Origin of the sequence: Kocuria sp. WN036 (assembly GCF_002287015.1) — a bacterium.
Classification (GTDB): Bacteria; Actinomycetota; Actinomycetes; order Actinomycetales; family Micrococcaceae; genus Kocuria; species Kocuria rosea.
Genome location: NZ_NSKF01000012.1, coordinates 57,041 through 106,488 on the forward strand (window position 1 = coordinate 57,041; position 49,448 = coordinate 106,488).

At 73.6% G+C, this 49,448-nt stretch carries 36 protein-coding genes, 2 tRNA genes and 1 rRNA gene (1 of these 39 cut by a window edge); 22 read left to right on the plus strand and 17 right to left on the minus strand.

Annotation, left to right across the window (positions count from 1 at the left end; translation table 11 throughout):
- A protein-coding gene (locus tag CK505_RS09330) for a prolyl oligopeptidase family protein (protein WP_095650912.1) crosses the window boundary here: on the minus strand, positions 1-1,184 show its 5' portion. The gene continues 934 nt to the left of window position 1, outside the view; only the first 1,184 of its 2,118 coding nucleotides appear in the window; it begins with the start codon at positions 1,182-1,184; its stop codon lies off the left edge, out of view.
- A 64-nt stretch (positions 1,185-1,248) separates the two neighbouring features.
- On the opposite strand from CK505_RS09330, the gene CK505_RS09335 reads away from it, so the two are divergent.
- On the plus strand, positions 1,249-3,213 hold the full coding sequence (locus CK505_RS09335) for an FAD/NAD(P)-binding domain-containing protein (protein WP_176475315.1): 1,965 nt from the start codon (positions 1,249-1,251) through the stop codon (positions 3,211-3,213).
- Positions 3,214-3,253: 40 nt separating this feature from the next.
- Here CK505_RS09335 and CK505_RS09340 read toward each other — a convergent pair whose 3' ends face one another.
- From CK505_RS09340 to CK505_RS09350, 3 genes are all read right to left on the minus strand, one after another.
- Entirely contained in the window at positions 3,254-5,881 is a 2,628-nt protein-coding gene (locus CK505_RS09340; RefSeq protein WP_095650890.1) for an ExeM/NucH family extracellular endonuclease, read from the minus strand.
- 55 nt (positions 5,882-5,936) lie between these two features.
- A complete protein-coding gene (locus tag CK505_RS09345; protein ID WP_095650891.1) occupies positions 5,937-8,063 on the minus strand; it encodes a bifunctional UDP-sugar hydrolase/5'-nucleotidase in 2,127 nt (708 codons plus the stop codon).
- 148 nt (positions 8,064-8,211) lie between these two features.
- A tRNA-Ser gene (locus tag CK505_RS09350) sits at positions 8,212-8,299 on the minus strand.
- Positions 8,300-8,394: 95 nt separating this feature from the next.
- On the opposite strand from CK505_RS09350, the gene CK505_RS09355 reads away from it, so the two are divergent.
- The 4 genes from CK505_RS09355 to CK505_RS09370 all read left to right on the plus strand — a co-directional run bounded on the left by CK505_RS09355 (position 8,395) and on the right by CK505_RS09370 (position 11,897).
- Positions 8,395-9,831: a deoxyribodipyrimidine photo-lyase gene (locus CK505_RS09355; protein ID WP_167590874.1), complete on the plus strand. Its 1,437-nt coding sequence runs from the start codon at positions 8,395-8,397 to the stop codon at positions 9,829-9,831.
- A 108-nt stretch (positions 9,832-9,939) separates the two neighbouring features.
- Positions 9,940-10,923 (plus strand): NAD(P)H-quinone oxidoreductase, encoded by a 984-nt coding sequence (locus CK505_RS09360; protein WP_095650892.1) that lies wholly within the window; start codon positions 9,940-9,942, stop codon positions 10,921-10,923.
- 129 nt (positions 10,924-11,052) lie between these two features.
- Positions 11,053-11,517: a hypothetical protein gene (locus CK505_RS09365; protein ID WP_095650893.1), complete on the plus strand. Its 465-nt coding sequence runs from the start codon at positions 11,053-11,055 to the stop codon at positions 11,515-11,517.
- Positions 11,518-11,576: 59 nt separating this feature from the next.
- Positions 11,577-11,897: a hypothetical protein gene (locus CK505_RS09370; RefSeq protein ID WP_126349863.1), complete on the plus strand. Its 321-nt coding sequence runs from the start codon at positions 11,577-11,579 to the stop codon at positions 11,895-11,897.
- Positions 11,898-11,922: 25 nt separating this feature from the next.
- On the opposite strand, the gene CK505_RS09375 is transcribed toward CK505_RS09370, so the two are convergent.
- From CK505_RS09375 to CK505_RS09395, 5 genes are all read right to left on the minus strand, one after another.
- Positions 11,923-12,561: a glycosyltransferase family 2 protein gene (locus CK505_RS09375; RefSeq protein WP_095650895.1), complete on the minus strand. Its 639-nt coding sequence runs from the start codon at positions 12,559-12,561 to the stop codon at positions 11,923-11,925.
- 219 nt (positions 12,562-12,780) lie between these two features.
- Positions 12,781-13,212, minus strand: a complete 432-nt coding sequence (locus tag CK505_RS09380) for an ATP-binding protein (protein ID WP_095650896.1) — start codon at positions 13,210-13,212, stop codon at positions 12,781-12,783.
- Positions 13,205-13,537 (minus strand): STAS domain-containing protein, encoded by a 333-nt coding sequence (locus CK505_RS09385; protein WP_095650913.1) that lies wholly within the window; start codon positions 13,535-13,537, stop codon positions 13,205-13,207. Before CK505_RS09385 ends, CK505_RS09380 begins: the two co-directional genes overlap by 8 nt.
- The gene (locus tag CK505_RS09390; protein ID WP_095650897.1) at positions 13,521-15,476 is read right to left on the minus strand and encodes a glycosyltransferase family 2 protein; all 1,956 of its coding nucleotides are present in this window, start codon (positions 15,474-15,476) and stop codon (positions 13,521-13,523) included. The genes CK505_RS09385 and CK505_RS09390 overlap by 17 nt, the downstream gene beginning before the upstream one ends.
- On the minus strand, positions 15,473-16,570 hold the full coding sequence (locus CK505_RS09395) for a PP2C family protein-serine/threonine phosphatase (protein ID WP_017831978.1): 1,098 nt from the start codon (positions 16,568-16,570) through the stop codon (positions 15,473-15,475). The genes CK505_RS09390 and CK505_RS09395 overlap by 4 nt, the downstream gene beginning before the upstream one ends.
- 79 nt (positions 16,571-16,649) lie before the next feature.
- Here CK505_RS09395 and CK505_RS09400 point away from each other — a divergent pair, with 79 nt between their 5' ends.
- On the plus strand, positions 16,650-18,467 hold the full coding sequence (locus CK505_RS09400) for a cell wall metabolism sensor histidine kinase WalK (protein WP_255250921.1): 1,818 nt from the start codon (positions 16,650-16,652) through the stop codon (positions 18,465-18,467).
- Positions 18,468-19,225: 758 nt separating this feature from the next.
- On the opposite strand, the gene CK505_RS09405 is transcribed toward CK505_RS09400, so the two are convergent.
- Both CK505_RS09405 and CK505_RS09410 read right to left on the minus strand, forming a co-directional pair.
- On the minus strand, positions 19,226-19,924 hold the full coding sequence (locus CK505_RS09405) for a hypothetical protein (protein ID WP_095650899.1): 699 nt from the start codon (positions 19,922-19,924) through the stop codon (positions 19,226-19,228).
- Between the two features lie 388 nt (positions 19,925-20,312).
- Positions 20,313-20,385: transfer RNA gene (locus CK505_RS09410), tRNA-Thr, on the minus strand.
- A 221-nt stretch (positions 20,386-20,606) separates the two neighbouring features.
- Here CK505_RS09410 and CK505_RS09415 point away from each other — a divergent pair.
- Positions 20,607-21,326 carry an HAD-IA family hydrolase gene (locus tag CK505_RS09415; protein WP_017831974.1) on the plus strand — a complete coding sequence of 240 codons (720 nt, stop codon included), beginning with the start codon at positions 20,607-20,609 and terminating at the stop codon, positions 21,324-21,326.
- 40 nt (positions 21,327-21,366) lie between these two features.
- Here CK505_RS09415 and CK505_RS09420 read toward each other — a convergent pair whose 3' ends face one another.
- The 3 genes from CK505_RS09420 to tmk are packed head-to-tail and all read right to left on the minus strand — an operon-like array spanning position 21,367 to position 24,855.
- Complete coding sequence (locus CK505_RS09420) at positions 21,367-22,956, minus strand: alpha/beta hydrolase (RefSeq protein ID WP_095650900.1); 1,590 nt, start codon at positions 22,954-22,956, stop codon at positions 21,367-21,369.
- A 43-nt stretch (positions 22,957-22,999) separates the two neighbouring features.
- Positions 23,000-24,139: a DNA polymerase III subunit delta' gene (locus CK505_RS09425; RefSeq protein ID WP_095650901.1), complete on the minus strand. Its 1,140-nt coding sequence runs from the start codon at positions 24,137-24,139 to the stop codon at positions 23,000-23,002.
- The gene (gene tmk, locus CK505_RS09430) at positions 24,136-24,855 is read right to left on the minus strand and encodes a dTMP kinase (protein WP_095650902.1); all 720 of its coding nucleotides are present in this window, start codon (positions 24,853-24,855) and stop codon (positions 24,136-24,138) included. Before tmk ends, CK505_RS09425 begins: the two co-directional genes overlap by 4 nt.
- A gap of 81 nt (positions 24,856-24,936) precedes the next feature.
- Here tmk and CK505_RS09435 point away from each other — a divergent pair, with 81 nt between their 5' ends.
- From CK505_RS09435 to CK505_RS09445, 3 genes are all read left to right on the plus strand, one after another.
- Positions 24,937-26,106, plus strand: a complete 1,170-nt coding sequence (locus CK505_RS09435; RefSeq protein WP_095650903.1) for a PLP-dependent aspartate aminotransferase family protein — start codon at positions 24,937-24,939, stop codon at positions 26,104-26,106.
- A 10-nt stretch (positions 26,107-26,116) separates the two neighbouring features.
- Positions 26,117-26,431 (plus strand): DUF2516 family protein, encoded by a 315-nt coding sequence (locus CK505_RS09440; RefSeq protein ID WP_229587767.1) that lies wholly within the window; start codon positions 26,117-26,119, stop codon positions 26,429-26,431.
- A 90-nt stretch (positions 26,432-26,521) separates the two neighbouring features.
- The gene (locus CK505_RS09445) at positions 26,522-27,280 is read left to right on the plus strand and encodes a phosphoglyceromutase (RefSeq protein WP_095650904.1); all 759 of its coding nucleotides are present in this window, start codon (positions 26,522-26,524) and stop codon (positions 27,278-27,280) included.
- Positions 27,281-27,385: 105 nt separating this feature from the next.
- Here the strand turns inward: CK505_RS09445 and phoU are convergent, their stop codons facing one another.
- The gene (gene phoU / locus CK505_RS09450) at positions 27,386-28,084 is read right to left on the minus strand and encodes a phosphate signaling complex protein PhoU (RefSeq protein ID WP_017831967.1); all 699 of its coding nucleotides are present in this window, start codon (positions 28,082-28,084) and stop codon (positions 27,386-27,388) included.
- 220 nt (positions 28,085-28,304) lie between these two features.
- On the opposite strand from phoU, the gene CK505_RS09455 reads away from it, so the two are divergent.
- A complete protein-coding gene (locus CK505_RS09455) occupies positions 28,305-29,573 on the plus strand; it encodes a cell wall metabolism sensor histidine kinase WalK (protein WP_095650905.1) in 1,269 nt (422 codons plus the stop codon).
- Positions 29,570-30,250: a response regulator transcription factor gene (locus tag CK505_RS09460; RefSeq protein ID WP_035926161.1), complete on the plus strand. Its 681-nt coding sequence runs from the start codon at positions 29,570-29,572 to the stop codon at positions 30,248-30,250. The genes CK505_RS09455 and CK505_RS09460 overlap by 4 nt, the downstream gene beginning before the upstream one ends.
- 80 nt (positions 30,251-30,330) lie before the next feature.
- Here the strand turns inward: CK505_RS09460 and CK505_RS09465 are convergent, their stop codons facing one another.
- A complete protein-coding gene (locus tag CK505_RS09465) occupies positions 30,331-30,882 on the minus strand; it encodes a hypothetical protein (RefSeq protein ID WP_017831964.1) in 552 nt (183 codons plus the stop codon).
- A gap of 155 nt (positions 30,883-31,037) precedes the next feature.
- Between CK505_RS09465 and CK505_RS09470 the strand changes: the two genes are divergently transcribed.
- Genes CK505_RS09470 through glgX form a run of 6 tightly spaced genes read left to right on the plus strand, consistent with a single transcriptional unit; the run spans position 31,038 to position 37,538 of the window.
- Positions 31,038-31,520, plus strand: a complete 483-nt coding sequence (locus tag CK505_RS09470; RefSeq protein WP_017831963.1) for a CarD family transcriptional regulator — start codon at positions 31,038-31,040, stop codon at positions 31,518-31,520.
- 7 nt (positions 31,521-31,527) lie between these two features.
- Entirely contained in the window at positions 31,528-32,358 is an 831-nt protein-coding gene (gene ispD, locus CK505_RS09475) for a 2-C-methyl-D-erythritol 4-phosphate cytidylyltransferase (protein ID WP_095650906.1), read from the plus strand.
- 3 nt (positions 32,359-32,361) lie between these two features.
- Complete coding sequence (ispF, locus tag CK505_RS09480; RefSeq protein ID WP_017831961.1) at positions 32,362-32,853, plus strand: 2-C-methyl-D-erythritol 2,4-cyclodiphosphate synthase; 492 nt, start codon at positions 32,362-32,364, stop codon at positions 32,851-32,853.
- 35 nt (positions 32,854-32,888) lie between these two features.
- A complete protein-coding gene (gene cysS, locus CK505_RS09485; RefSeq protein WP_017831960.1) occupies positions 32,889-34,319 on the plus strand; it encodes a cysteine--tRNA ligase in 1,431 nt (476 codons plus the stop codon).
- A gap of 35 nt (positions 34,320-34,354) precedes the next feature.
- Positions 34,355-35,332: a 23S rRNA (guanosine(2251)-2'-O)-methyltransferase RlmB gene (rlmB, locus tag CK505_RS09490; protein WP_095650907.1), complete on the plus strand. Its 978-nt coding sequence runs from the start codon at positions 34,355-34,357 to the stop codon at positions 35,330-35,332.
- A complete protein-coding gene (gene glgX / locus CK505_RS09495) occupies positions 35,319-37,538 on the plus strand; it encodes a glycogen debranching protein GlgX (protein WP_095650908.1) in 2,220 nt (739 codons plus the stop codon). Before rlmB ends, glgX begins: the two co-directional genes overlap by 14 nt.
- A gap of 148 nt (positions 37,539-37,686) precedes the next feature.
- Here glgX and glgP read toward each other — a convergent pair whose 3' ends face one another.
- Entirely contained in the window at positions 37,687-40,284 is a 2,598-nt protein-coding gene (gene glgP / locus CK505_RS09500) for an alpha-glucan family phosphorylase (protein ID WP_095650909.1), read from the minus strand.
- Positions 40,285-40,441: 157 nt separating this feature from the next.
- On the opposite strand from glgP, the gene CK505_RS09505 reads away from it, so the two are divergent.
- The 4 genes from CK505_RS09505 to CK505_RS09520 form a co-directional block, all read left to right on the plus strand.
- A complete protein-coding gene (locus CK505_RS09505) occupies positions 40,442-42,895 on the plus strand; it encodes an alpha-1,4-glucan--maltose-1-phosphate maltosyltransferase (protein ID WP_095650910.1) in 2,454 nt (817 codons plus the stop codon).
- Between the two features lie 109 nt (positions 42,896-43,004).
- Entirely contained in the window at positions 43,005-44,771 is a 1,767-nt protein-coding gene (treS, locus tag CK505_RS09510) for a maltose alpha-D-glucosyltransferase (RefSeq protein ID WP_017831955.1), read from the plus strand.
- Between the two features lie 53 nt (positions 44,772-44,824).
- On the plus strand, positions 44,825-48,763 hold the full coding sequence (gene glgB, locus CK505_RS09515) for a 1,4-alpha-glucan branching protein GlgB (RefSeq protein WP_095650911.1): 3,939 nt from the start codon (positions 44,825-44,827) through the stop codon (positions 48,761-48,763).
- A 575-nt stretch (positions 48,764-49,338) separates the two neighbouring features.
- Positions 49,339-49,448, plus strand: a 16S ribosomal RNA gene (locus CK505_RS09520); the annotation flags it as partial.

Below are 49,448 nucleotides of genomic sequence, written 5' to 3' on the forward strand. Positions count from 1 at the left end.
CAGTAGTCGTTGCCCGCCTCCGGGTCCTCGTCGTCGACGGCGTAGGCGTCCACGCTGTGCAGGGCCGGCGCCCCGGGCAGCTCGGACGAGGTCCAGGGGCCCGGCTCGGCGACGCGGACCACCGAGGAGACGTCCCGCAGCAGGTTGAGGATCAGCCGGTCGGCCGTCCAGGACCAGGACTGCAGCGACGTGCGCGCGTCCGGGACGAACACGGCGGTCACGGAGCGGTCCCCGGCCAGGAACGCCTCGAGCTCGGCCACGAGCAGGGCCCCGGCCGGGTGCACGGTCCCGTCCAGCTCGAGCTCCTCCTGCGGGCGCAGCAGCAGCCACTGACGGTGCAGGTCCACCGTCACCGAGTCGGGGACGTCGACGTGCACGAGCTCCTCCTCCCGCACCAGGTAGGTCCGGGAGGCGAAGAAGTCGACCACGTCCACGGCCACGTCCCGGACGAAGCCCGGGGTGTGGTCCCGCACGAGCACCGCCTGCACGTGGTCCTCGGCCACCTCGAACACCTGCCGGGCCTCGGCGAGGTCCTGCCCGCGGCGCAGGACGCGCACGGTGCGGGGGTAGGAGGAGGTGGTCATCGAGCCGGGGCCGAAGTCGGTGCCCACGTGCAGGGTGTCGGCGTCCACCCACGTCACGGTGGACTTCGCCGTGGGGACGTCGAAGCCGCCGGGCACGAACCGGCGCTCGTCGAGGTCGAACTCGCGCACCCGCTTCGCGTCGCCGCCGTCGGGGGAGAGGCTGAGCAGCGCCCGCCGGTGCCGCCCGCCGGTGTACTGCGGGCGCAGCAGCCGGGCCCCGCCCCAGACCCAGTCGACGCCCTCCACGGCGGCCAGCGCGTCGACGTCGAGCAGGACCTCCCACTCGGTGTCCCCGCCGAGCCAGGACTCCCACGTGGTGCGGCGGAAGACGCCGCGGGGGTGCTCGGCGTCGCGCCAGAAGTTGTAGTAGTGCGGCCCGTGCTTGGCGACCATGGGGATCCGCTCGGTCGAGTCCATGACCGCGAGCACGTCGGCCTCGAGGCGGCGCAGCCGCGGGCTCTCGAGCGCCGCCAGGGTGCGGGCGTTCTGCCCGGCGACCCACTCCAGGGGCGCGGCCCCCGTGATCTCCTCCAGCCACAGGTTCTCGTCGTGCGGCTGCTCGGCGGTCGGGCGGGCGGCGGTCTGCGCGGTCTCGGTCATGTCCGCCATCGTAGGCGCAGCCCCGTGCCCGTGGCCCGGCGGGCGGGTCGATATCCTGAGGGCCATGAGCGCAACGGGCAGGCCAGGTTCCGAACGACGGGTCACGGTGATCGGGGCGGGCCCGCGCGGGCTCTCGGCCGTGGAGCGGCTCGCGGCCCGCGCCGCGGCCTCGGGCGCCCGGGTGCGCATCGACGTCGTCGACCCCTTCCCGCCCGGTCCGGGGCACGTGTGGCGGACGAACCAGTCCCCGCTGTACCTCATGAACACGCCCTCGGTGTTCCCCACGGTGATCGCCGACGACGGCGTGCTGCCCGTGGACCCGCTCGAGCCGCTGCGGAACATGAGCTTCGAGCACTGGCGGCTCGCCGCCGTGGCGGGGACCATCGCCGTGGACCCCGACGACGCCGCGCACCTGACCCGGATGACGCCCCAGTCCTATCCGTCCCGGCGGATGTACGGGGTCTACCTCTCCTGGATCTTCCGCACGCTGCAGGACGCCCTCCCCGCCACCGTGCAGCTCGCCGTGCACCGGGCCGAGGCCGTGGGCGTGCACGTGCGGGAGCACGCCCGGCACCGCTACGACGTGGAGATCAGCGGCGGGCAGAACCTCCCGGCGGACGCCGTGGTGCTCGCCCTGGGCCACCTCGACGCCGACCTGCGCCCCGACCAGCGGGAGCTCGTGGACGGCGCCGCCGAGCTCGGGCTGACCTACTGGCCGCCCGCCGTGCCCGCCGACGTGCACTGGGACGACCTGCCCGCCGGGCGCACCGTGCTGGTGCGCGGCATGGGCCTGAACTTCTGCGACGTCCTGGCCCAGGTCACCGAGGGCCGCGGCGGGATCTACACCCAGGACGGGGAGCGCTACGTCTACCACCCCTCGGGGCGGGAGCCCGTGATCGTGGCCGGCTCCCGCCGCGGCGCCCCGTACCGCTCCAAGGCGGTGCTCGAGGGCTACTACGCCGGCTCCCTCGTCACCCGGTTCTTCACCCTCGACGCCGTGCGGGCGCTCGCGGCGCGGGCGGAGGGACCGCTGTCCTTCGAGACGGACCTCTATCCGCTGATCCGCAAGGACGCCCAGTGGAACTACTACTCCGTCCTGGCGCGGACCGCCCCGGACGCCTTCGAGACCGACCCGCAGGAGTTCCTGGCGCGCTTCGACGCCGTGCTCGGCACCGGCGACGACCACCCCGAGGGGCCCTGGACCTCCCAGGCCGAGCGGCTCATCGCGTCCGCGGTGGTCCCGGGACGGCAGCTCAACGCCCTCCGGCTGGCCCGCCCCTTCGAGGGGCTCAGCTTCGGCTCCCACGACGAGTACGCGGCGGCCCTGGTCCACCACCTGGACCGGGACGTGCACGGCGCGCTGGCCGGCGAGGACGACCCGCTGCAGATGGCCGTCGCCTCGCTCAACGCCGCGCGCACCGTGCTCAAGGCCGTGCTGGCGGACCTCGGGATCAGCGACGCCTCCTGGACCGACGAGCTGCGGCGCACGTTCGAGCCCTTCGTGGAGGGGCTCGCCTCCGGGCCGCCGGTGCTGCGGAACCAGCAGCTGGCGGCGCTGGCCCGTGCCGGCGTGGTGCGCTTCCTGGGCCCGGACCCGCAGTTCCTCGTGGACGAGGAGGAGGGCCGGTTCGTGGCGAGCTCCCCCTGGGTCAAGGACGAGCCCTTCCGCGCCGAACACCTCGTGGAGGCCATGTCCCCGCCCAACGACGTCCGGCGCAACATCTCCCCGCTGCTGTCCGCGATGCACCGGGAGGGCCTGGTGCGGGTCCGGGCCATGGAGACCCGGGACGGCGTCGCGACCGTGCCCGGCACCGGGCTGGACGTCACCCGGCCCCCGTACCGGGCCGTGCGCGTCGACGGCGGCGTGGAGCCCGGCGTCCTCGTGCTCGGCCTGCAGCTCTCGGCCGTCCAGTGGGGCGTGGCGATCGCCGCGGAGGCCGGGGCGTCCGCGGAGCTGGGTGCCCGGACCCTGGCGGACGCCGACCGCATCGCCGCGGCGGTGCTGGGCCCGGCCCCGGCACGCGACTGACCCCGGGGGCACCGGGGCCGGCCGGCGCGCCGCGGCCGGGTCAGCCGAGGCGGCGGTGCAGGACCTCGCGGGCCCGGTCGTCGGCGTGCTCCCGGAGGCCCTTGCCGGGGTGCTCGCCGGAGTTGCCCCTGCCCGGTTTCTGCGGGCCGGCGGGCCCGGCGCCGGCGGGGGCCAGGCCGATGATCTCCGGGTTGTGGTCGGAGGCCCGGTACGGGTCGGCCGCGTAGAGGTCGACCACGTTGTGGTTGTGCCGGCTGTACTCCAGGCCCACCGACTCGTGGGCGTTGATCTCCCAGATGTCCGAGCCCGTGACGATCCCGGCCGCGGCCGGAGAGGCCAGGACGTGGTCGAGGGAGCCGACCATCCCGCCGAAGGCGTAGGAGTGCTCGCCCGTTGGCGCCAGGTTCGTGTAGCCGGCCTCGTGCAGGACCCGCATCGGGTCCTCCTGGTCGTAGGAGTTGAAGTCACCGGCCAGGAAGACCCGGTCGGTGCCCTGGGTGGTCTTGAGCTCCTCGGCGAAGGCCACCAGGGCCCGGGCCTGGGCGGTGCGGTCGGCGTTCCAGGCCCCGGCGCCGTCCCCGGCGTCCGCATTGGGGCCGGTGGAGGGGGCGGAGCCCTTGGACTTGAAGTGGTTGACGACCACCGTGAAGTCGCCGCCCGCGTCCCCGCCGGCGGGGCGGAACGTCTGGGCCAGCGGCTCGCGGGCGTTGTCGAAGTTCTCCTCGTCGTCCAGGATCACGGACTCGCCCACGGTCTCGAGTGCGGCCGGCTGGTAGATGAACGCGGTGCGGATGACGTCCTCGTCCTCGACGGCGGGTCGCTCGGCCGGTGACGGCACGTACGCCCAGAGCTCGGTACCGGCGGCGGTGTTGAGGGCCTCGACCAGGTCGGACAGGGCCTGGTCCCGGTCCTTGCCGAACTTCGCGGAGTTCTCGATCTCCTCCAGGGAGACGACCTCGGCGTCCAGGGCGTTGATCGCGGCGACGATCTTGGCCTGCTGGCGCTGAAGGTCCTCCTGTTCGGCCGCCCCGCGGGCGTCGCAGCCTCCGCGCACCGAGACCGGGTCCCCGGCGCGGTCCGTGTAGTAGGTGCAGCCGGTCAGCTCGTCGCCGGTGGTGGTGAAGTAGTTCAGCACGTTGAACGTGGCCAGCTGCACGTCCCCGCCGACGTCCTCGGGGGCGGCGGTGCGGGTGTTCTCGGCGACCACGGGGGCGTCCTGGGCGTTGTCCCCGGTCACCCGGGTCGTGGGCTGGAGGCGCCACTCCTCGAACGAGTAGCCGAGCACCACCGGCGCCACGAAGTCCACGGGCGCGCCGATCCGCATCGGGGTCGTGGGAGAGAGGTAGGGGAGGGGGACCGAGGCGTTGGCGAAGTTGCCGTAGTTGGTCGTGGCGCCGTCGTCGAGCAGGACGGACCGGGCCTCGTTGTCCGCGGCCTGGGCGGCGGCCTCCGGCGAGCCGGGCGCGCCCACGGCGGTGGGCTGCACGAGCGGGGTGGTGCCGGCCGCCAGGCCGATCTCGCCGTAGCCGTTCAGGGCGTAGTTGTCGGTGATCACGAACTCACCGGCCGGGTCCAGGAGCATGCCCTCGAGGTCCTCGCGCTCCGCCTCGTCCGTGGGCCAGCCGACGGCGGCGGGCTCGACCGCCTCGGCGGCCTCGTCGAGGACCGTGACCCCCTCCGGGTGCACGCTGATCTGGGTCTGTCCGTGGTACTCGGCGACCGTCCCGGTGACCTCGACGAACTGGCCGAGCTCCACGTTCGCCACGGCCGAGGGTGAGTACACGAAGACGCCGTCGGAGGCGTCGTGGGCGGCGGTGTCCAGGTCGCCACCGGTGCCAGGGGTCTGGAGGTACCAGCCGTTGAGCCCGCCGGTGGCGTAGACGGCGGTGACCACGCCGCGGGTGGTCACGGCCTGTCCGGCCCTGGGGGAGACGTCGCCGGTGCCCTGGATGTCCCGGATCGCCAGCTCCACCGGCGGGGCGGCGGGCTCCGGGCTCGGCTCGGGGACCGGTTCGGGGGCGGGCTCGCCCCCGCTGCCACCGGAGTTCTGCGGGGTCACCGCGGTCGTGGCGGTGAAATCGGCGGAGTTGTCGTCGGTGTCCACGCCGTCGGCGCGGGTCATGGACTTCGGGTCCGCATTCGCCGACGGGCCCGTGGCGGGCGCGGTCTCGTAGGTGTTGGAGGTGCCGTAGCCGAGCAGGTCCACGAGCCCGTCGGTACCGGTCACCGAGCCAGTGGGGGCGGCCAGGGGCTGCTCGCCGTCGGAGAGCACGATCGTCCCGGAGACGCCCGCCGGGTTGAACGAGGTGGCGAGGTCGGGGGCGGGCAACGCGGCACCGCTGCCCGCGTTGGACCCGCCCTGGACCAGGAAGTAGCCGCCCGGGGCGATGGTCCCGGACAGCGCCACCGTGCTGGTGACGGTTCCGGTGCCGGACGCGGAGCGGTACTGCAGGGTCCAGCCGGTGAGGTCCACCGGCTGGACCGTGGGGTTGTAGAGCTCGACGAACTTGTGGGTGTAGACGGCGTTGGCCGAGCCGCCGTTGGTGTAGGCCTCGTTGATGACCACGTTCGCCCCATCCGGGGCGGCGTGCACGGGCACGGTCAGCGGCGCGGCGAGCAGGGCCGCGGCCAGAGCCCCGCTCAGGGGCAGGGAGAACAGCTTGTTCACGGTGGGGAGTTCCTTCAGTGGGGGCAGGGGGAGAAGGGGAGAGAACGATCGGGGCTCAGCCGAAGAGACGGCTGAGGACCTGGTGGGCCCGCTCGGAGCCGTGCTTCCAGTCGCCGCGGCCGGGCTCGCCCTGGCCGGGGTGCTCGCCGGAGTGGCCCGTGCCGGGTTTCTGCGGCTGGGTCGGCCTGTCGGTGGGCTCCGGCTCGGTGGCGCAGTCGGTGGGCAGGTCCAGGACAGCCTCCGGCACGCGGACCTGCGTGCCGGACGGCTCGGCGACCAGCCACACGGCGGCGTCGTCGGCCAGGCCGGTCGTGTCGAGGCTGACCGAGGTCGTGCCGTCGGTGACCGGTGCCGTGCCGAGTTCAGTGCCGTCCGGGTCGCCCGCGCGCACGCTCAGCGAGGTGTTCTCCGGTGCGCCCAGGGAGGTCATGTCCAGGGAAGAGACGTCGAAGGTCACGGTGCAGCCGTCCGCGGCGGCCCCGGTCAGCGCCACGGACCGGCGGTCGAACTCGGGGGACAGCGGGCTGTTGGCGGCGAGGTACTCCATCCAGGCGTCGCGGTCGATCCGGCCGGTGTCGGTGACGTCGGTGCCCTCGGTCAGGCCGGTGAAGTTGTCGCCGCCCTCCACCAGGAAGGACACCGAGCCGATCACGTACTCGGCGGCCGGGTCGACGGGCTGCCCGTCGACCGTGATCGAGGTGATCCGCTCACCGGCCGGGCGGGCGGCGTCGAAGGTGTAGGACACGTTCTCGGACAGCCCCAGCTGCAGGTACGGCCGGGACGATCCCTCGGGCTGCCACTGCTGCTCGAGGACCCGCTCGAACTGCTCGCCGGTGAGGGTCACGGTGGTGAGGTTGTTGGCGAAGGGCAGCACCTGGTTGGCCTCGGACTCCGTCACCACGCCGTCGCGCTCGCCGTCGATGGCCTGGCCGGGGTCGTCCGCCCAGAGGAGGTCGGCGCGCAGGCCGCCGGGGTTGATGAGGCCGATCTGCACGCCGTCCGACTCGTCCAGGCTGTCGCGGATGGACTCGGCGACCAGGTTGCCGAGGCTCGACTCGGCGCCGCGGTCGTCGCGGGCCTGCACGCCGTCCCGCAGACCGTAGGCGGTGGTGATGTCCCCGGTGATCTCGCCGACCGGGGTGCTGCCCCGCTCCAGGGCCACCGCCTCGGCGTCCGCGACGATCCCGGCGACCTCCGCGACGCGCGGATACCGGGCGACCAGCTCCTCCTCGGTCGCGGTGACGACCTCGTCGACGGCCAGCACGCCGGTGGTGAGGTCGACGTCGTCGGCGGCCTCGTCGTAGCTCAGGGAGATCCGCCCGAGGCTGCCGCCGTACGAGCCGGCCTGCAGGACCGCGCGGTCGAGGTCGCCGTCGCCGTCCACGTCGACGCCCTCGTCGTAGACCTGGTGGGTGTGCCCGTTGAGCACCACGTCCACGGTCGCGCTGGTGCCGGTCACCAGCCGGTCGCCGAGGGCGTCGGCCGCGTCGGCGGCGCCCTCGTGGTAGACGGCCACCACGACGTCGGCCCCGTCCGCCTCGAGCCGCTCGGCCTCGGCGTTGACGGCCTCGACGGGGTCGCCGAAGGTGATGCCCTCGATCGCGCCGGGCGAGACGAGCGTGGCGGTCTGCTGGGTGACGGCGCCGACCACGCCCACGCGCACGCCCTCGACGTCGAACGTCGCGGACGCCTCGGTGACGAGCTCGCCGTCCGGGCCGGTGACGTTGGCCGCCAGGTAGGGGAAGCCGGCGCGCTCGGTGATGCGGCCGGTCAGGTCGTCCGCGCCCCGGTCGAACTCGTGGTTGCCCACGGCGGAGGCGTCGAGCTCGAGCGCGTCGAGCACGTCGAGCGTGGGGTCGTCCTGCTGCACGGCCGAGACGTATTCGGAGGCGCCCACGTTGTCCCCGCCGGACAGCAGCAGCGTGCCGTCCTCGTTCTCCGCGCGCAGCTGCTCGACCGCGCCCGCGAAGAGGAGGGGGTCGGAGGAGAGCCGGCCGTGGTAGTCGTTGAAGTAGAGCAGCTCGACGGCCGTCTCCCCGGCCGCGGTCGCCCCCGCGCCCGGTGCCGGCGGGGGCGCCGTCCCCTGGGCGGACGCCGCGGGGAGGACCAGACCGGTCGAGGTGACCACGGCGCCGGCGGCGAGCGCGGCGAGCAGGGCAGGACGGTGCTTCTGGGGCGCCATGGGGGTCCTCCGGGGGATGCGGCGGTGCGTTGTCCCCATTTCAGCACGCGGAGGTGAACGGCGAGCCACGACACCGCGACATTTCTCCGGCCCCGGGACGGGACGGGGCCCCCACCGGCCGGTTCGCGGTGGGGGCCTCGTGCGGAGGCGGAAGGTAAGGGATTTGAACCCTTGGTACGGGGTCACCGCACACCGGTTTTCAAGACCGGCTCCTTAGGCCGCTCGGACAACCTTCCCCGCGCCCGCCCGGTCCCCGGCGGGGGCGGCGGAGCGCGCAGCCCATTCTTCCACGGCGCCCGGAACGCCGCCAAAGCCCCGGTAGGGTGAGCGCGTGGACGCACCCGAGAGCCCCGACCGCGGGACGACGACGATCGTGTGGTTCCGGGACGATCTGCGCGTCACGGACCACCCCGCCCTCGACGCCGCGTGCCGGCGCGGCGCGGTGGTCGCCCTCTGCGTCCTGGACGAGGAGTCCGAGGGGGTCCGGCCCCTCGGCGCGGCCGCGAAGTGGTGGCTGGACGGGTCGCTGCGGTCCCTGCGGGAGTCGCTCCGGGAGCTGGGCATCCCCCTGGTGCTGCGCCGCGGCCCCGCCGGGACCGTGCTCCCCGAGGTCCTCGAGCGCACGGGGGCGGGCGGCATCACGTGGAACCGCCGCTACGGCGGGCCCGAGCTCGCCGTGGACGCCGGAGTGAAGCAGTGGTGCGCCGAGCACGGGGTGGAGGCGCACTCGTTCCAGGCCGCGCTGCTGCACGAGCCGTGGACCCTGCGCACCGGCGCCGGCGGCCCGTACAAGGTGTTCACCCCCTTCTGGAAGGCGCTCCGGGCGCTGGAGATCCGGCAGCCGCTCCCCGTGCCCGGGCCGGGCCGGGGGGCCGCCGCGGAGGTGGCGGCGGCCGCCGGCACCGAGGACCAGGTCGACTGGGACCTGGTGCCGTCCCCGGAGCGCGCGGCCGGGCTGGCCGCGGTGTGGACGCCCGGGGAGGCGGCCGCGTGGGAGCGGCTGGACGACTTCCTGGACCGCGTCGAGGACTACGCCGAGGGCCACGACCGGCCCGACCGGGACGGCACCAGCCGGCTCTCCCCGCACCTGCGGTGGGGCGAGATCAGCCCGTTCGCGGTCTGGGACGCGGCCGTCCGGCACCGGTCCGAGCAGGGGAGCAGCCCGGGGCTGGAGAAGTTCCTGGCCGAGCTGGGCTGGCGGGAGTTCAACTGGCACCTGCTCCACCAGGTGCCGGACCTGCACGTGCGCCACGTCCGCCCGGCCTTCGACGCGTTCCCGTGGCGGGACGCGGCGGAGGCGGCCGGCGACGTCCGGGCCTGGCAGGAGGGGCGCACCGGCTTCCCGCTCGTGGACGCGGGCATGCGGCAGCTGCGGGCCACGGGGTGGATGCACAACCGGGTCCGGATGGTCGCCGGGTCCCTGCTCACCAAGAACCTGCTGGTCGACTGGCGGGTGGGGGAGCAGTGGTTCTGGGAGACGCTCGTGGACGCCGAACCGGCGAGCGGGCCCGGGAACTGGCAGTGGGTCGCGGGCTCCGGCGCGGACGCGAGCCCGTTCTTCCGGATCTTCAACCCGCTGACCCAGGGCCGGAAGTTCGACCCCGAGGCCCGCTACATCCGCCGCTGGATCCCCGAGCTGGCCGGCGACGAGGGCGTGGACCCGCACGAGCCCGGTCTGCTCGGACCGTCGGTCGGCTACCCCGAGCCGGTCGTGGACCTGCCGGCCAGCCGCGGCCGCGCCCTCGACGCCTACGCCTCGATCCGCTGAGGGCGGCGCCGGCGTCCGCCTGTTCGCCACGGGCCGACGCCGGGTGACCGGGTGCCCGCCCCGCGACACAATGGGAGCGACCGTCGCCCCCGACCGGAAGGCCCCACCATGCGCGCAGTGCTCGAGACCACCCCCGGCGGACCGGAGGTCCTCGCCGTCGCCGAGGTCCCCGCCCCAGAGCTCACGCCCGACGGGGTGCGGATCCGGGTCCGGGCCGCCGGGATCAACCGGGCGGACGTCATGCAGCGGCTGGGCAGGTACCCGGTCCCGCCCGGGGCGTCGACCGTCTTCGGCCTCGAGGTCTCGGGCACGGTGCAGGAGCTCGGCCCCGAGGTGCCGGCCGTCTCCGGGTTCGCCCCCGGCGCCGAGGTCGTCGCCCTCCTGGACTCCGGGGGCTACGCCGAGGAGGTCGTCGTCCCGGCCGGCCAGGTCCTGCCCGCGCCCGCCGGGGTGGACCTCGTCGCCGCCGCCGGCCTGCCGGAGGTGTGCGCCACGGTGTTCTCCAACGTCTTCATGGCCGCCGCCGCCCGCGAGGGCGAGACGGTCCTGGTGCACGGCGGCACCGGCGGGATCGGCACCAACGCCCTCCAGATGTGCCGGGCCCTCGGCCTGCGCGTGCTCACCACGGTCGGCAGCCCGGAGAAGGCCGAGGCTGCACGGCGGCTCGGCGCCGAGGCGATCGACTACCGGCAGGAGGACTTCGTGGCGCGCGTGCGGGAGCTCACGGACGGGCACGGCGCCGACATCGTGCTCGACGTCGTGGGCGGCTCCTACCTGGGGCGCAACCTGGACGCGCTGGCCACCAACGGCCGGATCGCGGTCATCGCCACCCAGGGCGGACGCACGGGGGAGCTGGACCTCGGCAAGCTCATGGCCAAGCGGGCCGCCGTGATCGGCACCACGCTGCGCCCGCGGTCCGTGGCGGAGAAGACCCGCATCATGGCCGCCGTGCGGGAGCACGTGTGGCCCCACGTCGAGTCCGGCGCCGTCCGCCCGGTCGTGGACCGCACCTTCCCCCTGGACGAGGTCGCGCGGGCCCACGAGTACTTCGACTCCGGCACGCACATCGGCAAGGTCCTGCTCGTCCCCTGAGCGCACCCCTCGGCACGGCCGCGGACGGCCCGGTCCCGGCCCGTCGCCGGGCCCGGCCCGCCCTCCGCGCGCACGGAGGGCGGGCCGGGCCGCCGTAGGATGGACTGTCTCCACTCGAAAGGACCGCCCGTGGCATTCCTGCGCGACTACCGCGCCGCTCGCCGTGACGAGGCCGAGCTCGGTCTGGGCGTGTGGCGCCGCGCCCACGACCGGTTCCGCCGGGGTCTGGACCGCTTCCACCAGATCCTCGAGAGCCTCCCGGACAAGACGCTCGCGCAGTCCGTGGTGCCCACCGCCAACGCGCTCGCCGATCTGCTGCCGGAGGTGCGGGCCGTGTGCGCGGCGGCGCAGCGCACGGCGCCGAGCAGCAGCCACGACATCCCGGCCTCCGCGGGCGGCCACCTCAACGACGTCCACCGTGAGCTCTCCCGGGCCGGCAACGCGATGGCCCAGGCGGCGGAGGCCCTCACCATGGCCCGGTTCGTGCGGGCCGACGAGGAGTCGTCCGTCCACCGGCTGGACGCGGTCGTCCGCCGGGCCGAGGCGGTGCGGGAGCACGTGGAGCGCGCCGAGGAGCTGCTGCGCCGCGGCTGAGCCCGTTCCCGGCGGCGACGGGGTGGACCCGACAGCCTGCTGATGGTTTGATGGGCGGCATGAACCCCTCCGGATACGACTACCGCGCGGCCGACGGCGAGTTCGACGCCCGCTGGTCCCGCTCGCCCCTCGGCCGACCCGGCCGCGGAGGCCCCGGCCGCTTCGGCCCGGGCTACGACCTGCCCGGCCGCCGGGGCGGGGGGTACGGCCGCCGTTCCGGCTTCCGGATGCTCCCCTTCCCCGGGTACTCCACCCGGACGCGCCGGGGCACGAACGTCACGGTGGGCGGTTGCTGCCTGCCCCTGCCGATCGGCTGCCTGACCACCACGGTCCTCGCGGGCGCGGCGGCCGTCCTCGTGGGCCGCACCGCCCGCGACTGAGCGTCCCGGCGGGCCGGGCGGCGGATCACGCGGCCGCCGGCTCCGCCCGCAGGACCTCGATCGGGACGGGCACGACGCGCTCGACCGGGGCGGGGACGGCGTGCTCCGCCGGGACGGGCGCGAGGTGCTCGACCGGGACGGGCCCGTCCTCCTCGGCCTCCAGCGGCGGGCTGAGGCGCCAGCCGACGGCCTCCAGGTCGAGGGCGAGACGCGTCTGGCCGGTCACGGCGCCCTCGTCGCAGTAGCGGCCGAACGACCGGTGGACGTCCTCGAGCGCCTGCCAGCGGATCAGCGCGGCCGGGCCCCCGACGGCGGTGGACCGGGCGGAGACGGCGCCCACGTTGCGGTCCCGGAGGGCGGCCAGGGCGCGGGCCAGGAAGCCCGGTGGCAGTCGGACGCCGGGGTCGAGGACCAGCACCAGGTCGTCCGGCTCCATCCGGACGGTGTCCAGGGCCTGGTTGAGCGCCCCGGCACGGTGGTGCCGGTTGTCGACGGTGAGCAGGACCTCGGCGCCGGCGTGCAGGGCGACCTCGACGGTGGCGTCGGTGGAGTCGTCCGACATGACGAGGATGCGCTCCGGCGGACGGGTCTGGCGGTGGAGGGAGACGACCGCGTGCTCGACGCGGGCCGCGTCGTCGTGGGCGGGAATGATCGCGGCGATCATGACGACTTCTCTCGGCGTGCCCGGCGTGCGTCCCGCCGCTGACGTCCCCCTGCGGCGGGGCGCCCGACCGGCCCCTGAACGAGTGTTCTCGGTGACAACGTGAGCCCCCTGACGTGTTGTCCTGGACCAAAGTCTAGGCACCGCGGCGGACACTTTACAGACGCAAATCAGGGGACGTCCGCCCCGGCCGGACGCGGGTCCGGCGCGTCCCCGGGGGCGCTACACCTCGTCCCGGCCGCACACCCGGCACAGCTTCCAGACGTTCGTGTCCCCGTGGCGCTCGAACACCACCCGGCTGACCAGGGCCTGGATCAGGGCGAGCCCGCGGCCGGACTCGCGGTGCTCCTGCGCCATGGCCCCCGTGAGGTCGACCTGCGCCGGTGCGGCGCCAATCTCGTAGATCCTCGCCTCCAGCCGGTGGGGGTCCGCGACCAGGTCCACGGAGAGCTCGATCGGGTCCTCCGCCGCGGGTACCGCGTGCACCACCACGTTGCCGGCCGCCTCCACGACCGCGAGCGTGAAGGCCATCCGGTCGGTCTCGGGCACGAACGCGGCCTCCCCCCACAGCGCGTCCAGGTCCTCGTGCAGGGCGTCCACCGTCAGGGCGGTGGCCGGGCCCCGGCGCGAGCGGCGGGCCGTGGGCTCAGTCATCGGCGAAGGCCGCGTCGGCGGTGTCGTAGGGGGTCAGGACGCGGTGCATGCTGGTGAGCTCGAGGACCATGCGGACCTGGGGGCGGACGTTCGCGATCCGCAGGTCGCCGCCGGCCTGACGGGCCAGCTTGAGGCACCCGATGAGGGCGCCCAGACCGGACGAGTCCATGAACTCGGTGCCGCCGAGGTCGACCACCACGTGGTTGTTGCCCTCGTCGACGACCTTCGCCACGACCTCCCGGAGCTTGGGCGCTCCCACCATGTTGAGCCGTCCGGTGCCCGTGATATGGGCGAACCTCGGCTTCTGCTCAATCGTGAACTGCATCGGCACTCCTCTCCTCGGGCTCGAAGCCCGTGTATCTCGCGGCGGTGACGAGCACGCTCAGCACCACCAGGTCGAAGGCGACCCAGGCCACGTTGACCAGGGTTCCCACCGGTTCGTTCAGCCCCACCGCCAGCCGGGCGGTCCCCACCAGGAGGGCCGCGGCCAGCAGCCCCATCACCACCAGCTGCGGGCGGATGAGGTGCCAGGCCGGACCGGCGTCCTGCCGCACCTTGGGCGTGACGGCGAAGCCGAGGGGGCGGCCGAACCAGACGTTGCGGGCGGCCGTGGTGCACGCCCTGATCCAGATGGGGAACAGCGCCAGGCTGTACTGCTGGCCGCGCCAGGTGGGGATGCCCCGGCCCACCACGAGGAACAGCAGCTGGTTCACCACCATGAAGGGGATGAAGCGGACGAAGAAGTCCCAGCTGAGGCTCGTGACGGGGAGGATGCCCAGCACCAGGTACACGATGGGCGCGGCGAAGTAGACGACGGCCGCGAAGCCGGACAGGTAGCTCCACATCGTGGCGAAGTACATGAGCCGCTGGCCCCACCCCAGCCGGCGCTGCAGCAGCGGGTTCTCCCGGAGCAGCACCTGCACCGTGCCCTGCGCCCAGCGCAGGCGCTGGGTGAGCATGGTCTTCAGGTCCTCGGGGGCCAGGCCGTGGGCGAGGACCTCGTGGTGGTAGACGCTGCGCCAGCCCAGGCCGTGCAGGCGCATCGCGGTGGCCATGTCCTCGGTGACCGAGATCGTCGCCAGCGGCATCACCGGCTGGGCCTCGCCGGGCCGGTCCACGGAGACCGCCTCGAGCACCTCCCGCACCGGTTCCACGGCGGCCAGCGGGGACAGGTCGCGGCGGGACATCCGGTCCACGGCGGAGGCGAGCTCGTCCGGCCACACCATGCCGTCCTCGGGGGGAAGGTCCAGGGCGGCGATCGAGGCCAGGTCCGCCTCGATCTGGGAGAAGTCCTGCGTGACGGTGCGCCGGGCCGCCGCGTCCACCTCGCGCTGCAGGCGGTAGGTCAGCTCGGTCAGGGGGGCGCCGGCCTTCAGCTCGGCGCGGGCCCGCTCGGTGGCGGCCTCGACGTCGTCGAGCATGCCGGCAACGACGGGGTTCGCGGCCTCCGGGGACCGTCGCGCCCTCCGCAGGGCGGCCCGGGTGCGGGCGAGGGACTCCTTCACGTCCTGCTCGACCTCCTGGACGTAGCCGGAGAGGCCGAGCTGCATGAGCGCCTCGCGGCGCAGGATCGCGTTGGAGCCGCAGAAGAAGGCGGCGTTCCAGCCGTCCTTGCCCTGCTGGATGGGGCCGTAGAACAGGGGGGCCTGGCTGCCGAGCGGATCGTGGTCCGGCACGTTGACGAACCACTGCGGCGTCTGCACGAGCGCCACCCTGCGGTCGTTGAACCAGCCCAAGGTCCGGTCCAGGATCTCCGGGGCCGGGACCTGGTCGGCGTCGAGGATCAGCAGGAACTCGCCCTGGGTGAGCATCAGGGCGTTGTTGAGGTTGCCGGCCTTGGCGTGGCGCGGCCGGTCGGTCCAGTCCTCGCTGCGCGTCAGGTAGCCCAGCCCGTGCTCGGCGGCGAGCGCCTCGAGCTCGGGGCGGGCCCCGTCGTCGAGGATCCACGTGCTGTGCGGGTGCCGGATGGCCTGCGCCGCCAGGGCGGTGCCCATCACGAGGTCGAGGGGCTCGTCGTAGGTCGTGATGAACACGTCCACGGTGGCGCCCGCGGGCGGGGCGCCGGCCTCCCCGCGCCGCCGGAGCCGCCAGACGGTGAGCCCGAACAGCGAGACGTCGATCAGGCTGTACGTCTCGGCGAGCACCAGGGGAACGGCGATCCACCACGCCGACCAGTTCAGCGACTCGAGCCAGCGCCAGGCGATGTAGTTGACGCCCAGCAGGAGGGTCAGGACGACCAGGAGCCGGACGAGGAAGCGGTTCACGGGGCGGACCGGCGGCGGACGACCACGGCGGTGACGTCGTCGGTGCGGGTCTCCTCGCCGGCGAGGTCGAGGACCGCGGTGCAGGCGGACGCGGCGTCCTCGTGGCGGGAGACCACGTCCGCGACCGCCTGCACGGCGTCGTCGACGTCCTCGTACGCGTCGAGGAGGCCGTCGCTGACGACGACGAGGGCGTCGCCGGGCGCGAGCACGATCCGGCCGGGCACCCACTGCGTCCCGGGCACCGCCCCCACCGGGGGGCCGCCCGGGCGCAGCCGGTCGATCCCGTCCGCGCGCACGTGCAGTCCCAGCCCGTGGCCCGCGTCGACGTACTCCACGACCCCGTCGGCCGTGTCCAGGCGGGCGTGGAAGAGCGTGACGAAGGAGTCGGAGTGGGCGAGGTCGTGCTCGAGGTGCCGGCAGGTGTCGCCGAAGGCCTGCGCCATGTCCGGCTGCCCGGCCGCGGAGCGCAGCACGGCGCGCACGGTGGCGGCGATGAGCGCGGCCCCCATGCCCTTGCCCATGGCGTCGGCCAGCGAGACCTGGAGCCCGCCCTCGGTCGTGTACCAGTCGAAGAAGTCCCCGCCCACGCTGCGGGACGGCCGGCACGCCCCGGCCACGTCGTAGCCGGGCACGGCCGGGGCGGCGGCGGGCAGCAGGCTGCGCTGGACCTCGGCCGCGCGGCGCAGCTCCTCGGCGTCGGCCTGCTCCGCCCGGGCGCGCGGCCGGCGGAACATCGCCTCGATCCTGGCCTGCAGCTCCCGGGGGCTGAACGGCTTGCTGATGTAGTCGTCCGCCCCGCGCTCGAGGCCCTCCAGCCGGTCGATCTCGCCCGGGCGCGCCGTGACCATGAGCAGGTAGGCGTCCGAGAACTGCCGGACCCGTCGGCAGACCTCCAGCCCGTCGAGGTCCGGGAGGCTGAGGTCCAGGGTGATGAGATCGGCGCCGTCGCGGCGCACGGCCTCGATGCCCTCGAGGCCGGTCGCGGCGGTCGTCACGGTGAAGCCGCGCATGCCGATGGTCTGGGCGAGGAGGTTGCGGATGTCGTCGTGGTCTTCGATCACGACGGCACGGCGACCCTGGGGGGAGGGGGTCATGGACCCATTAAGCCGCTATTCTTTGCAATTGTCATCCCGACCCCCCGAGGGTGACGCACCCAGTCGGAAGAGTTCTCCCGTGGACCGCTTGCTCACCGTCCTCTCCCTCGACCGGATCAGCTTCCACGAGCTGTCGATGCGCCGGCGCGTGCTCCTCAGCCAGCTGCCGCTGTTCGTCACGACCGTCGTCCTCGTCGCCGGGATCTGGGTGGTCCACGAGCCGCTGCGGGGCGACCTGCGGGTGCAGCTGGCCCTGGCGCTCACGGTGGCGCTGACGGCCCTGTGCGTGCTGGTGCCGTGGGACCGGCTGCCCTACGGGGCGTTCCTGGCCGTCCCGGTCCTGGACTTCGTCCCCATCACCCTGCTGCGGGAGGGCACGCTGAGCACGGTGACCGGGGTGGGCATCATGGCCGCGTTCCCCGTCATCTGGCTCACCGGCTCCGGGCGGCTGCCCCGGGCGTCCGCCCCGCTGGGGTTCGTCCTGACCCTCGCCATGGTGTGGGTCCCGCTCCTGGTCCCGTCCCGGCCGCTGAGCGCGCAGCTGCTGACGGCCCCGCTGCTGATCCCCGTCATGCTGCTGGGCATCGGGCTCACCGTCCAGGTGCTGTCGAACAGCATGGAGCGCCAGAACGCCGAGCTCGAGGCCAAGGACGCCGAGCTGCGCCGGCTGCTGGGCGTGACCGCGCGGCGGGAACGGCTGCTGAACACCGTCCTGGACACGGTGGACGTGGGCGTGCTGGCGATCGACGAGCACGGCCACGACATCCTCATGAACCGCCGCCAGCACCGGATCCACGAGCTCTCGCTGCCCGAGGGGGTGCGGGACGGCGCCGAGGCGGACCTGCGGGTCTACGCGGACGGGGACGGGACGCCGCTGCCCGTGGACCGGCGTCCCGCCCGCCGCGCGATCCGCGGCGAGTCCTTCTCCGACGCCCTGGTCTGGGCGGGGGAGCCGCCCCTGCAGCGGGTGCTCTCCGTGTCCGCCCGCGTGCTCCGGGACGAGGACGGCGGGACCGAGGGCTCCGTCCTGTCGTTCAACGACGTGACCGAACTGGTGGCGGCGCTGCAGGCCAAGGACGACTTCGTGGCCGGCGTCTCCCACGAGCTGCGCACGCCCCTGACGTCCATCCGCGGCTACACCGAGCTCCTGGCCATGGACGAGCGGCTCCCCGGGCACGTCCGCTCCGGGCTGGAGGTCGTCGAGCGCAACGCCGACCAGCTGCTCGTCCTGGTCGAGGACCTCCTCCGCACCGCGGGCCCCGTCCTGGCGCTGCAGCCGGCGGAGGCCGACCTCGTCCAGGTGGTCCAGCAGTCCGTCGCGGCGGCCGGGCTCCGGGCCGTCGAGGCGGGGGTGGACCTGCGGGTCGACGCCCCGCCCCGCCTCGTGCTGGCCTGCGACCCCGTGCGCCTGGGGCAGGTGCTCGACAACCTGCTCTCGAACGCCATCAAGTACTCCCCGGACGGCGGGCCGGTGACGGTCCGGGTGGTCCGGACCGGGACGACCGTGCAGGTGCAGGTGGCGGACCGCGGCATGGGGATGCGCCCGGAGGACGCCGAGCACGTGTTCGGCCGGTTCTTCCGCAGCAGCAACGCCCGGATGAGCGCCATCCCGGGCCTGGGCCTGGGCCTGGCGGTCGTGCACGAGATCGTCGAGCGCCACGGCGGCACCATCCGCTGCGAGAGCGCCCCGGGGGAGGGGACGGTCTTCACCCTGACCCTCCCCATGGCCGGACCGGCGGGGGCGGAGGACCCCGGCCGGGCGGAGCAGGACGGATCAGCGGCTGTACTCCAGGCGGACCGAGTTGTCGTCGGGCAGCACCAGGACCGTGCTGCCGGCGACCGTCCACTGCTCGGGCAGGAGGAAGTACCGGCCGCCCCGCAGCGTCAGGAGCCGTAGCCCGTCGTAGCGGTGGAGCGGGTCGTCGGGTCCGCCCAGCTCCTCCGCACGGACCCCGGGCAGGCCGATGTGCAGGGGCTTCTCGCTGTAGACGACCGTCCGCGGCATCGTCCCCAGCTCCTCCTCGAGGTCGTGGGCCAGGGCCCGTCCCATGGCCTCGGCCACCGACGACGTGCCCCAGAACACCAGGAGCGCGACCACGGACAGCAGCGCGAAGCTCCGCAGGAGCGGCCGCTCGGGCGCGGTGGGCCGCTCGTCACGGGCGGTGACGCGCCGCCGCAGACCGGCGGCCCAGGCGGCGGCGAGGACGCACAGCGCCATGGCGAAGGGGATCACCCAGGCCTCCTCCTCCGGCACGGCGCCGCCCAGGAGCCGCACCGCGACCGCCAGCCCGATGAAGAACCACGTCCCCCGGCGCGCCCACCGCGCCACCGGGGCGCTCCCGGACCGGCGGGCACGGGCCTCCACGCGCTCGCGCACCCGGCGGTCCAGCCAGATCCCGCCGAGCACGGCCACGGCGATCCAGAGGAGCTGGACGTACAGCGAGCCGATGCTCAGCAGCAGGTAGTCCTGGGTGGTGTAGCCGAAGAGGTTCGCGTCCAGGCCCATCTCCCGGGCCTGGGCGCCGGCGCGGACCCAGCCGAAGTAGACCAGCAGGGCCGTCAGCAGGCTCACCCCCACGCCCAGCTTCGAGACCGCCTGGAAGAGCCGCCCCCAGAGCGGGGACCCGTCCGGCTCCTGCTCCGCCACCGTGGCTCCTAGAGTGTGGGTGGAGCGGTGGGCGCGGGTGCCGGGGCGGGCGCCGGCGGGGGGTCGGGACAGGCGGCGGCCGGCACCTGGTACACCAGGTAGCCCTGCCCGCCGACCGGCCAGTCCGCGTCCGAGACGGTCACCGGGACGGGGCCGGCGACGTCCGACGGCGGGGCGCGGAAGAACAGGCTCCCGTTGCCCTGCTGCACCGGCACGACCGCGGCGCCCACCGACACCGCGCGGATGTCCTCCGGCGGCACCCACTCGAGGTTGCCCTGCAGGAAGACCGGTGCGCCGCCGCAGGTGGACACGGGGATCTCCAGGCCCTCGACACCGGGGGCCAGCGGCGAGAGGAGGCCCTCCAGCACGAGGGGGCAGGCCGTGCCGTCGGGAACCTGCAGCTCCGGGACCGCCTCCGGTGCCCGGCGGTGGAACTCGACCAGCCGCCGCAGGCCCGCCACGGTCTCCTCCTCCCAGCAGCCGGCGGGCGCCGGGACGGCGGCCAGGGCGTCCTCGCCCTGCCGCCACAGCTCGGGGTCGTTGGTCGTGGCGGCCTCGCACAGGAGGGCGCCGGCGCGCGGGACGGGCTGGGCCCGGGACGCGAGCAGCTGCTCGTCGCCGCAGTCCCCGTCCTTCAGGGGGTCGTACCACAGCGGGGTGCCCTCCCCGGTGGGCCCCATGCGGAGCCAGGTCAGGACGCGGGACACCCGGGGCCCACTCGGTGCGGGCGAGGCCGGGGAGGCCGTGTCCGGGGGAGGAGCCGTCTCCGGCGGAGGACCGGGGGAGGGGCCGCAGGCGGACGTCACCAGGGCCGCTCCGGCGAGGACGAGCAGGCCGAGGCGCTGTCGGGAACGGAGTTGCATGGTGCACCGCCCAAGTGGTCCGTGGCGGCCGATCGCGCCCGGTTGCCTCAGCGTACGGCGGGTCCCGCCCGGCGAACACGACTGTGACCAGGGGGGACGCGACTGTGACGGCCGGTGCGCACCGCCCGTCGCGCGGGATCGCGGGGTGAGGGCCGGCGGCGGGGCGGGACGAGCTCGGGGCGGGACGACGAAGGCTCCGGACCCAGGGGGTCCGGAGCCTTCGTCCGGTGGGAGCCTCCTGTCGGAATCGAACCGACGACCTTTTCATTACGAGTGAAACGCTCTACCGACTGAGCTAAGGAGGCGTGCACGCGGCCGTCCGGGACGGCCTCAGTGCAGGTGAAACTGTAGCAGAGAGCGCGGGGGCGTCCCCAATCGGCGGGGCCGGGCGCGGTGCGCGCGTTCCCCGGGAGTTCACCGGCTCTTCGGCTCCCCGGCCTTACCGGCCCGCAGGGCCGGGGCGCAGCATGGACGGACACGACGACGGGGCCGGCCGCTGCGGTCCGCCCGGAACAGGAGCAGCCCAGTGCGCACACCGGACGGCGGCATCGCGCCGGATCTCGAGCTGGCCTTCCTGGACATGTCCGGGACCGTGTTCCACGACAACGGGATCATGGAGCGGGCCTTCGAGCGCACCGTGACCGGTCTCGGCGTCGACCCCGGCTCGGAGCGGTTCCGGCAGATGCTCCACCACGTCCGGGACACGCTGGGCCAGTCGAAGGCGGGAGTGCTCGAGCAGCTGTTCGCGAGCGACCCCCACCGGGCACGGCAGGCGGTCCGGGACTTCGAGCGCCACCTCGACGAGCTGCTGGCCACCGAGGGGGTCATTCCCGTGGAGGGCGCGGAGCAGGCCGTCACGGCGCTGCGCGAGGCGGGCCTGCGGGTCTGCCTGGCCACCGGCTACAACCGGCACAGCCTGAACACGCTCCTCGAGCAGCTCGGCTGGACGGGTCTCGCGGATCTCAGCCTGTGTCCCTCGGACGCGGGGCGCGGACGACCCTGGCCGGACATGGTGCTCACCGCCGTGCTGGCGCTCGACCTCGGCGACGTCCGCCGGGTCATGGTGGTGGGGGACACCGCGGCGGACGTGCAGGCCGGCCTGCGGGCCGGCTCCGCCGCGGTCGTCGGCGTCCGCACGGGCGCGCACGACGCCGCGTCCCTGCGCGCGGCCGGCGCCCACGTGGTGGTCGACTCGGTCCGGGACCTCCCCGGACTCGTCCGCACGCCGGTGCCCGGCGCGCGCTGACGCCCACCGCGCCGGCACCGGTCGCCCGGGTCGCGGCGGATCAGGAGCAGGTCGTCCCCTCCGCGGGGAGCTCGCCCTCCAGCAGGTAGGCGTCCACGGCGTCCTGCACGCAGCGGTTGCCGGCCGTGTAGGCGGTGTGGCCGTAGCTGTCGTAGGTCAGCAGCCGGGCGCTGTCGAGCTGCTCCACGAGGGCCTCGGACCAGTGGTAGGGGGTCGCGGGGTCGTGGGTGGTGCCCACCACGAGGACGGGATCGGCGCCGGCGGCGTCGAGCGGCTCCGGCAGGCCCGCCGGGTCGACCGGCCATCCCTGGCACGCGGCGTCGCCGTAGCCCAGGTACGGGCCGAAGGTCGGGGCGACCCGCTCGAGCTCCTCCTGGTGCCGGGCCATCTGCTCCGCCGTGACCGTCCCGTCGGGCCGGTCGAGGCAGTTCACGGCCGTGAACGCCATGGTGGTGTTGCTCGTGTACCGGCCCTCGGCGTCGCGCCCGTGCGTGGCGTCCGACTGGGCGAGCAGCGCGGAGAAGTCGCCGTCGAAGGCGGCGCCCAGGGACTCGTTGAGCGTCTCGTAGCCGGTGGTCGCGTAGAGGGGCCCCAGGATGCCCTCGACCACGTTGGTGGCGGTGACCCGCCGGCCGTCGGCGGCGGTCACGGTCTCCTCCTCGACGGAGGCGATGAGCTCCTGGATCCGGGTCATCGCCTCATCCATGGAGACGTCGGCCACCACGCAGTCCCGGATCTCGAACTGGCACTGCTGCACCCAGTGGCGCAGGTTGTCCTCGAAGCCCTCGGCCTGGTCAGCGGTGGCCTCCATGTCGCTCAGGGTGGGGTCCACGCCGCCGTCGAGCACGAGCCGGCCGACCCGGTCGGGGAACAGGTCGGCGTACACCGCGCCGAGGTGGGTGCCGTAGGAGAAGCCCAGGTAGGTCGTCCGCTCGTCGCCGAGCACGGCCCGGAGCACGTCCATGTCCCGGGCGGCGCTCACGGTGTCCATCTGCGCCACGAGCTCGCCGGAGTCCTGCACGCACGCGGCGCCGAGCTGTTCGTACTCCTCCTGGATCTGCTCGACCGGCTGCTCCTCGGGGTCGAACATCGGCTCGGCGCGCCACGCGTCCAGCTCCGCGTCGTCGAGGCACTCGATGCCCTCGGAGCGGCTCACCCCGCGCGGGTCGAAGCCCACGACGTCGTAGGCCTCGCGCACGTCGCCGGTGACCGTGTACTGCGCGTAGAGCATCGCGTCCACCCCGGAGGCGCCGGGCCCGCCGGGGTTGAGGAGCAGGCTGCCGCGGGCGTCCCCGCCTGCGGGCAGGCGGGACATCACCACGGTGGTGGTCGCCCCGCCGGGGTCGGCGTAGTCGAGGGGCACCTCGACGTCGGCGCACTGGAGGTCGTCCTGCGCGCCGTTGGTCTTTACCTCGAACGTGCAGTCCCCCCAGGTGACGGTCTGCGTGTAGTAGCGCTGGAGCTCCTCGGGGGTGCCCTCGACGACGGCGCCGGTGGCGCCCCCGGAGGTCGGCTCGCCCGTGGCGCCGGCCCCCAGGGACGAGCAGCCGCTCAGGAGCAGGCCGGTCGCGGCCAGCGCGGCCGTGACGGGCAGGAGGGCGCGGCGCGAGGGGGCGGCACGGCGGGTCATGGGGCTCCTCGAGGGGGTGGGGGGATGGGGGTCGGGGGCGGGGTCAGAGCAGGGAGACGGCCATGGCCTCGAAGGCCAGCTGCGCGCTGACGTTGGTGCGGATCCGGTCCCGGGTCCGGCTGATCACGTCGATGCGGTGCAGCGTCCGCTCGGGGGTCGAGTTGGACGCGTGGTCCTGCAGCTGCTGGGCCAGGTGCTCGTTGACCAGGGCGGAGCCCGTGCGCAGCTGGAGGGTCAGGACGTCGCGGTAGAAGGTGGTGAGGTCGATGAGGAAGCGGTCGAGGGTGTCCGTCTGGATCCGCCGGGACCGGCGCTTCTGGTCGGCCTCGAGCCGGTTGAGGGCTCCGCGGATGGCCGGCGGCACCCGTCCGGACTCCGGCGCGCCCAGGGCCACGAGCAGCTGCTTGCGCTCCGCCTCGTTGCGGGACTCGGCGTCCGCCTGGGACTCCTCCACGGCGATCTTGTGCAGCCGGTCCGCGGCGCGCACGGCGTCCGGCACCCCGGACAGCTTCAGCGGCATGGACACGACCTCCTGCCGCCGGGTGCGGGCGTCGTCGTAGAGGGCGAGCCGCTTCGCGATCCCCACGTGGGACTGCGCCAGCCGGGCGCTCTCCTCCGCGCGCTGCCGGGGCACCCCGTGCCGGCGGATCAGCAGCTCGGCCACGTCCGCCACGGCGGGCACGTTCAGCGTGGCCGGGCGGCAGCGGGAGCGGATGGTCACGAGCACGTCCATCGGGCTCGGGGCGCACAGCAGCCAGATGGTGTTGGGCGGGGGCTCCTCGATGGCCTTGAGCATCACGTTCGAGGTGCGCTCCGCCATGCGGTCGGCGTCCTCGACCACCATGACGCGCCAGCGGCCCACCGAGGGCCGGTCCTGGGCGCGGACCACGAGCTCGCGGGCCTCCTCGATGGTGATCTGCGGGTTCTCCGTGACGAAGTGGGTGAGGTCCGCGTGCGAGCTGGCCAGGACCGTGCGGCACGCGTGGCACTGCCCGCACCCGCGCTCGACGGGGTCCTCCTGCTCGCACAGCAGGGCCGCGGCGAACGCGAGCGCCGCGTTGGAGCGCCCCGAGCCGGGCGGACCGGTGAACAGCCAGGCGTGGGTGGGCCGGTCCTCCTGGGCGGCGCGCCGCAGCTGCGCCACCACGGCGTCCTGGCCCAGCAGCTGGTCCCACACGCTCACGCGCCCACCTTCGCGGCCCGGGCGGAGCGGGCGAGCCCGGTGAGGCGCTCGCGCACGGCGGCCGAGAGCTCCCCGGCCGGCCGGGTGGCGTCGAGCACCAGGTAGCGCTCCGGAGCCCGGCCGGCGAGCTCGAGGAACGCCGCCCGGTTCGCGTCGTGGAAGGCGTCGGGCTCGGTCTCCAGGCGGTCGCCCGCGGTGCCGTCACGGGCCTCCCGGCGGGTCCGCCCCGTGCCGGCCGGGACGTCGAGCAGCACGGTGAGGTCCGGGACGAGCCCGGCCGTGGCCCACGCGTTGAGCTCCGCGACGCGGTCCAGGCCGAGGCCGCGCCCGGCGCCCTGGTAGGCGGCGGAGGAGTCGGCGAAGCGGTCGCAGACCACGGTCCGGCCGGCGGCGAGCGCGGGGCGGATGAGCTGGGCGACGTGGGCGGCGCGGGCCGCGGCGAAGAGCAGGGCCTCGGCGCGGGCGTCGACGGGCCCGTGCGCCGGGTCCAGCACGAGCTCGCGCACCCTCTCGCCCAGCGGGGTCCCCCCGGGCTCCCGGGTGCGCAGGGTGTCGTGCCCCTCGGCGCGCAGGGCGTCCACGAGCAGGCCGACCTGGGTGGACTTCCCGGCGCCGTCCCCGCCCTCGAACACCACGAAGAGCCCGCGCCCGGACGGCGCGGGGGAGGACGCCGCGGCGGAGGCGGGCGGCGGGGCGGGGGCCGGTGGGGAGGTCACGGTCCCAGCCTATCCACCCGCGCGGACAGCGCCGCCGGTGCGCGCGCGGCTGGGGACGCCGCGGGCCGATAGCCTGGGGCCATGACTGCGCGCCCCGAGACCCCGCCCGCCCACGGCTCCGCCGACCTCCGCCCGGACACCGTGCTGGTCGCGGGCGGGCGGCCCGCACCGGAGCACGACGCGCCGGTCGGCCCGTCCATCGTCCTCACCTCCACCTACCGGGGCTCCGCCGGGCTCGACGCCGAGGACCGCACCTACGGGCGGTTCAGCAACCCCACGTGGGAGGACCTCGAGGACGTGCTGGCGCGGCTCGAGCGGGCGGAGCTCCCCGCACTGGCCTACGCCTCGGGACTGGCCGCCGTCGCGTCGGTGCTCTCGCTCGTCCCGGCGGGCGGTCGCCTGGTGCTGCCCCGGCACAGCTATCAGGGCTCCCTGGCCCTGGCCGCGGACCTCGAGGCCCGCGGGCTGCTCACCGTGCGGACCGTGGACGTCACGGACACCGAGGACGTGGTGGCCGCGCTCGACGCCGCCGACCTGCTCTGGCTCGAGAGCCCCACCAACCCCATGCTGGAGGTCGCCGACCTCCCCGCGCTGCTCGCGGCGGCCCGCGAGCGCGGCGTGCTCACGTGCGTGGACAACACCTTCGCCACCCCGCTGCTGCAGCGCCCGCTGGAGCACGGCGCGGACATCGTGGTGCACTCCGTGACCAAGTACCTGGCGGGGCACTCCGACGTCGTCCTGGGGGCCGCCGTCACCTCCGACCCTGCCCTGCGGACCCGGCTGAAGGGGCACCGCTCCCTGCACGGCGCGGTCCCGGGGCCGTTCGAGGCGTGGCTCGCGCTGCGGGGGATGCGCACCCTGGCGGTGCGGGTCGAGCGCTCCGCGGCCACCGCTGGGGAGCTCGCCCGCCGCCTCCAGCAGCACCCGGCCGTGCGCGAGGTCCGCTACCCGGGCCTGCCCGGGGACCCCGGGCACGCCCGTGCCGCCGCGCAGATGGACGGCTTCGGCTCGATCGTGGCGATCGTGCCCGCGGGGGACGCCGCGGCCGTCGAGGCGGCCGTGGACGCCCTGCGCGTGTGGACCCCCGCGACCTCGCTCGGCGGGGTGGAGTCGCTGATCGAGCGGCGGCGGCGGCACCACGAGGAGCCGCCCAGCGTCCCGGAGACGCTGCTGCGCCTGTCGGTGGGCATCGAGAACGTCGAGGACCTCTGGGAGGACCTCGACCGCGTCCTGTGCGCGATCGACCGGTAGGCTGGACGGCGTGGACATTCCCTGGGTCTTCTTACTCGTGCGCTTCATCGACATCGCGCTGGCACTGGTCGTCGCCGGTCTGGCCGTGTGGGCCTTCGTGGACTGCCTGACCAAGGCGCCGGTGCAGTTCCAGCGCGCCTTCAAGCGCACGAAGGGCTTCTGGCTCGCGCTCACGGGCGGCTCCCTCGCGTTCACGGTCTTCACGCTGATGCTGCTGCGGCCCAGCCTGTTCGTCCTGCTCATCGCGGGCACGGCCGTGGGGGTCTACCTGGCCGACGTCCGCCCGGCCGTGGGCCTGGAGTCCAAGGGCCCCAACAACTGGTGACCGCCGGGCGCGCGGCGCCCGGCCCCGCGACACGGGGCGCCCGTGACGCCGGCTTGTCCCGCGCCGCCGCCCGGGTGGAAGAATGGCCCCATGGCTACCGAATCAGCACCGCACAAGCTCGTCCTGCTCCGGCACGGACAGTCCGACTGGAACGAGAAGAACCTGTTCACCGGGTGGGTGGACGTGGACCTGACCGAGAAGGGGCGGGAGGAGGCCGTCCGCGGCGGTGAGCTGCTCGTCGAGAAGGGGATCGCCCCGGACGTCCTGCACACCTCGCTCCTGCGCCGGGCCATCACCACCGCCCACCTCGCGCTGGACCGGGCGGACCGGCACTGGATCCCCGTGAAGCGGTCGTGGCGGCTCAACGAGCGCCACTACGGTGCGCTGCAGGGCAAGGACAAGACCCAGGTCCGCGACGAGTACGGCGACGAGCAGTTCATGACCTGGCGCCGCTCCTACGACGTCCCGCCGCCCGAGCTGGAGGACTCGTCCGAGTTCTCGCAGGCCGGCGACCCCCGCTACGCGGACGTGCCGGACGCGCCCCGTACCGAGTGCCTCAAGGACGTCCTGGACCGCTTCATGCCGTACTGGGGGCAGGAGATCGTCCCCGATCTGCAGGCCGGCCGGACCGTCATCGTCGCGGCCCACGGCAACTCCCTGCGCGCCCTGGTGAAGCACCTCGACGGCATCTCGGACGAGGACATCGCGGCGCTGAACATCCCCACGGGCATCCCGCTCTACTACGAGCTCGACGAGAACCTCCGCCCGCTCGTGGCCGGCGGCGAGTACCTCGACCCCGAGGCCGCCGCGAGCTCGATCCAGGCGGTCGCCAACCAGGGCAAGAAGTAGTCCCGGAAGGCTCCCGCCCACGGACAGGGGCCGGGTCCACCGTGCTGGTGGACCCGGCCCCTGTCCTGTGCCCGGGCGCGGCTCGGCCGGCGCCCGGGCGGGGGCTCACTCGCCCCCGTCGCGGCCCACGTGGCCGTGGCCGGTGGGGCGGTCGGAGCTCGCCGGGACCCAGTCCCCGGTCACCAGGTAGGAGACCTTGCGGGTCACCGAGACCCCGTGGTCCCCGATGCGCTCGAGGTACCGGGAGCACAGGGTGACGTCCACGGCGGTGGGCACCGACGAGTCCCAGCTCGGCGCGGCGAGCGCGTCGAAGACGGACTGGTGCAGCTGGTTGACCTCGCCCTTGAGCGAGTAGATGTCGTCGGCGAGGGAGAGGTCCCGGGTCTGGAGCACCTGGATGACCCGGTCCAGGATCTGCAGGTCGAGGTCGAACATCCGGGTGAACGTCTCCACGAGCGGCTCGGGGATGACCGGCTCGGGATAGCGGATGCGCACCGCCTGGGCCAGGTGCCGGGCGAGGTCGCCGGCACGCTCCAGGGAGGCGCTCATCCGCAGCGCGCCCACGATCATCCGCAGGTCCGAGGCCACGGGGCTCTGCAGCGCGAGGATGTCGATCGAGCGCTCGTCGAGGTCGTTCTGCAGGAAGTCGATCCGGGCGTCGTTGGAGATGACCTCCTCGGCGAGCTGGATGTCCGCGTCGAGGAGCGCGTCCTTGGCGCGGGCGAGGGCCTCGCGCACCAGGGTCGCGATCTGGATGAGCTCCTCGCCGACCTGGTGGAGTTCTGCCTGGAAAACCTTGCGCACGGATGCGTCCTTTCGAGATGCGGCGGCGTCCGCGGCAGCCGCGGCCGGGGTGCGGCGCGGAGCGGGACGGATGACGTGGGGGCCGGGTGCGAGCACACCCGCCGCCACCGTCACAGCCAGGAGTGAACTTTCGCTCATCTTAGGATGAACGTTGGTTGAACCTGTAGCTCGGGACGCCCGGCACGGGGTCCCCGCGCCCCCGAGTGCCTAAGCTGGTTCCGTGAGTCCAACTGCCATCGCCGTCGCCGCGGGTCTGCTCGGCTTCGCCCTCGGGGTGAGCGGTCTGATCGCCCTCCGGGTGAGCGGACGGGGCCGCCGCGCCCGCGCCGACGTCCAGGAGCCCACGCTGCCCGACGGCACCGCGGACGTGCTCGCGGTGATCGGCCGCGCCTACGTGGTGGTGGACGGGGTCGACGGCGTGGTGCGCGCCTCCCCGGCCGCCTACGCCTTCGGACTGGTCCGCGGGCACACCGTGGTGCACGAGCAGATGCTCGAGATGATCCGCCGGGCCCGGCGCAGCGGCGTGATCGAGGAGCGGCGGGTCGAGCTGTCCCGCGGACCGTTCCAGACGGGCGCGGTGGTGCTCGACGTCCGGGTGGCCCCCATCGCGGAGGAGTACATCCTGCTGCTCGCCGACGACCAGACGGAGATCGTCCGGGCGCAGTCGATCCGCAACGACTTCGTCGCCAACGTCTCGCACGAGCTGAAGACCCCCGTGGGGGCGATCGGGCTGCTCGCCGAGGCGATCGAGGACGCGGCCGAGGACGAGGAGGCCGTGCGCCGCTTCGCCCAGCGCCTGCACAAGGAGTCAGCCCGGCTGACCGCCCTCGTCCAGGACATCATCGAGCTCTCCCGCCTGCAGGGCGCGGACGTGGTCACCGAGGGCCGGCCCGTGGACCTCAACCAGGTGATCGCCGACGCCGTGGACCGCAACCGGTTCCCGGCCGAGAACAAGGGCATCGAGATCGCGGTGGGCGGGCGCGTCACCCGGCCCGTGTTCGGCGACCCCGACCTGCTCGTCACCGCGCTGCGCAACCTCATCGACAACGCGGTGCACTACTCCCCGGAGGGCACCCGCGTGGGCGTCGGCGTCCGGGAGCGGGACGGGATGGCCCAGATCTCGGTGACCGACCAGGGCCCGGGCATCCCCGAGGACGAGCAGGACCGGATCTTCGAGCGCTTCTACCGCGTGGACGCGGCCCGCTCCCGCCGGACGGGCGGCACCGGGCTCGGACTGAGCATCGTCAAGCACGTCATGTCCCAGCACGGCGGCGAGGCCACCCTGTGGTCGCAGCCGGGCCGCGGCTCCACGTTCACCCTCAGCATCCCCCAGATCGAGGGCGCCGACGACCCCGGGGGGACCGCACAGCCGGTCCCCGGCGCGACCGCCCGCCCGGTGCCGCAGCAGGCACCACCCCGCCCAGACGCATCGACCCCACGGCCCGCCGCCCCCGCGGCGCGCGCCGGGAGCACGGAGGACCGACAGTGACCCGCATCCTGATCGTCGAGGACGAGGAGTCCCTCAGCGACCCGCTCTCCTACCTGCTGGGGAAGGAGGGGTTCGAGGTGGAGGTCGTCGACAACGGCGTGGACGCCGTGGCGGAGTTCGACCGGTCCGGGGCCGACCTGATGCTGCTGGACCTCATGCTCCCCGGGCTGTCCGGCACCGAGGTGTGCCGGCAGGTGCGGCAGCGCTCCTCCGTGCCGATCATCATGCTCACGGCCAAGGACGCCGAGATCGACAAGGTGGTCGGGCTCGAGCTCGGCGCCGACGACTACGTCACCAAGCCGTACTCGTCCCGGGAGCTCGTGGCCCGGATCCGAGCGGTCCTGCGCCGGCAGGGAGAGCCCGAGGAGCTCGTCTCGGCGACCGTGCAGGCCGGTCCCGTGCGGATGGACATCGAGCGGCACGTGGTCAGCGTGCACGGGGAGCGGGTGGCCATGCCGCTCAAGGAGTTCGAGCTGCTGGAGATGCTGCTGCGCAACGCCGGGCGCGTGCTGACCCGAGGGCAGCTCATCGACCGGGTCTGGGGCTCGGACTACGTGGGGGACACCAAGACCCTCGACGTCCACGTCAAGCGCCTGCGCGCCAAGATCGAGCCCGATCCCTCCGCCCCGCGGCACCTCGTGACGGTGCGGGGCCTCGGCTACAAGTTCGAGGGCTGAGCCGGCGCCCCGGCAGACGGAAGGGCCCGGAACCCCGAGGGGTTCCGGACCCTTCCGCTCGTGCGCGCCGGTGGGAGTCGTCAGTGGCCGCTCTCCTGGCCCACCATCTCCTCGACGGGCACGGGCGTGTTGGAAGGGTTCGCCGGGGTGCTCGGCGCGCCGCCGGGGATGAACTCGGCGTAGCGGGAGAAGGTGTGGTCCAGGACCGGGACCCGCTCGGTGAGGGACTCGCCGCCGGCGGTGAACTCGGTCTCGACCATGAGACCCGGCTCGGCGCCGGCACGGTCCACGGTCACGACCGGGTCGTCCTGGTCGAGGTCCACGGTGCCGCCGGCGGGGATCTGCACCTCGGCGGTGGCGCCGTCGACGTCCATCGACAGCGTGACGTCCTGGTCGCCGTCGTTCACCAGGGTGCCCAGCACGCGACCCTCCTGGTCGGCGCCGGTGGCCACGATCAGCACGTTGGCCAGCTTGACGTCCCCGACCTGCTCCACGATGCCGTCCGCGGCCGAGTACACCATGGTCGTGGCCGGCGGGTTGATGTAGGCGCATCCGGCGGTGGTCAGCAGGGCGGCCGCGGCGGCGGCACTCAGGCCTGCGCGACGCAGCTTCTGGCGGGCGGCGATCTTCACGGCGCGTACTCCTCGGGAGCTCAGGACGATGTCCCGACCAGCTTATCCGTTTGCCGACGGATCGTCCGCATCGACGGGCCCCCGGTCCCCGCCCGCCCCGGATCGGCGAATCCTACACCGTGTTAGAATGGAAGTTCTGAAAGGGGTATTTCCATATGGTTTTTGAGGTTGGCGAGACGGTTGTCTACCCGCACCACGGCGCGGCGACCATCGAGGAGATCAAGACCCGCACCGTCAAGGGCGAAGAGAAGATGTATCTCAAGCTCAAGGTGACCCAGGGGGATCTGGTGATCGAGGTACCCGCGGAGAACGTCGACCTGGTGGGCGTGCGCGACGTCGTCGACGAGGACGGGCTCAAGAAGGTCATCTCGGTCCTGCAGGCGAAGGACACCGAGGAGGCCAGCAACTGGTCCCGGCGCTACAAGGCCAACCTCGAGAAGCTCGCCTCCGGCGACGTGCTCAAGGTCGCCGAGGTCGTGCGCGACCTCTGGCGCCGCGACCGCGACCGCGGGCTCTCGGCGGGGGAGAAGCGGATGCTGACGAAGGCCCGCCAGATCCTCACCTCCGAGCTGGCGCTCGCCAAGAAGATCGACGAGGAAGAGGCCGAGAAGCGCCTCGACGACATCCTGGCGTCCTGACCGACCCGTGAGCGGGAACGCACCACGGTCCACCACGGCGAACCCGCCCTCCCCGGAGGGCGGGTTCGCCGTCGTCGTCGTGGCGGCGGGCTCCGGCACACGACTCGGGCACGGCATCCCCAAGGCCCTGGTGGCCCTCGACGGCCGCCCCCTCCTGGAGCACGCGCTGCGGGGCATCCGGTGCGCCGGGCTGACCGGGCCCATGCTGGTGACCGTCCCGGCCGGGGACGTCGAGCTCTCCGCGACCGCCCGGGCGCACGGCGCGCGACCCGTGACCGGCGGCGCCTCCCGCGCGGAGTCCGTGCGCGAGGCGCTGACCGAGCTCGCGCGGTCCGAGCCCGCCTGCACCGCGGTGCTCGTCCACGACGCCGCCCGCTGCCTCACCCCGCCCGAGGTCTTCCGCACCGTCGTGGACCGGCTGCGCGCCGGGGAGCGCGCCGTGGTCCCCGTGCTGCCCGTGGCGGACACGATGCGCCGGGTGGACGACGCCGGACGGTCGCTCGGCACCGTGGACCGCACGATGCTGCGCGCGGTCCAGACCCCGCAGGGCTTCGACCTCGCCCTGCTCCGGTCGGTGCACCGCGCCGCCGCGGAGGCCGGGACGGACCCCGGGTCCGTCACCGACGACGCCTCCCTCGTGGAGGCGCACGCCCCGGGGGCCACCGTGTTGACGGTGCCCGGCCACGAGCACGCCTTCAAGATCACCCGCCCGCTCGACCTGGTGCTGGCCGAGGCCGTCCTGCGCGGCCGCGCACCGGGCACGGACGCGGCGGTGCCCGTCACCGCCGCTCCTACCCCCGGCCCTCACCCCGATCTGCTCGACCCCGAGGAGCCCTGACCCGTGATCCTGCCCCGCACCGGCATCGCCGTCGACGTCCACGCCTTCGGGCCCGAGGGCACCCCGCTGTGGGTCGCGGGCCTCGAGTGGCCGGGGGAGCGCGGTCTCGCCGGGCACTCGGACGGGGACGTCGTGGCCCACGCCGCCGCCGACGCCCTGTTCTCGGCCTCCGGCACGGGCGACCTGGGCGCCAACTTCGGCGTGGACCGCCCCGAGCTGGAGGGCGCGTCCGGGGTGCGGATCCTCACGGAGGCGGCCCGGATCGTGCGGGAGGCCGGCTTCGAGATCGGCAACGTGGCCGTGCAGCTGATCGGCAACCGGCCGCGGTTCGCGCCGCGACGGGCCGAGGCCGAGGCCGTGCTCACCGCCGCGGCCGGCGCGCCCGTCACGGTCAGCGCCACGACCTCCGACCGGCTCGGGCTCACGGGCCGCGGGGAGGGCCTCGCGGCCGTGGCCACCGCTCTGGTCGTGCCCGCGGACGCGCGCCGGGCCTGACCGGGGCGCCACCGCCCGCCCTTATGATGGGCCGTGTGACTCTGCGCTTCTACGACACCGCCACCGCGACCGTGCGGGACTTCGCGCCCGCCCACCCCGGCGAGGCCCGTCTGTACTACTGCGGCGCCACGGTCCAGGGCATGCCGCACATCGGCCACGTCCGCTCGGCCCTGGTCTTCGACCAGCTCGCCCGGTGGCTCGCCCACCGCGGCTACCGGGTCACCACCGTGCGCAACGTCACCGACATCGACGACAAGATCCTCGCGAACTCGGCCGCGTCCTTCGCCCCCGACTACGCCGGCGACCACCCCCGCGAGCCGTGGTGGGCGCTGGCCTACCGGTTCGAGCAGGCGTTCAACGCCGCCTACGACGCCATCGGCGTCGGCCGGCCCACCTACGAGCCGCGCGCCACGGGCCACGTCCCCGAGATGCACGCCCTGATCCGCACCCTCGTCGACGCCGGGCACGCCTACCCGGCGCCGGACGGCTCCGGGGACGTCTACTTCGACGTCCGCTCCTGGGAGCGCTACGGCGAGCTCACCCACCAGTCGGTCGACGACATGCAGGACGCCCCCGACGCCGACCCCCGCGGCAAGCGGGACCCCCGCGACTTCGCCCTGTGGAAGGGGCACAAGGCGGGCGAGCCCGAGACCGCCCGCTGGGACTCGCCCTGGGGCGCCGGCCGGCCCGGCTGGCACCTCGAGTGCTCGGCCATGGCCGCGAAGTACCTCGGCGAGCACTTCGACATCCACGGCGGCGGACTGGACCTGCGCTTCCCCCACCACGAGAACGAGCTGGCCCAGTCGGCGGCGGCCGGGCAGCGGTTCGCGACGCTCTGGCTGCACAACGGGCTGGTCACCTACGCGGGCGAGAAGATGTCCAAGTCGATCGGCAACACCGTCTCCCCGGCGGAGATGCTCGCCGAGGCCCGGCCGCTGGCCGTGCGCTACTACCTCGGCCAGGCCCACTACCGCTCCGTGCTGGACTACCGGCCCACCTCCCTCGCCGAGGCCACGGCCGCGGTCGAACGGGTCGAGTCCTTCCTGCGCGCGGCCCGGGACGCCGGCGCCGACCTCGACGGGGCGGCCGGGGACGTGCCGCCCGCCTTCGGCGACGCCATGGACGACGACCTCAACGTGCCACAGGCCCTCGCCGTCCTGCACGAGACCGTCCGCGCCGGCAACTCCGCGCTCGCCGACGGCCTGGACGCCGCCGCGCCCGCCCGGGCGGTGCGCGCCATGACCGACGTCCTCGGCCTGACCGCGCTCATGGACCTCGGGGACGCCGCCGGGAACGCCGCCGAGCACGCGGCCCTCGACGCCCTCGTGCGCTCGCTGCTGGCCCAGCGCGACCAGGCCCGCGCCGCCAAGGACTGGGCCCGGGCCGACGCCCTCCGGGACGAGCTCGCCGCCGCCGGCGTCGCGGTGCGCGACGCCGCCGGCGGATCCACCTGGTCCGTGGCCTGACCGGGCCGCACCACACCGACTGAACAGAGGAACCCATGCCAACCCCCAAGCAACGTCCCGGCGCGATCCGCAAGAACAAGAAGGGCCCGCTGGTCGGCACCGGCGGCCACGGACGCAAGGCCCTCGAGGGCCGGGGCCCCACCCCCAAGGCCGAGGACCGCCCGTACCACAAGGCGCACAAGATGAAGAAGGCCGCCGACCGGCGGCAGGGCCAGGGCGGCCGCTCCCCGGCCCGCACCCGCGGCAAGGTCCAGGAGGACCTCGTCACCGGGCGGAACTCCGTGGTCGAGGCGCTGCGCGCGGACATCCCCGCCAAGGCCCTGTACGCGGCGAGCAAGATCGACGTCGACGACCGCGTGCGCGAGATCCTGCAGCTCTGCGCCGAACGCGGGATCACGATCCTCGAGGCCTCCAAGGGCGAGCTCGACCGGCTCACCAGCGACGCCGTGCACCAGGGCGTGGCCCTGCAGGTGCCGGCCTACGAGTACCAGGACGCCGTGGAGGCGGCCCGGAAGTTCATGACCCAGTGGGAGAAGCGGCACATCCGCCGCCCCCCGCTGATGGTCGCCCTCGACGGGATCACCGACCCCCGCAACCTCGGCGCCATCATCCGCAGCGTCTCCGCGTTCTCCGGCAACGCCGTGATCGTGCCCGAGCGCCGGTCCGTGGGCGTCACGGCCTCCGCCTGGAAGACCAGCGCCGGCGCCGCGGCCCGCGTGCCCGTCACCAAGGCGGCCAACCTCAACCGCACCCTCGAGGAGCTCAAGGCCATGGGCTACTTCGTGGTCGGCCTCGACGGCGGCGGCGACGTCGAGCTGCCCGGCCTCGAGCTGGCCACCGAGCCGCTCGTCATCGTGGTCGGCTCGGAGGGCAAGGGCCTGTCCCGGCTGGTCACCGAGAACTGCGACCAGGTCGTCTCCATCCCCATCGACTCCACGATGGAGTCGCTCAACGCCTCGATGGCCGTGGGCATCACCCTGTACGAGGTATCGCGACGCCGTGCTGGTTCCTGAGCCCCGGCGGCAGGACACCGGTCGGCCGTACGTCTCCCACCCCTACCCCCTCGGGGTCCACCCCTCTCCCGAGCGCGACGGCAGCGCGAACGTGGCGGTCTACGCCCCGGGGATCCCCGACCTGGACATCGTCTTCCGGCTGCCCGGCGGCCGCTGGCAGCGGCGGCGGCTCACCGGCCGCACCGGCGGCGTGCACCACGGGACGATCCCGCCGGCCGAGCAGCAGCGGCTCTCGGAGACGGGCTTCGACTACCTGCGGCACCGGGACGAGGCCCCTGCCCTGCCCGCCGGCACGGAGTACGGGTTCGTGCCCGCCGACTCGCCGGTCGCCTCCCGCCACCGCTCCCCGGACCCGGCCGCCCAGCAGATCCTGCTCGACCCCTACGGCAAGGGGCTGCGCCGCGTCGCCCCGCCGCCCGGCGTCGTCGATCCCGGCCCCGACGCCTACGGGGGCCGCTACGTCTCCGTGGTCGTCCAGCAGGACTTCGACTGGGACGAGGACCGCCGCCCGGCCACCCCGTGGCGGGACACCGTCGTCTACGAGGCGCACGTCAAGGGCCTGACCGCCCTGCACCCGGACGTCCCGGAGGAGCTGCGGGGCACGTACGCCGGGCTCGCGCACCCCGCGATGACCGGGTACCTCACGTCCCTGGGCGTCACGGCCGTCGAGCTCCTGCCGGTGCACGCCCACCTGGACGAGCCGCACCTCACGTCCCTCGGGCTGAGCAACTACTGGGGCTACAACACCCTGGGCTTCTTCGCCCCGCACGCCGGCTACGCGACCGCGGCCGCCCGCGCCCGGGGACCGCAGGGCGTGCTGGACGAGTTCAAGGCGATGGTCCGGGAGCTGCACCGCGCGGGGCTCGAGGTCTACCTCGACGTCGTCTACAACCACACGGCGGAGGCCGGCCAGGAGGAGCCCGCCTACTGCTGGCGGGGACTCGGCGACGAGGCCTACTACCGCCACGGCGAGGACGGCCGCTACGTGGACGTCACGGGGTGCGGCAACTCCGTGAACTTCGGCAACCCGCGGGTGGTGCAGATGGCGCTGGACTCCCTGCGCTACTGGGTGGAGCGCTGCCACGTGGACGGCTTCCGCTTCGACCTCGCCCCCGAGCTGGCCCGGGACGAGCGCCACCGCTTCACCCGCAACCACCCCTTCCTCGTGGCCGTCGGCGCGGACCCCGCCCTGTTCGGGACGAAGCTCATCGCCGAGCCCTGGGACGTGGGCATGGGCGGCTGGCAGACCGGTCACTTCCCCGAGGGGTGGGCCGACTGGAACGACCGCTTCCGGGACACCGTCCGCGACTTCTGGCTCACCGGCCCGCGCAGCATGAGCCTGGGCGGGGACGGGGGCAACGCCGCCCGGCTCGCCGGGGCGCTCGCCGGCTCCTCGGACATGTTCGCCGCGTCCGGGCGCAGCGCCCTGGCGTCCGTGAACTTCGTGACCGCCCACGACGGCTTCACCCTGGCGGACCTCGTCTCCTACGACAACAAGCACAACCAGGACAACCTGGAGAAGAACCGGGACGGGACCAACGACAACCACTCGTGGAACCACGGGGTGGAGGGCCCGGCGCGCGACGTGCGGATCCGGGCCGACCGGGCCCAGACCATGCGCAACGTCATGGCCACCCTGCTCTTCTCCCAGGGCGTGCCCATGATCACGGCCGGGGACGAGTTCGGCCGCACCCAGCGCGGCAACAACAACGCCTACTGCCAGGACAACGAGCTGTCCTGGGTGGACTGGCGGCTCACGCCGGCGGACCGTGCCATGCTCGCGGCCACCCGATCCCTGATCGGCGTGCGCGGGGAGTTCCTGGCCGGACAGCCGTCGCACTTCCCGACGCGCCCCGACGAGGTGATGATGCACTGGTTCGGCCCCGACGGGTCGGCCATGACCGCCGCCGGCTGGCAGACCCCCGGGGCCCGGACCATCCAGGTGCTGATCGGCTCCCGCGGCGGCCGGGTGGCGGGGCTCATGGTGATCAACGGCGCGAGCGCCGACATGGCGATCACCTTCCCGAACCTCGCGGAGCTCCTGCGGCCGGACGAGCAGGGGCACCCCCTCGCGAAGGCCGACGGCGTCTACTCGCTGGTGCACAGCACGGCCTCCGTGCTGCACGGACGCTACGGGACGCGCTACCGGGCGGGCCAGGCGCAGGGCGTGCCCGCCGGCTCGGTGACGCTATTCCGGGTGCTCTGAGCACCCGGGTGCGCTGAGGGGCCCGGTGCGCTGAGCTTTCCGGTGCGCCGAGCTTTCCGGTGCGCCGAGCTGCGGCGGCCCGCGCGCAAGAGGGGCCGCACCCGTGGATCACGGGTGCGGCCCCTCCTGCGCGCCGCGCGGCGGCGGCTCAGGCGTTGGTCACCAGTCCCAGCTCGGCCTTGTCGGCGAGCTCGGGGTGGGCGGGCAGCACCCGGACGGTGTAGCCGAACGGGCCCGAGCGGTCCACGGTGATCGTGCCGCAGAACTTGTGCCGCCCCCCGCCGAGGTCGCCGACGGGGCTCAGCCCCGCGTACTTGCGCTCGTGGATGTGGTCCGTCTCCGAGACCCGGCCGTACCCGATCTCCGCGCACACGTCCTCCGGGCTCAGCGAGCCGAGGGACACGTAGGCGCACACCGTGAGCTCGTCCCCGATCTGCGGCTCCTGGGCCACGCCCTCGGCGTCCACGTGCTCGACCGCCACCTGGTCCCACGCCTGGCGCACGCGCCCGACCCACCGGGACTTCGCCCGGGCGGCCGCGTGGCCGTCCAGCGCCGCCCGGCGGCCCGAGACGGCGGCCGGCACGTAGAGGTGCTGCACGTAGTCCTCGAGCATGCGCTTGGCGGAGACCTGCGGGCCCAGCGTCGCGAGGGTGTGCTTGACCATGGCCAGCCACTGGTGGGGCACGCCGTCGGTGTTCGGGTCCGAGCCCTCCGCCGTCTCGCCGTAGAACCGCGGGGCCACGTGGTTCTCGATGAGCTCGTAGAGGGCGGCGGCCTCGATGTCGTCGCGCTCGTCCGGGTGCGCGCCCTCGTCGGCGGTCGGGATGGCCCAGCCGTTCTGGCCGTCGTACATCTCGTCCCACCAGCCGTCGAGCACCGAGAGGTTCAGCCCGCCGTTGAGGGCGGCCTTCATCCCGGACGTGCCGCACGCCTCGAGCGGGCGCAGCGGGTTGTTCAGCCACACGTCGCAGCCCGGGAAGAGGGTCCGGGCCATCGCGATGTCGTAGTTGGGGAGGAACACGATCCGGTGGCGCACCTCCGGGTCGTCCGTGAAGCGCACGAGGTCCTGGATCAGGCGCTTGCCCTGCTCGTCGGCAGGGTGGGACTTCCCGGCGACCACGAGCTGGACGGGGTGCTCCGGGTCCAGCAGGATCCGCTTGAGCCGCTGCGGGTCCCGCAGCATGAGCGTGAGCCGCTTGTAGGTGGGCACCCGGCGGGCGAAGCCGATCGTGAGCACGCCCGGGTCGAGGACCGAGTCGGTCCAGCCCAGCTCGGCGTCCGCGAGACCGCGCTTCTTCCACGACGCCCGCAGCCGGGCCCGGACGTCCTCCACCAGGCGGGTGCGCAGCTCCCGGCGGACGGCCCACAGCTCGGCGTCGTCGGCGCCGTAGATCCGGCGCCACCGCGCGGCCCGGTTCAGGTCCGAGCCCATCGGGTCGAGGGCCAGCTCCGCCATGCGGGGGTCGATCCAGGTCATGACGTGCACGCCGTTGGTGATCGAGCCGATCGGCACCTCGTCGACGTCGAAGCCCGGCCACAGCCCCTGGAACATGCCCCGGGAGACCACGCCGTGCAGCTTGGCCACCCCGTTGGCCCGCTGCGCCAGGCGCAGGCCCATGACCGCCATGTTGAACTTGGCGGGGTCGCCGCCGTCGTAGTCCTCGGCGCCCAGGGACAGGACCTTGGCCGTGGGCACGGAGGGGGCGAGACCCGCGTTGAGGAAGTGCTCGATCTGCGCCTGCTCGAACCGGTCGATGCCCGCGGGCACCGGGGTGTGGGTCGTGAACACGGTGGCCGAGCGCACCGCGGTCAGGGCCTCGTCCCACGTCATCGGCTCGGTCCCGTCCGCCGGGTCCATGAGCTCCGCGATCCGCTCGACGCCCAGGAACCCGGCGTGGCCCTCGTTGCAGTGGAAGACCTCCGGGGCGGGCGCCCCGGTCAGCCGGGAGAAGGCCCGCAGCGCCCGGATCCCGCCCATCCCGAGGAGCAGCTCCTGCTGGAGCCGGTGGTCGCCGCCGCCGCCGTAGAGGCGGTCCGTGACGTTGCGGGCGTGGTCGTCGTTGTCCGGGATGTCGGAGTCGAGCAGCAACAGGGGGACGCGGCCGACGTCGGCCCGCCAGATGTGGGCGGACAGGGAGCGGCCGTTGGGCAGGGGCAGGGTGATCCGGACCGGGCTCCCGTCCTCCTCCCGCAGCAGCGTCAGGGGCATGCCGTCCGGGTCGAGGACGGGGTAGGACTCCTGCTGCCACGCGTCGCGGGACAGGGACTGCTTGAAGTAGCCGTGCTGGTAGAACAGGCCGACGCCCACCACCGGCACGCCGAGGTCCGAGGCGCTCTTGAGGTGGTCGCCGGCGAGGATCCCCAGCCCGCCCGAGTACTGGGGGAGCACGGAGGTGACGCCGTACTCGGCGGAGAAGTAGGCGATGGACCGCGGGGCGTCCTCCGCCTGCGTCTTCTGGTACCACAGGTCGTCGGTGAGGTAGCGCTCGAGATCGGCGTCCAGCTCCTCGATCCGGCGCACCGTGGCCGGGTCCTGGGCGATCTGCTGGATCTCCTCCCGGGTGAGGGAGCCGAGGAGCTTGACGGGGTCCCCGTGGACCGCGTCCCAGGCCTGCGGGTTCAGCTCGGCGAACAGCTGTTCGGTGGGCCGGTGCCAGGACCAGCGGAGGTTCCTCGCGAGTCGGCTCAGAGGGGCGATGGACTCCGGCAGCACGGTGCGCACGGTGAATCTACGGATTGCCTTCACGCCGTCAGACTACCGGTGCGGCGGCGCCGGACGGCGGTGCCGCCGCCCATCCGTCCCCCGGCGCGCCGGACCGCCGCGCCGGGGCCGTGACACCGGGACGGCGACACCGTCCCACCGTTCGACAGCGGGCTTAACGATCGCCGTGTTTGTCGCTAACGTGGTCCAGGTGAGCCAAGCCAACACGCCGCCCCCGTCCGACCCGGCTTCGAGCCCGGCCGGCGCGCCCGCCCCCGACCCCTCGACGACGACGCCCGCCCTTCCCGGTGCCGGGACCGGTGCCGCCGCGGCGCCGGCCGAGCAGCCCGCGAAGAAGGCGCCGGCGCGGCGCAGAGCGTCCACCGCCCGGAAGGCCCCGGAGCCCGAGGTCACGGCGCCCGTGGCCGACGAGCCCGGCATCGCCGTCGTCCCCGCGGCGGAGCCCAAGCCGCGTGCCAAGCGGACGTCCACGGCCAGGACGGCCGCGGCGAAGTCGGCCGCAGGGACGCCCGCGGCCAAGGCCGCCGGCACGAGGACGGCCACCGCCAAGAAGGCCACCACGCCGCGGAAGTCGACGACCACGCGCCGGAAGGCCGCCGGCTCGGCGTTCTCCCGCGAGGACCTGGTCTACGGCCGGATCCCGGTCGTCGGCGTGAGCCCCGTGGTCGAGGACGGCCGCTTCCCGGCGAAGGCCGTGCCGGGCGAGTCGATCCGCGTGGGCGCCACCGTGTTCCGCGAAGGTCACGACGCCCTGGGCGTGACCGCGGTGCTCTACGACCCGCAGGGCGCGGAGGCCGAGCGCGTGCCGATGCGCCTCACCACTCCCGGCACCGACCGCTACGAGGCGTGGCTGACGCCGGCCTCCGAGGGCGCCTGGACCTTCGCCGTGGAGGGCTGGGGCGACCTGTTCGAGACGTGGCGCCACGCCGCGGAGATCAAGGTGGGGGTCGGCCAGGACGTCGACCTCATGATGGCCGAGGGTGTCGTGCTCTTCGACCGCGCCGCCGCGGAGCCGGGCCGCCCGGACTCCGACGCCGAGCTGTTCCGCGCGGTCTCCCGCACGCTCGGCAACGGGGAGCTGCCCGCCGAGCACCGGCTCGAGGCCGGCACCTCCGCCGAGGTCCTGGCCGTGGTCGCCGAGCGGCCGCTGCGGGACCTCGTGACCGAGAGCCGCCGCTACCCGCTGAAGGTCGAGCGCGCCGCCGCCGGCCGCGGGTCCTGGTACGAGTTCTTCCCCCGCTCCGAGGGCGCCGTCTTCGACGCCGAGTCCGGCACGTGGGCCTCCGGCACCTTCCGGACCGCCGCCGAGAGCCTCGACCGTGTCGCGGCCATGGGCTTCGACGTCATCTACCTGCCCCCGATCCACCCGATCGGCACGGCGCACCGCAAGGGCCCGAACAACACCCTGGTGGCCGGTCCGCAGGACCCGGGGTCCCCGTGGGCCATCGGCGCCCCCGAAGGCGGGCACGACGCGATCCACCCGGACCTCGGCTCGTTCGAGGACTTCGACGGCTTCGTGGCCCGCGCAGGGGACCTGGGCCTCGAGGTGGCCCTGGACCTCGCCCTGCAGGCCTCCCCGGACCACCCGTGGGTCACCGCGCACCCGGAGTGGTTCACGACCCGCGCCGACGGCTCCATCGCGTACGCGGAGAACCCGCCGAAGAAGTACCAGGACATCTACCCGATCAACTTCGACAACGACCCCGAGGGCCTGTCCCTCGAGGTGCTGCGGATCGTGGAGCTGTGGATCTCCCACGGGGTGAAGATCTTCCGGGTCGACAACCCGCACACCAAGCCCCTGTGGTTCTGGGAGTGGCTGATCGGCACCGTCAACGCCAAGCACCCCGACGTCGTGTTCCTGGCCGAGGCGTTCACCCGCCCGGCCATGATGCAGGGCCTCGCCCGGGTCGGCTTCCAGCAGTCCTACTCGTACTTCACCTGGCGCAACACCAAGAAGGAGATCGAGGAGTACCTCGAGGAGATCAGCCACGAGACCTCGGCGGTGTACCGGCCGAACTTCTTCGTCAACACGCCCGACATCCTCACCGAGTACCTGCAGTTCGGCGGGCCCGCGGCCTTCAAGATCCGTGCCGTCCTGGCCGCCACCGGCTCGCCCCTCTGGGGCGTCTACGCCGGCTACGAGCTCTACGAGCACGTGGCCCGGGCCGGCGCCGAGGAGTACGTCGACAACGAGAAGTACGAGTACCGGCCCCGTGACTTCGCCGGCGCCGAGGAGCGCGGCGAGTCCCTCGCCCCGTACCTCACGCGGCTCAACGAGATCCGGCGCCGGCACGCCGCGTTCGGCGACCTGCAGAACCTGACGGTGCAGTCCACGTCCGACGACGCCCTGGTCGCCTACTCGAAGACGAAGACCGTCCGGCACGGGGGCTCGAGCTACAAGGACACGGTGATCGTGGTCGTGAACGTGGACCCGCACGCGACCCGGGAGGGCACCGTGTGGCTGGACCTGGAGTCCCTGGACCTGGACGACGCGGACTTCAACGAGGACGGCAGCTTCTGGGTGGACGACCTGCTCAGCGGGAACTCCTGGAAGTGGGGCACGCACAACTACGTGCGCCTGGACCCGCACTACGACCCCGCGCACGTCCTGCACGTCCGCCGCAACGTCAAGTAGGGGCTCGACCGCACCCCGTCGGGGCCCTCCCGGGCGACGTCCCCGGGAGGGCCCCCTCCGCAAGCTCCGATGGCCTCCGACCCACCTGTCCGAAAGGCGGCACCCCCGCATGAGCATCTCGCCGTACTCGCTCAACGCCCCCGGCATCTCCCACGACCCCGACTGGTTCCGCAAAGCGGTGTTCTACGAGGTGCTCGTCCGGGCGTTCTCCGACGCCAACGGTGACGGCTCCGGCGACTTCTCCGGCCTGATCGACAAGCTCGACTACCTGCAGTGGCTGGGCATCGACTGCCTCTGGCTGCCGCCGTTCTTCGAGTCCCCGCTGCGCGACGGCGGCTACGACATCTCGGACTACTACTCGGTGCTCGACGAGTTCGGCACGATCAGCGACTTCAAGCGCCTCGTGGCCGAGGCGCACGCCCGCGGCCTGCGGGTGATCATCGACCTCCCGCTCAACCACACGAGCGACCAGCACCCGTGGTTCCAGGCCTCCCGCGAGGACCCCGAGGGGCCCTACGGCGACTTCTACGTCTGGTCGGACACGGACGAGCTGTACCAGGACGCCCGGATCATCTTCGTGGACACCGAGGAGTCGAACTGGACGTTCGACCCGATCCGCCGGCAGTTCTTCTGGCACCGGTTCTTCTCCCACCAGCCGGACCTCAACTTCGAGAACCCCGCCGTGGTGGAGGCCGTCCACGACGTGGTGAAGTTCTGGCTCGACATGGGCATCGACGGCTTCCGGGCCGACGCGATCCCGTACCTGATCGAGGAGGAGGGGACCAACTGCGAGAACCTCCCCGGCACCCACGACTTCCTGGTCGAGCTGCGGCGCATGATCGACGACCAGTACCCGGGGCGCGTGGTGATCGCCGAGGCGAACCAGATGCCGCACGAGGTGGTGGAGTACTTCGGGAGCGAGCAGGACCCCGAGTGCCACATGTGCTTCCACTTCCCGATCATGCCGCGGATCTTCTACGCGCTGCGGGACCAGAAGGCCGCCCCGATCGTGGAGACCATGCGGGAGACGCCGGACATCCCGCGCGGCACCCAGTGGGGCACGTTCCTGCGCAACCACGACGAGCTGACCCTCGAGATGGTGACCACCGAGGAGCGCCAGGCGATGCTCGGCTGGTACGCCCCCGACTCGCGCATGCGCGCCAACGTGGGCATCCGCCGCCGCCTGGCCCCCCTGCTGGACAACTCGCGGGCCGAGATCGAGCTGATCCACGCCCTGCTCCTGTCCCTGCCGGGCAGCCCGTTCCTGTACTACGGGGACGAGATCGGGATGGGCGACAACATCTGGCTCGACGACCGCGACGCGTCCCGCACCCCCATGCAGTGGACCCCGGACCGCAACGCCGGGTTCTCCAAGGCGGACCCGGGCAAGCTGTACCTGCCCGTGGTGCAGTCGCTGGTCTACCACTACAACCAGGTCAACGTGGAGGCGCAGCTGGCGTCGTCGTCGTCCCTGCTGCACTGGATGCGCCAGATGCTCGCGGTGCGCAAGGCGCACCCGGCGTTCGGCCTCGGCTCGTACGTCGGCGTGGAGACGGACCACGACTCCGTGCTCGCGTTCCTGCGCGTGCTCCCCGACGAGGAGGCCGACGACGGGCGCGGCGAGACCGTGCTGTGCCTGTTCAACCTCGCGCACACCCCGGCCTGCGCCCGGATCCGGCTGCCCCAGTTCGCGGGCCGCGGGCTGCGCGAGCTCTTCGGCGGCGACCTGTTCGGCGAGGTGGACGAGGCCGGGGAGTACCGCATCACCCTCGGCAGCCAGGACTTCTTCTGGCTGCGCCTCCGGGCCGCTCCCCGCGACGACGGCACGTCCCCCCAGACCACGGCCATGCCGATCATCACCGCCACCAAGTCCTGAGCGCGTCCGTGCGTCCGGCCACCTCCTCGCCCGTCCCGGAAGGACCCGATCCCATGACCGACCAGCACCCCCACGAGCTCCTCGACCTCCTGCGCCGGTGGCTGCCGCGGCAGCGGTGGTTCCCCTTCGCGGACGGCGGTGCGGGCACGGAGCTGCGGGTCGTCGCCCAGCTGGCCCTCCCGGACCAGGAGGGCGCCGGCGCCCGGCTCCTGCTGGTCGAGGCCTCCGAGGGGGCGCGCACCGAGCTGCTCCAGGTGCCGCTGAGCTTCCGCGCCGCGCCCCTGGAGGGCGCCGAGCGCTTCCTCGTCGGCGAGCTGGCGCCCGCCGCGGCCGAGGACGCCGGGACGGGCGTCCCGGCGGAGGAGACCGCCACCCCGCGCCGGGCCGCGCGCTTCCTCCGGGACCGGGCCGCCCGCGCCGGCCGTGCCGTGGCCCACCGCACCGGGCTGCCGCTGCCCGGTGCGGAGGACGCCGTGGCCGGCCCCTGGGTCTACGACGGGGTCGGCGACCCGGCGTTCGTCGGGCCGGTCCTGGGGCTCATGCAGCGCGCGGAGCAGCTCAGCTCGGGCCCGCTGGGGCTGACCGTGACGGGCGCGCACGCCGACGTGCTGCGCGTCCCCTACGCGGTCGAGACGCCCGCGCAGGTCCGCGTGATCTCGAGCGAGCAGTCGAACTCCTCGGTGATCCTCACCCCGCCCGCGGGCCGGGCGGACGCCGACGCCGTGATCGTGAAGTTCTTCCGCGTGCTGGGGGAGGGCGACAACCCGGACGTGGAGGTGGGTCGCGAGCTCACCGCGCTCGGCTGCCCCGCGGTGCCGAGCACCTTCGGGTGGCTCGACGCCCGCTGGCGCACCGGGCTGAGCACCGTGCAGGGCCAGCTGGCCGTGGCCACCGAGTTCCTCGCCGGCTCCGCCGACGCGTGGGGCCGGGCCGTCGAGGCCGCGGAGCAGGGCACGGACTTCACCGAGGAGGCCCGCGAACTGGGCCGCACCACCGCGCGCGTGCACCGCGACCTGGGCCGCGCGTTCGGCGCGGACGTCCCCGACGACGACGCCCGCGCCCGCCTCCTGAACGACCTCGGCGGACGCCTGCGCTGGGCCCGCACGGAGACCGGCTCCCTGTTCTCGGAGCACTCGGCCGCCCTCGACCAGCTGATCACCTCCCTCGGTGACGTGCCGGAGCTGCCCCCGCTGCAGCGCATCCACGGCGACTACCACCTGGGCCAGGTCCTGCAGACCGAGGACGGGCAGTTCAAGGTGCTCGACTTCGAGGGGGAGCCCCTGCGCGCCATCGAGGAGCGCACCCGGCCGGACGTCGCCCTGCGCGACGTGGTCGGCATGCTGCGCTCCTTCGACTACGCCGCCGCCTTCGGCGCCCGTGCCGGCGCGGCGGACGCCGAGGCGTGGGGCCGGCGCGCCGGCGACGCGTTCCTGGCGGGCTACGAGCAGGGCGCCGGGCACCCGGTGGACCGCGGTTCCCCGCTGTTCCAGGCGCTGTGGCTGGACAAGGCCCTGTACGAGGTCGTCTACGAGCAGCGCAACCGCCCCGACTGGGTGGACGTCCCGGCAGCGGCGGTTCGCCGTTCACTGGAGAGCCTCCGGTCGCGTAGCGTGAACCCTGATACCGCCGGTGCGGACCCCGCCCCCGGCACCGACCACGACGACGACAGCTCCCGCTCCGCGCGGCTCATCCCTGCGGCAGCGGGAACGGAAATCGAGGACGCAGTGAGCGCCAGCACTCCGCAGGACCGATCCGACCCCGTCCAGAAGTCCCGCGCCGTCCCGGCCGGCCACGACGTGGCCCCTGCGGGACCGGTGCACGTGGCCGAGCACGTGCTGGCCGCCGTGTCCGAGGGCCGCCACCACGACCCGCACAGCGTCCTGGGCGCGCACCTGAACCCGGACGGCAGCGTCACCGTGCGCACGCTGCGCCGGTTCGCGACCGCGGTCGCGGTCGTGACGCAGGACGGCACCTTCGAGCTCGAGCACGAGTGGGGCGGCATTTTCACGGGCGTGGTCCCCGCGCACGAGCCGGGCCGGATCCCCGACTACCGCGTGGACGTGACCTACCGGGACCTGGAGCCGCAGCGGCTGGACGACCCGTACCGCTTCGGGCCGACCCTCGGCGAGCTGGACCTCCACCTCATCGGCGAGGGCCGCCACGAGACGCTCTGGACCGTCCTCGGCGCGCACGTGCGCCGCTACCCCTCCGCGATGGGCGACATCACCGGCGTGGCCTTCGCCGTGTGGGCGCCCAACGCCCAGGCGGTGCGGGTCATCGGCGACTTCAACGGCTGGGACGGCAGCGAGCACGCCATGCGCTCCCTCGGCTCCTCGGGCGTGTGGGAGATCTTCGTCCCGGGCCTGGGCTCCGGCGCCACCTACAAGTTCCGCATCCTCGGCCGGGACGGCGGCTGGCGCGAGAAGGCGGACCCCATGGCCTTCGGCACCGAGGTGCCGCCGTCCACGGCGTCCCGCGTCTTCGAGTCCGACTACGAGTTCCAGGACGACGCCTGGATGGCGCGCCGGGCGGCGACCGATCCGCACAACGCGCCCATGAGCGTCTACGAGCTGCACATCGGCTCGTGGCGCAAGGGCCTCGGCTACAAGGACCTCGCGAAGGAGCTCGTCGAGTACCTCACCTGGCAGGGCTTCACCCACGTGGAGTTCATGCCCGTGGCCGAGCACCCGTTCGGCGGGTCCTGGGGCTACCAGGTGACGTCCTACTACGCGCCGTCCTCCCGCTTCGGCAGCCCGGACGAGTTCCGCTACCTCGTGGACAAGCTGCACCAGGCCGGCATCGGCGTGATCGTGGACTGGGTCCCGGGCCACTTCCCGAAGGACGAGTGGGCACTGGCCCGCTTCGACGGCGAGCCCCTGTACGAGCACGCCGACCCCCGCCGCGGCGAGCACAAGGACTGGGGGACGCTGATCCCCGACTACGGCCGCAACGAGGTCCGGAACTTCCTGGTGGCCAACGCCTCCTACTGGCTCGAGGAGTTCCACGTGGACGGCCTGCGCGTGGACGCGGTCGCGTCCATGCTCTACCTGGACTACTCGCGCAACGAGGGGGAGTGGGAGCCCAACGTCTTCGGCGGCCGCGAGAACCTCGAGGCGATCGCGTTCCTCAAGGAGGCCAACGCCACCGCGTACAAGCGCACCCCGGGGATCGTCATGATCGCCGAGGAGTCGACGTCCTACCCGGGCGTGACCCGGCCGACCGACGCCGACGGGCTGGGCTTCGGGCTCAAGTGGAACATGGGGTGGATGAACGACACCCTCGAGTACATGGCGGAGGACCCGGTCAACCGGTACTACCACCACAACAAGCTCACGTTCTCGCTGGTCTACGCGTTCTCGGAGAACTTCCTGCTCCCGATCTCCCACGACGAGGTCGTCTACGGCAAGGGCTCCCTCCTGCGCAAGATGCCGGGCGACCGGTGGCAGCAGCTCGCCAACGTCCGCGCCTACCTGGCGTTCATGTGGGCCCACCCCGGCAAGCAGCTGATCTTCATGGGCACGGAGTACGCCCAGGAGTCCGAGTGGTCCCAGGAGCACGGCCTCGACTGGTGGCTCTCGGAGACCCCGCCGCACAAGGGCGTCCAGGAGCTGGTCCGCACCCTCAACGGGATCTACCGGGAGACCCCCGCGCTGTACGAGCGGGACAACAACCCCGCGGGGTTCGAGTGGATCGACGCGGCCGACGCCGGGCGCAACACGCTGTCCTTCACACGCTGGGACGAGCAGGGCAACCCGCTCGTGTGCGTGGCGAACTTCGCTGGCAACCCGCACGAGAACTTCCGGCTGGGCCTCCCGTGGGCGGGGGAGTGGGTCGAGGCGCTCAACACGGACTCCGAGCTCTTCGGCGGTTCGGGCGTGGGCAACCTCGGCAAGGTCACCGCCACCGAGGGCGCCCACAACGGCAACCCCGCCTCGGTCGAGCTGACCGTCCCGCCGCTCGCCGTCCTGTACCTCAAGCCGGCCGAGCACTGAGCCGGCCCCGGCCGTTCCCGCGGGAGCCGGCCGGAGTCACGGGAAGGGCCCGGATCCTCGGATCCGGGCCCTTCCGCCGTCCCGGGACCGGATGCGGGGCGCCCGGAGAAACCGCCGGCGGGCGGCGGCGGCGGGTCCGGGAGGCCGGTTTGCACGGGCCGCGGAAACCGAGTAACTTCATCCAAGTCGTCGCGGCGAGGAACTCCTCCGGGAGATCCACGGGGCGGCATCCCCCACCGAACGGTCCCGACCGAGCAGCCAGCGAGTTGCACGGGGACGGAAGAGTGTTAGGGTGGGAGATTGTGAGCTTCGCCGGAAGGCGGCGCCGTCACGATCAGGTAACCAAGAGTTCACCTGAGATTGACCGGGGTCGACCGGAAGGGCTAAGGTTGCAGAGCACTCCGGCAGCAAGGTGTCAAGCGAGACACGGCTGATCGGTCTGTTGTTTGAGAACTCAATAGTGTGCCATGTTTGTTGATACCGGATGTTTTATTCGGTTGATTGGTTGTCGCCGTCCTGCCTCCGTGGGGTGGTGGCGACATTTTCAGCCGGGGTTTGATGTTTTCGTTGTTTTTTTGACGGAGAGTTTGATCCTGGCTCAGGACGAACGCTGGCGGCGTGCTTAACACATGCAAGTCGAACGATGATGCCCAGCTTGCTGGGCGGATTAGTGGCGAACGGGTGA

Coding starts and splice junctions, on each gene's coding strand:
- CK505_RS09335 (WP_176475315.1), top strand. CDS start 1,249: ATGAGCGCAACGGGCAGGCCAGGTTCCGAACGACGGGTCACGGTGATC.
- CK505_RS09420 (WP_095650900.1), bottom strand. CDS start 22,956: ATGACCCGCCGTGCCGCCCCCTCGCGCCGCGCCCTCCTGCCCGTCACG.
- CK505_RS09345 (WP_095650891.1), bottom strand. CDS start 8,063: ATGGCGCCCCAGAAGCACCGTCCTGCCCTGCTCGCCGCGCTCGCCGCC.
- CK505_RS09385 (WP_095650913.1), bottom strand. CDS start 13,537: ATGCAGTTCACGATTGAGCAGAAGCCGAGGTTCGCCCATATCACGGGC.
- CK505_RS09380 (WP_095650896.1), bottom strand. CDS start 13,212: ATGACTGAGCCCACGGCCCGCCGCTCGCGCCGGGGCCCGGCCACCGCC.
- CK505_RS09470 (WP_017831963.1), top strand. CDS start 31,038: ATGGTTTTTGAGGTTGGCGAGACGGTTGTCTACCCGCACCACGGCGCG.
- CK505_RS09370 (WP_126349863.1), top strand. CDS start 11,577: ATGAACCCCTCCGGATACGACTACCGCGCGGCCGACGGCGAGTTCGAC.
- rlmB (WP_095650907.1), top strand. CDS start 34,355: ATGCCAACCCCCAAGCAACGTCCCGGCGCGATCCGCAAGAACAAGAAG.
- CK505_RS09375 (WP_095650895.1), bottom strand. CDS start 12,561: ATGATCGCCGCGATCATTCCCGCCCACGACGACGCGGCCCGCGTCGAG.
- CK505_RS09435 (WP_095650903.1), top strand. CDS start 24,937: ATGACTGCGCGCCCCGAGACCCCGCCCGCCCACGGCTCCGCCGACCTC.
- CK505_RS09360 (WP_095650892.1), top strand. CDS start 9,940: ATGCGCGCAGTGCTCGAGACCACCCCCGGCGGACCGGAGGTCCTCGCC.
- CK505_RS09445 (WP_095650904.1), top strand. CDS start 26,522: ATGGCTACCGAATCAGCACCGCACAAGCTCGTCCTGCTCCGGCACGGA.
- glgB (WP_095650911.1), top strand. CDS start 44,825: ATGACCGACCAGCACCCCCACGAGCTCCTCGACCTCCTGCGCCGGTGG.
- CK505_RS09395 (WP_017831978.1), bottom strand. CDS start 16,570: ATGACCCCCTCCCCCCAGGGTCGCCGTGCCGTCGTGATCGAAGACCAC.
- treS (WP_017831955.1), top strand. CDS start 43,005: ATGAGCATCTCGCCGTACTCGCTCAACGCCCCCGGCATCTCCCACGAC.